The 57671-nt window shown below is 37.7% G+C and carries 58 protein-coding genes, 1 rRNA gene and 1 other RNA gene (1 of these 60 running past the window's edge); 32 read left to right on the top strand and 28 right to left on the bottom strand.

Translation table 11 applies throughout. The annotated features are described in order from the left end of the window. From rrf to ACSHZO_RS14745, 5 genes are all read left to right on the top strand, one after another. A 5S ribosomal RNA gene (gene rrf / locus ACSHZO_RS14725) occupies positions 1–86 on the top strand; the annotation flags it as partial. A 161-nt stretch (positions 87–247) separates the two neighbouring features. After that, positions 248–781 carry a DUF6252 family protein gene (locus ACSHZO_RS14730; protein WP_298248186.1) on the top strand — a complete coding sequence of 178 codons (534 nt, stop codon included), beginning with the start codon at positions 248–250 and terminating at the stop codon, positions 779–781. A gap of 4 nt (positions 782–785) precedes the next feature. Beyond that, the gene (locus ACSHZO_RS14735; RefSeq protein ID WP_298248187.1) at positions 786–2687 is read left to right on the top strand and encodes a PQQ-binding-like beta-propeller repeat protein; all 1902 of its coding nucleotides are present in this window, start codon (positions 786–788) and stop codon (positions 2685–2687) included. 354 nt (positions 2688–3041) lie between these two features. After that, positions 3042–4805 carry a tetratricopeptide repeat-containing sensor histidine kinase gene (locus ACSHZO_RS14740; RefSeq protein WP_298248188.1) on the top strand — a complete coding sequence of 588 codons (1764 nt, stop codon included), beginning with the start codon at positions 3042–3044 and terminating at the stop codon, positions 4803–4805. Between the two features lie 117 nt (positions 4806–4922). Then, the gene (locus ACSHZO_RS14745) at positions 4923–5573 is read left to right on the top strand and encodes a response regulator (RefSeq protein ID WP_298248189.1); all 651 of its coding nucleotides are present in this window, start codon (positions 4923–4925) and stop codon (positions 5571–5573) included. Positions 5574–5733: 160 nt separating this feature from the next. On the opposite strand, the gene ACSHZO_RS14750 is transcribed toward ACSHZO_RS14745, so the two are convergent. The 3 genes from ACSHZO_RS14750 to ACSHZO_RS14760 all read right to left on the bottom strand — a co-directional run bounded on the left by ACSHZO_RS14750 (position 5734) and on the right by ACSHZO_RS14760 (position 7235). Then, positions 5734–5919, bottom strand: a complete 186-nt coding sequence (locus ACSHZO_RS14750) for a hypothetical protein (protein WP_298248190.1) — start codon at positions 5917–5919, stop codon at positions 5734–5736. A gap of 203 nt (positions 5920–6122) precedes the next feature. After that, entirely contained in the window at positions 6123–6551 is a 429-nt protein-coding gene (locus tag ACSHZO_RS14755; RefSeq protein ID WP_298248191.1) for a DUF4268 domain-containing protein, read from the bottom strand. After that, complete coding sequence (locus ACSHZO_RS14760) at positions 6552–7235, bottom strand: ZIP family metal transporter (protein ID WP_298248192.1); 684 nt, start codon at positions 7233–7235, stop codon at positions 6552–6554. 107 nt (positions 7236–7342) lie between these two features. Here ACSHZO_RS14760 and ACSHZO_RS14765 point away from each other — a divergent pair, with 107 nt between their 5' ends. After that, a complete protein-coding gene (locus ACSHZO_RS14765; RefSeq protein WP_298248193.1) occupies positions 7343–8500 on the top strand; it encodes a THUMP domain-containing class I SAM-dependent RNA methyltransferase in 1158 nt (385 codons plus the stop codon). On the opposite strand, the gene ACSHZO_RS14770 is transcribed toward ACSHZO_RS14765, so the two are convergent. The 3 genes from ACSHZO_RS14770 to rlmD are packed head-to-tail and all read right to left on the bottom strand — an operon-like array spanning position 8497 to position 11160. Next, positions 8497–9201, bottom strand: a complete 705-nt coding sequence (locus ACSHZO_RS14770) for a DUF6048 family protein (protein ID WP_298248194.1) — start codon at positions 9199–9201, stop codon at positions 8497–8499. The two genes, ACSHZO_RS14765 and ACSHZO_RS14770, sit on opposite strands and share 4 nt — an antisense overlap. Beyond that, on the bottom strand, positions 9182–9745 hold the full coding sequence (locus ACSHZO_RS14775; protein ID WP_298248195.1) for a DUF6452 family protein: 564 nt from the start codon (positions 9743–9745) through the stop codon (positions 9182–9184). Before ACSHZO_RS14775 ends, ACSHZO_RS14770 begins: the two co-directional genes overlap by 20 nt. A gap of 5 nt (positions 9746–9750) precedes the next feature. Next, a complete protein-coding gene (rlmD, locus tag ACSHZO_RS14780; RefSeq protein WP_298248196.1) occupies positions 9751–11160 on the bottom strand; it encodes a 23S rRNA (uracil(1939)-C(5))-methyltransferase RlmD in 1410 nt (469 codons plus the stop codon). 174 nt (positions 11161–11334) lie between these two features. On the opposite strand from rlmD, the gene rocD reads away from it, so the two are divergent. Continuing rightward, positions 11335–12618, top strand: a complete 1284-nt coding sequence (rocD, locus tag ACSHZO_RS14785) for an ornithine--oxo-acid transaminase (RefSeq protein ID WP_298248197.1) — start codon at positions 11335–11337, stop codon at positions 12616–12618. A 65-nt stretch (positions 12619–12683) separates the two neighbouring features. On the opposite strand, the gene ACSHZO_RS14790 is transcribed toward rocD, so the two are convergent. From ACSHZO_RS14790 to ACSHZO_RS14800, 3 genes are read right to left on the bottom strand one after another with little or no spacing between them, the layout of a single operon-like run. Further along, complete coding sequence (locus tag ACSHZO_RS14790) at positions 12684–13010, bottom strand: CCC motif membrane protein (protein ID WP_298248198.1); 327 nt, start codon at positions 13008–13010, stop codon at positions 12684–12686. 17 nt (positions 13011–13027) lie between these two features. Continuing rightward, the gene (locus ACSHZO_RS14795; protein ID WP_366878443.1) at positions 13028–13321 is read right to left on the bottom strand and encodes a DUF2752 domain-containing protein; all 294 of its coding nucleotides are present in this window, start codon (positions 13319–13321) and stop codon (positions 13028–13030) included. After that, complete coding sequence (locus ACSHZO_RS14800; protein WP_298248199.1) at positions 13318–15150, bottom strand: T9SS type A sorting domain-containing protein; 1833 nt, start codon at positions 15148–15150, stop codon at positions 13318–13320. Before ACSHZO_RS14800 ends, ACSHZO_RS14795 begins: the two co-directional genes overlap by 4 nt. A gap of 78 nt (positions 15151–15228) precedes the next feature. Here ACSHZO_RS14800 and ACSHZO_RS14805 point away from each other — a divergent pair, with 78 nt between their 5' ends. Further along, entirely contained in the window at positions 15229–15429 is a 201-nt protein-coding gene (locus ACSHZO_RS14805; protein ID WP_298248200.1) for a hypothetical protein, read from the top strand. Then, entirely contained in the window at positions 15426–15974 is a 549-nt protein-coding gene (locus ACSHZO_RS14810) for a Smr/MutS family protein (protein ID WP_298248201.1), read from the top strand. Before ACSHZO_RS14805 ends, ACSHZO_RS14810 begins: the two co-directional genes overlap by 4 nt. On the opposite strand, the gene ACSHZO_RS14815 is transcribed toward ACSHZO_RS14810, so the two are convergent. Next, the gene (locus ACSHZO_RS14815) at positions 15971–16999 is read right to left on the bottom strand and encodes a hypothetical protein (RefSeq protein WP_298248202.1); all 1029 of its coding nucleotides are present in this window, start codon (positions 16997–16999) and stop codon (positions 15971–15973) included. The two genes, ACSHZO_RS14810 and ACSHZO_RS14815, sit on opposite strands and share 4 nt — an antisense overlap. A gap of 87 nt (positions 17000–17086) precedes the next feature. On the opposite strand from ACSHZO_RS14815, the gene ACSHZO_RS14820 reads away from it, so the two are divergent. Then, positions 17087–18235 carry a cysteine desulfurase family protein gene (locus ACSHZO_RS14820; protein WP_298248203.1) on the top strand — a complete coding sequence of 383 codons (1149 nt, stop codon included), beginning with the start codon at positions 17087–17089 and terminating at the stop codon, positions 18233–18235. A 66-nt stretch (positions 18236–18301) separates the two neighbouring features. Here ACSHZO_RS14820 and ACSHZO_RS14825 read toward each other — a convergent pair whose 3' ends face one another. Continuing rightward, a complete protein-coding gene (locus tag ACSHZO_RS14825) occupies positions 18302–19990 on the bottom strand; it encodes a M23 family metallopeptidase (RefSeq protein ID WP_298248204.1) in 1689 nt (562 codons plus the stop codon). A gap of 185 nt (positions 19991–20175) precedes the next feature. Between ACSHZO_RS14825 and ACSHZO_RS14830 the strand changes: the two genes are divergently transcribed. The 4 genes from ACSHZO_RS14830 (at position 20176) to rny (ending at position 22551) form a co-directional block, all read left to right on the top strand. Further along, positions 20176–20466 carry a hypothetical protein gene (locus ACSHZO_RS14830; RefSeq protein ID WP_141877544.1) on the top strand — a complete coding sequence of 97 codons (291 nt, stop codon included), beginning with the start codon at positions 20176–20178 and terminating at the stop codon, positions 20464–20466. A 6-nt stretch (positions 20467–20472) separates the two neighbouring features. Continuing rightward, positions 20473–20766 carry a cell division protein ZapA gene (locus ACSHZO_RS14835; RefSeq protein ID WP_141877545.1) on the top strand — a complete coding sequence of 98 codons (294 nt, stop codon included), beginning with the start codon at positions 20473–20475 and terminating at the stop codon, positions 20764–20766. 51 nt (positions 20767–20817) lie between these two features. Then, positions 20818–20936, top strand: a non-coding RNA gene (gene ssrS, locus ACSHZO_RS14840) — 6S RNA. Between the two features lie 52 nt (positions 20937–20988). Next, entirely contained in the window at positions 20989–22551 is a 1563-nt protein-coding gene (gene rny / locus ACSHZO_RS14845) for a ribonuclease Y (protein ID WP_141877546.1), read from the top strand. Between the two features lie 64 nt (positions 22552–22615). Here the strand turns inward: rny and ACSHZO_RS14850 are convergent, their stop codons facing one another. Together ACSHZO_RS14850 and xerD are read right to left on the bottom strand one after the other, a co-directional pair. Next, entirely contained in the window at positions 22616–23563 is a 948-nt protein-coding gene (locus ACSHZO_RS14850) for an aldo/keto reductase (RefSeq protein ID WP_298248205.1), read from the bottom strand. Positions 23564–23640: 77 nt separating this feature from the next. After that, a complete protein-coding gene (gene xerD / locus ACSHZO_RS14855) occupies positions 23641–24537 on the bottom strand; it encodes a site-specific tyrosine recombinase XerD (RefSeq protein ID WP_298248206.1) in 897 nt (298 codons plus the stop codon). A 110-nt stretch (positions 24538–24647) separates the two neighbouring features. On the opposite strand from xerD, the gene ACSHZO_RS14860 reads away from it, so the two are divergent. From ACSHZO_RS14860 to ACSHZO_RS14885, 6 genes are all read left to right on the top strand, one after another. Beyond that, on the top strand, positions 24648–25253 hold the full coding sequence (locus ACSHZO_RS14860; RefSeq protein ID WP_298248236.1) for a porin family protein: 606 nt from the start codon (positions 24648–24650) through the stop codon (positions 25251–25253). A gap of 129 nt (positions 25254–25382) precedes the next feature. Next, the gene (locus ACSHZO_RS14865; protein WP_298248207.1) at positions 25383–25916 is read left to right on the top strand and encodes a porin family protein; all 534 of its coding nucleotides are present in this window, start codon (positions 25383–25385) and stop codon (positions 25914–25916) included. A gap of 336 nt (positions 25917–26252) precedes the next feature. Continuing rightward, positions 26253–26513, top strand: a complete 261-nt coding sequence (locus tag ACSHZO_RS14870) for an outer membrane beta-barrel protein (protein ID WP_435067374.1) — start codon at positions 26253–26255, stop codon at positions 26511–26513. A 189-nt stretch (positions 26514–26702) separates the two neighbouring features. After that, a complete protein-coding gene (locus ACSHZO_RS14875) occupies positions 26703–27215 on the top strand; it encodes a hypothetical protein (RefSeq protein WP_298248209.1) in 513 nt (170 codons plus the stop codon). A 65-nt stretch (positions 27216–27280) separates the two neighbouring features. Continuing rightward, the gene (aroQ, locus tag ACSHZO_RS14880) at positions 27281–27706 is read left to right on the top strand and encodes a type II 3-dehydroquinate dehydratase (protein WP_141877553.1); all 426 of its coding nucleotides are present in this window, start codon (positions 27281–27283) and stop codon (positions 27704–27706) included. Then, complete coding sequence (locus ACSHZO_RS14885) at positions 27699–28421, top strand: diphthine--ammonia ligase (RefSeq protein ID WP_298248210.1); 723 nt, start codon at positions 27699–27701, stop codon at positions 28419–28421. The genes aroQ and ACSHZO_RS14885 overlap by 8 nt, the downstream gene beginning before the upstream one ends. Positions 28422–28578: 157 nt before the next feature. Here the strand turns inward: ACSHZO_RS14885 and lpdA are convergent, their stop codons facing one another. The 5 genes from lpdA to ACSHZO_RS14910 form a co-directional block, all read right to left on the bottom strand. Further along, positions 28579–29970, bottom strand: coding sequence for a dihydrolipoyl dehydrogenase (lpdA, locus tag ACSHZO_RS14890; RefSeq protein WP_298248211.1), 1392 nt, complete (start codon positions 29968–29970; stop codon positions 28579–28581). A 147-nt stretch (positions 29971–30117) separates the two neighbouring features. After that, a complete protein-coding gene (locus ACSHZO_RS14895) occupies positions 30118–30657 on the bottom strand; it encodes a hypothetical protein (RefSeq protein WP_298248212.1) in 540 nt (179 codons plus the stop codon). Positions 30658–30673: 16 nt separating this feature from the next. Further along, entirely contained in the window at positions 30674–31066 is a 393-nt protein-coding gene (msrB, locus tag ACSHZO_RS14900) for a peptide-methionine (R)-S-oxide reductase MsrB (RefSeq protein WP_298248213.1), read from the bottom strand. A gap of 4 nt (positions 31067–31070) precedes the next feature. After that, the gene (gene msrB / locus ACSHZO_RS14905; protein ID WP_298248237.1) at positions 31071–31559 is read right to left on the bottom strand and encodes a peptide-methionine (R)-S-oxide reductase MsrB; all 489 of its coding nucleotides are present in this window, start codon (positions 31557–31559) and stop codon (positions 31071–31073) included. A 26-nt stretch (positions 31560–31585) separates the two neighbouring features. Next, complete coding sequence (locus ACSHZO_RS14910) at positions 31586–32458, bottom strand: alpha/beta fold hydrolase (RefSeq protein WP_298248214.1); 873 nt, start codon at positions 32456–32458, stop codon at positions 31586–31588. Between the two features lie 186 nt (positions 32459–32644). Between ACSHZO_RS14910 and ACSHZO_RS14915 the strand changes: the two genes are divergently transcribed. Next, complete coding sequence (locus tag ACSHZO_RS14915) at positions 32645–33466, top strand: M48 family metallopeptidase (protein ID WP_295182675.1); 822 nt, start codon at positions 32645–32647, stop codon at positions 33464–33466. A gap of 61 nt (positions 33467–33527) precedes the next feature. Then, entirely contained in the window at positions 33528–34877 is a 1350-nt protein-coding gene (locus tag ACSHZO_RS14920) for an MFS transporter (protein ID WP_298248215.1), read from the top strand. A 23-nt stretch (positions 34878–34900) separates the two neighbouring features. Here ACSHZO_RS14920 and ACSHZO_RS14925 read toward each other — a convergent pair whose 3' ends face one another. Genes ACSHZO_RS14925 through ACSHZO_RS14940 form a run of 4 tightly spaced genes read right to left on the bottom strand, consistent with a single transcriptional unit; the run spans position 34901 to position 37844 of the window. Further along, complete coding sequence (locus ACSHZO_RS14925; RefSeq protein ID WP_298248216.1) at positions 34901–35623, bottom strand: head GIN domain-containing protein; 723 nt, start codon at positions 35621–35623, stop codon at positions 34901–34903. A 25-nt stretch (positions 35624–35648) separates the two neighbouring features. Beyond that, entirely contained in the window at positions 35649–36770 is a 1122-nt protein-coding gene (locus ACSHZO_RS14930) for a hypothetical protein (RefSeq protein ID WP_298248217.1), read from the bottom strand. Beyond that, positions 36751–37299: a DUF4179 domain-containing protein gene (locus ACSHZO_RS14935; RefSeq protein ID WP_298248218.1), complete on the bottom strand. Its 549-nt coding sequence runs from the start codon at positions 37297–37299 to the stop codon at positions 36751–36753. The genes ACSHZO_RS14930 and ACSHZO_RS14935 overlap by 20 nt, the downstream gene beginning before the upstream one ends. Continuing rightward, a complete protein-coding gene (locus ACSHZO_RS14940) occupies positions 37296–37844 on the bottom strand; it encodes an RNA polymerase sigma factor (protein ID WP_298248219.1) in 549 nt (182 codons plus the stop codon). The genes ACSHZO_RS14935 and ACSHZO_RS14940 overlap by 4 nt, the downstream gene beginning before the upstream one ends. 210 nt (positions 37845–38054) lie before the next feature. On the opposite strand from ACSHZO_RS14940, the gene lon reads away from it, so the two are divergent. The 4 genes from lon (at position 38055) to rpsA (ending at position 44490) form a co-directional block, all read left to right on the top strand. Then, positions 38055–40505: an endopeptidase La gene (gene lon / locus ACSHZO_RS14945; RefSeq protein WP_298248220.1), complete on the top strand. Its 2451-nt coding sequence runs from the start codon at positions 38055–38057 to the stop codon at positions 40503–40505. Positions 40506–40597: 92 nt separating this feature from the next. After that, positions 40598–41290 carry a (d)CMP kinase gene (gene cmk / locus ACSHZO_RS14950; protein ID WP_298248221.1) on the top strand — a complete coding sequence of 231 codons (693 nt, stop codon included), beginning with the start codon at positions 40598–40600 and terminating at the stop codon, positions 41288–41290. Then, the gene (locus tag ACSHZO_RS14955; RefSeq protein WP_298248222.1) at positions 41291–42463 is read left to right on the top strand and encodes an MFS transporter; all 1173 of its coding nucleotides are present in this window, start codon (positions 41291–41293) and stop codon (positions 42461–42463) included. It abuts the gene before it with no gap. A 176-nt stretch (positions 42464–42639) separates the two neighbouring features. Further along, on the top strand, positions 42640–44490 hold the full coding sequence (gene rpsA, locus ACSHZO_RS14960; protein ID WP_141877568.1) for a 30S ribosomal protein S1: 1851 nt from the start codon (positions 42640–42642) through the stop codon (positions 44488–44490). Between the two features lie 163 nt (positions 44491–44653). On the opposite strand, the gene ACSHZO_RS14965 is transcribed toward rpsA, so the two are convergent. Together ACSHZO_RS14965 and ACSHZO_RS14970 are read right to left on the bottom strand one after the other, a co-directional pair. Beyond that, positions 44654–45055 (bottom strand): response regulator, encoded by a 402-nt coding sequence (locus ACSHZO_RS14965; protein ID WP_298248223.1) that lies wholly within the window; start codon positions 45053–45055, stop codon positions 44654–44656. After that, entirely contained in the window at positions 45042–47762 is a 2721-nt protein-coding gene (locus ACSHZO_RS14970; RefSeq protein ID WP_298248224.1) for a PAS domain S-box protein, read from the bottom strand. The genes ACSHZO_RS14965 and ACSHZO_RS14970 overlap by 14 nt, the downstream gene beginning before the upstream one ends. Before the next feature lie 255 nt (positions 47763–48017). Here ACSHZO_RS14970 and ACSHZO_RS14975 point away from each other — a divergent pair, with 255 nt between their 5' ends. From ACSHZO_RS14975 to ACSHZO_RS15000, 6 genes are all read left to right on the top strand, one after another. Next, on the top strand, positions 48018–49013 hold the full coding sequence (locus ACSHZO_RS14975) for an alpha/beta hydrolase (protein WP_298248225.1): 996 nt from the start codon (positions 48018–48020) through the stop codon (positions 49011–49013). Positions 49014–49116: 103 nt separating this feature from the next. Then, positions 49117–49671, top strand: coding sequence for a bifunctional pyr operon transcriptional regulator/uracil phosphoribosyltransferase PyrR (gene pyrR, locus ACSHZO_RS14980; RefSeq protein WP_298248226.1), 555 nt, complete (start codon positions 49117–49119; stop codon positions 49669–49671). Next, a complete protein-coding gene (locus ACSHZO_RS14985) occupies positions 49664–50596 on the top strand; it encodes an aspartate carbamoyltransferase catalytic subunit (RefSeq protein WP_298248227.1) in 933 nt (310 codons plus the stop codon). Before pyrR ends, ACSHZO_RS14985 begins: the two co-directional genes overlap by 8 nt. 8 nt (positions 50597–50604) lie before the next feature. After that, complete coding sequence (locus tag ACSHZO_RS14990; protein WP_298248228.1) at positions 50605–50937, top strand: ribonuclease Z; 333 nt, start codon at positions 50605–50607, stop codon at positions 50935–50937. Between the two features lie 2 nt (positions 50938–50939). After that, a complete protein-coding gene (locus tag ACSHZO_RS14995; RefSeq protein ID WP_298248229.1) occupies positions 50940–51863 on the top strand; it encodes a ribonuclease Z in 924 nt (307 codons plus the stop codon). A 173-nt stretch (positions 51864–52036) separates the two neighbouring features. Continuing rightward, positions 52037–52543 carry a CAP domain-containing protein gene (locus tag ACSHZO_RS15000; RefSeq protein WP_298248230.1) on the top strand — a complete coding sequence of 169 codons (507 nt, stop codon included), beginning with the start codon at positions 52037–52039 and terminating at the stop codon, positions 52541–52543. Positions 52544–52644: 101 nt separating this feature from the next. On the opposite strand, the gene ACSHZO_RS15005 is transcribed toward ACSHZO_RS15000, so the two are convergent. The 4 genes from ACSHZO_RS15005 to ACSHZO_RS15020 form a co-directional block, all read right to left on the bottom strand. After that, positions 52645–54123 carry a S41 family peptidase gene (locus tag ACSHZO_RS15005; RefSeq protein ID WP_298248231.1) on the bottom strand — a complete coding sequence of 493 codons (1479 nt, stop codon included), beginning with the start codon at positions 54121–54123 and terminating at the stop codon, positions 52645–52647. A gap of 391 nt (positions 54124–54514) precedes the next feature. Beyond that, positions 54515–56389, bottom strand: a complete 1875-nt coding sequence (locus ACSHZO_RS15010) for an OmpA family protein (protein ID WP_298248232.1) — start codon at positions 56387–56389, stop codon at positions 54515–54517. 16 nt (positions 56390–56405) lie between these two features. Continuing rightward, on the bottom strand, positions 56406–57302 hold the full coding sequence (locus tag ACSHZO_RS15015; RefSeq protein WP_298248233.1) for a PorP/SprF family type IX secretion system membrane protein: 897 nt from the start codon (positions 57300–57302) through the stop codon (positions 56406–56408). 12 nt (positions 57303–57314) lie between these two features. Further along, on the bottom strand, positions 57315–57671 hold part of the coding region annotated (locus ACSHZO_RS15020; protein ID WP_298248234.1) for an HYR domain-containing protein (this coding region is incomplete at its 5' end). The annotated region continues 2352 nt past the right edge of the window; 357 of 2709 annotated nt are visible.

Below are 57671 nucleotides of genomic sequence, written 5' to 3' on the forward strand. Positions count from 1 at the left end.
CACCTCTTCCCATCCCGAACAGAGTAGTTAAGCCCGTTAGCGCAGATGGTACTGCTGTATTGTGGGAGAGTATGTCGCCGCCTTCTTCTTGAAAACCCTTCATCATAACGATGAAGGGTTTTTTTATACCATAATGTTAAGGAGCTAAATAGCTTTTATTTTCCCTTAATACGTCAAATGACGTATTGAAACCAAAACTTTCCCTTCTTAGTTTTACTCTTCAATTATTAACCTAAACCCAATAAAAATGAGAGGAGTAAAATTTTTTAAAACATGTTTGATATTTCTAACAGTTTTCAGTTTAGCATTAACCGGATGTTCAAAAGATGATGATGAAAACGGTTCTGGTGACGGAGGGGGAGAAATCACCGCCAGTATTAGTGGAGCTGGAGCATTCAAATCTTTTCCGGCTTCATCCAATGCAGTTAAACAAACTATAGGTTCTACCAGTACCATGCTGATGGTGCAGGGAACAAACGCTGATGGACAAGGTATAACCATTAATATTATGGGGTATACCGGGGAGGGTACTTATGATTTCACTTTTGGATCTTCAAATTCCAGCTCGGCTACTTACACAGAAACTGATGTAAACAATCCTATGGCAACTCAAATCTGGACTACACTTTATAGTTCAGGAGCTTCAAATGGTTCCATTACTATTTCAGAAGAGACCAGTTCAGGAGTGAAAGGGACTTTCAATTTTAAAGGAAAAAATGGAAATGACGATTCTGTAAGAACTATTTCTGAAGGAAAGTTTAATGTGAACTTTAGAAGCTAATATTATGAAAATTATTTCTAAACTCATGCTCTTTGTAAGCATGCTAACAGCTTACATTAGTTTTGGTCAAACAAACGCAGATCAAACTTATGATTTGGGTGCCAAAATTAATGAGATGACACTCACAGGGACAGGCACTTTAATCGTTGCTACAAATGATGGTATTTCTGGAATTTCAGCAAAAACCAACAAACCTTTATTTAATTTTACAGAATTCGGAGCCATAAAAACTGAAGAAATGGAATTTGTTCCGCTATCTCCATATGTTATTGTTGCGCAGGGTGGAGGAAAAGGACCTATGGCTGGTCTATCCGCTTTAACAGGTACAAAAAGAGCAATCATTGATCATGTTTCTGGAAGAGTAATTTTCAAAACAGATGATCTTGGTTGGAAACAAATCTTCACTTTTGATGTAATACTTCCACAGAATAAATTGGTAATTTCAGGAATGCAGAAAGATGGCAATGCTGCTGAAAAAAATACGCCAAAAGTGGCTGTTTATGATCTTTCTGCTGGAAAATTGGATTATTCATTTTTTCTAAATGAACCTGGAAAAGTTACGGCTAAGTATTTTGCAGTGACAGGAAAGCCACTTCTGCTGAAAAGTTCCCTAATTGTACCCACAAGCCAGGGTTTGATAAGTAAAAATCTTTCTGGAAAAACACTTTGGGAAAATAAGCTGAAGAATATTGGCTGGATGGTAGCCGATGATTCTGAAAAAGAAATTTACGCTTTTGAACCTGTAAATAATGGCAACAATACCAGAATTTATAAAGTCGGTTCAAATGGAGCTGACTTATGGCAGGATGACCGAAAGGTAAAAGGAACGATCTCAAATTTTGAAATTTTAGACAATGGGCTTGCAGTAGTAAGTGACCAAAGTGGTAATGGAGGAATTATGAGTAAAAAAAATGAATCTAATATAGCTTTTTTGGATGCTTCAAATGGTGAAGATTTATGGGATAAAGCTCCCAAAACTAAAGGCTATGTTCAGCATTTCTATACCATGGAAGATGGTATTCTTTTCGGAATTTATGAGGGCGGAATTAATAAAATTTCTTACGACGGAAAAACTTTATTTAAAAAACCATTAAAAACCGGAGAAAACATTCAGATTATGGCCCATACGCCTCAGGGGCTTATTTATATCACAGATGAAGATGCAAATATTGTAAATCTGGAAACAGGCGAGCAAGTTTGGAACAAACCTCTAAAGTATAAGAAAGCCGCTGCTGTTGCTTCAGCTTACGATGAAAAAAATTCACAGTACCTGATTAGTGCTGATGATAAAATTTATGCTGTAGAAGAAAGTACTGGGGATATTTCAGATTTTGGAAAATTTAATTTTGAAGAAAAAGAGCAACCCAATCATATGGAAATTCGAGAGGATGGAGTATTTCTTTCCTCAAGTCAAAATGTAGCAATGTTTGGTGCAAACGGAGACGAATTATTTCATGAATATTACAAATCTCCATCAAACAGTGGATTTTTAAAGGTCGCTGCCGGTGTTATGGCTGTTGCAAGTACAGCTTTGGCTATGGCAAGTTCTGCTCGTGCAGGTGCCAATAAGACTGGTTTTGGTAGCAGTAATGATCTTAGGAATTACAATGATTATGGAAAAGAAGCTAAACGTGCTGCAGATATGTTTGCTGGTATTGGCGATGCCTCTTTTAAAGTTATGTCTCAGCGTTTCAAAGCCAGTTCTGCAACTGAAAATGACCAGTTCATTCTTACGAAACTAGACGGTGAAACTGGGCTGGTGAAGGTCAACAAGGATTCTGGTAAAGTCGAAAAAGAAATTGTCTTACAAGATAAAAAACCGGAATACAAAGTTGATGAATTCGGAGGTGTACTTTATTATAAAGCTAATAATAGTAGTATCTACGCTTATGATTTATCAAAGTAGAAATTGTAAAAAAATTCAATGTTTATTGGATTTTTATATCTGAGGTCGGTTGGCGAAAGTTGCCGTCCTCTTTTTTCAAGAAATTATGAAGGTCATTATCCACATATTTATCATATTTTCCGGTGTTCTGGTCTTCATGATTTTTTCTGAAATTAGTAAATCCAAGCAATTGAAGTCTAAACATAACAACAGACTTTTTCATTTAAAAATGAAAGAAAAACGAAGGTTGTCTAAAATTTCCAGCAGAAAAAAATGTCTTTACACCTATAATTTACTCACTTACAACCTTTCTGAAGTTTTATTTTGTTTAAAAAATGTAAATTAGAATACGCTAACTAATACTATTATCAATCTATGAAGCAATTATTATTCCTGATAATTGTAATTTTTTTAATTAAGGAGGCAAATTCGCAGACCAAAACTGAAATTGATTCTTTAAATTCTCTGACCATTCAGGATTCCAATATTTCTTCAGACTCTTTGCTGGTCATTTTCAGTAATAATTTAAAGCGTTCCAAAAAACTGAATTATATCAATGGAATTGCCGATTCCTACTGGCAACTATCAACCATTTTTGGTTATAGAGGCAATCAAGACAAAGCCGTGGAATATATGCTTAAGGCTATTAAGAGTTATGAAAATTCTGGTAATGATGAAAAAGTAGCTGATTCTTATGGCGAGCTTGGATATAAGCTAAAGCGGGAAGATATGGAAAAGGCTCAATATTATATGGTGAAGGGCAAAAACCTTGCTGAAGAAGGGAATTTTAGATTTATACAAAGCCGAATTTATAATAATTATGGGGTTCTAAAAGAAATTCAGGGAGAACTTGATAGCGCTGAACACTTTTATAAAAAAGGACTTCGAATAGTTCTGGAAGATGATTACAAGGTGGGTATTCCCTACAGCTACAGTAATCTTGCTGGTGTTTACGGACAATTAGGAAGTTTTGATAGCGCTCGCTATTATTTTGAAAAAGCCAAAGAAATCAGAATCAAAAATGACGATCCAAAAGGAGTAGCTGAAAATTTCACACAAATAGGAGAAGTTTATCTTGAAGAGGGAAATGCATCTTCAGCTATAAAAAGCTTTCATCAGGCCATACCTTTAGCGCTGGAAGAAAACTATAATTTTTTGGCTCAGTATACTTATCAGAAAATGTCTGAAGCGTATAAATTGAGAAACAACACAGATTCCGCTTTATTTTACCTTGAAAAATATAACATTTTCAAAGACAGTATTAATTCAATTGAAGTGAAGGAGAAGATTGCGGAATTGAATGTGGAATTTGAAACAGAGCGGAAAGAAAACGAAATTTTAATTCAGAAGAATAAGATCGCAGAAAACGAGTTGGAAATAGAGAGAAGAAATTTCGCTATTTCAGGGATTCTAGCAATATTAATACTCGGTAGCTTGCTGGCCTATTTAATAATAAACAGGAAAAATTTAGAAAAAAAACAACTTTCAAAAGAAAAAGAACTGGACGTTGCACTCGCCAAAATTGAAACCCAGAATAGATTAGAGGAACAAAGATTAAGAATAAGTCGGGACCTACACGATAATATAGGATCACAGCTTACTTTTATTATTTCAAGCCTGGACAATCTTAAGTTCAAAATGAAGCAGGAGAATTCAGTAATTGCTAACAAAATAGATGAGATTCGGGTGTTCACAACTCTTACCATAAATGAATTGCGAGACACTATATGGGCAATGAATAAAGAAAATATAAATTTGGAAGAACTGGTGTTTCGTATAGAGGAATTATTTAAAAATGCCAGAAAACTCCATCCAGAAAAGAAATTTATTTCCGAGTTCAAAGTAAATTCAGATAAGAGATTTACTGCTTTAGAGGGTATTAATATTTTCAGGATTATTCAGGAGGCTTTAAATAATGCGATTAAGTATTCTGGCGCTGAAATTATTTCTTTTTATGGCGAACAAAGAAATTCTGAAATCGTCTTTAAGTTACAGGATAATGGAGTTGGCTTTGATCCGAATCTCATTGAATATGGTAATGGATTATATAATATGGAAAAAAGAGCTAAGGATATTCATGCCACTATTGAAGTTCATTCAGAACTAAATAAGGGTGTAGAAGTTATAGTTACTAAATAGTGCATATGCCTTATTTTATATTATGCAGCTTCTTGATATTTTTAATCATCCATTTATTGGGGGAATGGATTTTAATCTTCCGCAGGATCGTCATGGTCTCTGCGGAATTTTTTCAATATGAAAATTAGAATAGCGATATTAGATGATAATAGGTTTCTTCTCAAAGCGCTGGAGGAGAAAGTTTCTCTGTTCAATGATCTAGAGCATCGAATATCTCTGGTTTCAGGAGAGGTATTATTGCAAAAGCTACAGGAAAACCTGAATGTTGATCTAGTTTTGATGGATATCGAAATGCCTGGTCTTAATGGTATTGACACAACGATGCTGGTAAAACAAAAATTTCCGCATATAAAGGTCATCATGCTAACGGTTTTTGATAATGACGAATACATTTTTAATGCTATAAAAGCAGGTGCAGATGGTTATTTTCTAAAAGATACGAATCCGGAAGACCTACATAGGGGTATTATTAGTACTATGAACGGAGGCGCAGGAATGACACCTTCTATAGCCAAAAAAACTTTGAAATTATTACGAAATCCAGAAGCTGTAACTCAACTGGCATATCAGGAAGAAATTTCGCTGTCGTCCAGAGAAATTGAGGTACTTGAATATCTGTGTACTGGTTTGAGCCATACCCTTATTGCCGAACGGCTTTTCCTTTCACCCAATACAGTTAGAAAACATATTGAAAATATTTATAAAAAATTACAGGTGCACTCTAAAATTGAAGCTGTGGAGAAGGCGAGGAGGCACAACCTTATTTAACCGAATTAGAATTTTAATTTAGAAGTGCATAAAAAACTATTGGAATATATTCATTCTACCTTCTTCCGGACCATGAACGCCTTGTCCCTGAACCTGACCAAGAGCTGCCGAAGATATAATGTAATCACCTTCCATTCTCCAATTTCCGGTAGAAAAAACGTCATTCCTTCGGTTCTAAAACATCATCATAACTGCCTTCAAAATTGAAAGTATTACCCTCGTTAAAGCTTAAGGCAGTATCGATATTCCTGGCTTCACCGCTGTAGTCAGAGCTAAGATCGACTATTTCAAAGTTACCGCTTGTACTTCCGGAAAAATCGAAGGCTTTCAGATTCCAGGTGCCCAACCACCATCGCTCGATCTACTTCAGCATTTTCATTATCTGATGAACATGAACTTAGAAGAATCAATAAGAAGGTGAATAGTGAATTTTAATCGTTTTCATTTTTAAAAATTTTGTTTAGTTATAAAATGACAAGATCAGGTAGGGTAAAGACCAGCAGTAGCTATATTTGAGAATTTAAATTACTAAAAATTAGCAATAAGACTTTAGTCTTTGATAAAATCTTGGAAATCATCAAAAAACTCTTCCAGCTTCAGCATGTTTTCAGCAAGAAATTGCTTCACCTCAGGCCAGAATTTTTTGTTGTAAATATTCACTCCTTCCTTTTCAACATAAATACGAGAAACGGTCTTGCCTTCAGGTAGAACATAGTCTTTAACAAAGATTATTTCCGGAAGGTAACTATCTTTTAGTACCGTTTTTAAAGAAAGAAGTTTTTCAAAATAATAGTCACGTAAAAGTTCATCAGCATCTGTTATATCCAGAGAAACCTGCGCAACTTTATGTTCAAAGCTAAACTTTAGCTGAATTTCTTTCATCTTGGTATCATACAGCAACCATTTGTGCGGAAACTCTTTTCCGAAGCTAGTCCAGAATTCCTGGCGTATTTGTTTTGCTTCCTCTCTACTAAACATTTAAATGAAATAAGCGAGTAAAACCCCTAGTATTATAACTCCCAGTTTAGAAGCATTGAAGGAATGATTTTTAGAGGATTCAAATAGGATCGTAGTAGATACATGAAGAAAAATACCAATAACTACTCCGTTGATCTCATCTGCATACCGGGCAATTTCAGGAATATTGTTTTTAAGCCAGTTTCCAAGGGGCGTCATGGCAGCGAATAAAGCCAGGAATATAAAAACTTTTGGTTTGCTGAGTTTACTCTGTACCAGGAATACTGAAAGAATTGCTGCAACGGGTATTTTGTGGATCACAACACCATGTAGAAGATGATTATCATGATCCATAGGAAAACCTTCAAGCAGAGAATGTATGCTCAAACTGATAAGGAGTGTAATTGGAAATGCTGCAGAATCTTTATTATGATGCATGTGACCATGTTCGGCGCCTTTAGACAAAAATTCCAGCACGATCTGCAATAAAAGTCCCAGCATGATAAATACACCAATATTCTCATTAGAAGAATCATAAACTTCTGGAAGTAATTCCAGTACAGTTACTGCCAGAAGATACGCTCCACTAAATGCCAGTAATAATTTAAAACCTGACGAACTTCCTGGTTTTAAAAATACTGAAATGATATATCCAGCGATGACAGCCAGGATGGGTAACAGGTAAATATATAAGCTTTCCGGCAACTTGAAATTCAATTAGGACAGGAACTGCGGTTTAGACTGAAGTATCCTGTAAATATTATCGTATGGGACAAAATTACTTTATTTTTGTGGTTCTTTAAAGCAGTACTATGGATAACTACAGAATGATCGCCAAGACTTTGTTTGGCTTCGAATCGATATTGGCAAAAGAACTTTTGGACCTTGGTGCAATGGATATCAAGGAGGGTAATCGAATGGTAAGTTTTGTTGGCGATAAAGGCTTTATGTACAAAGCCAATTTATGTCTTCGTACCGCTATTAAAGTTTTGAAGCCATACGAGAGCTTCACCGCAAATTCTGAACAGGAACTTTACGATAATATCAAAAAACTGCCATGGGAGAAATTTTTAGATGTTGAAGGTAGTCTTGCTATAGACTCGGCTGTTCATTCTGAAATATTCACCCATTCGCAATATGTAGCATTAAAATCCAAGGATGCAATTGTAGACCGGTTTCGGGAGAAATTTGGTAAAAGACCGGATGTAGATCTCGATTTTCCAGATCTACGAATAAACATCCATATCGAAAATAATTTCTGTAATGTATCCTTTGACAGTTCTGGAGATAGTCTTCATAAACGAGGTTATAGAACTGCAACCAATATTGCGCCTATTAACGAAGTACTGGCCGCGGGAATGTTGTTAATGTCTGGATGGGATGGACAATGTGATTTTCTGGATCCAATGTGCGGTAGTGGAACAATCCCAATCGAGGCAGCTATGATCGCGTGTAATATTCCGCCAAACCTAAACCGAAAGGAATTTGCATTCGAAAAATGGAATGACTGGGATGAAGATCTTTATGAAAAGATTGAAGCTTCAGCAATGAAGAAGGTGCGTGATTTCCATTTCAAGATCAGAGGTTATGACAAGGCTCCTTCCGCAGTAATGAAGGCAAAGGACAATGTGACAAATGCCAATCTCGGGGATTTTATCCAAATTGAGCAGAAAAGCTTTTTTGAAAGTGTAAAGCAAAATGAGGGTTATCTTCATATGCTTTTCAATCCACCATACGGTGAGCGACTTGAGATCGATATTGAAGATTTCTACGGAAAAATAGGGGACACCTTAAAACAGGGATATCCTGGTACCCATGCCTGGTTTATTGCTACCAATTTTGATGCGATTAAAAGTGTTGGGCTAAGAGCTTCCAGAAAGATAAAATTATATAACGGACCTCTTGAAGGACGACTTCTGAAATATGTTCTTTATGAAGGTTCGAAGAAGAAGAGTAAGCAGGAGGACTAGTTCCTCGCTTTTTTGTAGAATGGGATCATGTAACTAATGGAGTAGCCAAAACCTGCTCCAAATTCGCTGGCATCATAAGTTCTTCCAAAACCGGGAATCGCAAGATTGTCCAGATTGTTGGGTTCACTCTGACTAATTCTTCTCTTGAGCTGTACGTTTGCAGATAAGTATAGATTATTAATGATCTCTACCTTTATACCTACCATAACTTCAGCCCAGCTTGCCGTAAGTCCGGTAGATTCAATTTCTTCAGTATTAGTATTTACACCATAATAATCTGTCGAAGTATAAATAGTATATTCTTCCAGTGTTTGTGAAAAGGTGGCGAAACCATAACGAACACCCACGAAAATGACATTTTGCATATCCAGCCAATTCTCATAGGCATTGTAGTCTCCACCCAGCTTTATATAGCTACCATTGGATAGGGTTTGAATATTATCCCCTTCAAAAGTTATCTTTTCGTTTCCAAGTTCTGCTGCAACATAAAAATTGTCATAGAAACGATAGTCTCCAACTAATTCAATTCCGCTATAATTATCATCAAAGACACTTCTTATGGGTTTACTAATATCGACTCCAACCCGAATCCCGTACTTCTCATTATAATTTACGGTATCCTTTGTGCTGGATTGTTCCTGAGCGCTTGAAAGGAGTGCCGTGCAAAATATTAGAATGAAGCTAGAAAAATATCGAAACATGGGCATTATTTTGATCGTCAATATTAGTTTCCAGAATCTGTATGTTTTGTATCCAGGATTCTTCACCACCTTCTAAATTCACCTTCAGCCCAACGTAATTAGCTTTGTAGGCGCAGGCGCGATTTAAATATTCTTCCTGGACGGTATAGGAAAAACGTAGAATATCTATGTTTTGTGCATTTTCTTCGTCTTCATCTTCATCAGGATCTTCTCCTTCTTCAGGAGTTTCCGCAGTATTTAAAATAAACTCAAGGTTCGTTTCACCAGAATCTGTTCGCAATGGGATCGCAATACTATCCTGTGAATATCTAAAATAGGTTAGGGTGCTGCTATTACTTCTAATACTTACAAAAGTGGTGTCATCTCCAACCTCTCGAATACTTAAATTCTGAGGTGCTTTGGCTAATTGCTGATCTTCAATATCATAAAATCGAAGGATTAGAAATGGAGTAATATCTGCCGATTCCGGACAAATATCATCTCTCTGGCATCCGGCTAGAAAAACCATAGAGAATAAGCCAAAAAGTAAATATCTGGTATTCATTTTTCTTATCTTTTTTCCAGAAGAACAACATTTTCTACGTGGTGAGTTTGCGGGAACATATCCACAGCTCTTGTTTTGGTAACCTTATAATGTTCATCCATTAAAGAAAGATCTCTGGCCTGTGTAGCAGAATTACAGCTAACATACACAATTTTTTCAGGCATTATTCCCAATATCTGGGCTACAACATCTTTGTGCATTCCATCGCGTGGTGGATCTGTAATGATCACGTCAGGTTTACCATGTTTTGCGATAAAACTTTCAGTGAAAACTTTACGCATATCTCCAACATAGAACTCCGTATTTTCAATATTGTTGCGTTCAGCATTTTCCCGTGCATCTTTGATCGCTTCAGGAACAGCTTCAACACCAATTACTTTTTTCGCATTTTTAGCTACAAATTGTGCGATGGTACCGGTCCCTGTATAGAGGTCATACACCAGTTCGTCACCTTTAAGATCTGCATATTCCCGTGTGATCTTGTAAAGATTGTAAGCCTGTTCAGAATTAGTCTGGTAAAAAGATTTAGCATTGATCTTGAATTTAAGACCTTCCATTTCCTCAAAAATATGGTCGCGACCTTTGAAACAGATAACTTCCTGATCGTAGATAGTGTCATTTCCTTTATTATTAATCACATATTGTAGTGAAGTGATCGCAGGAAATTCGGTACTTAAAGCATTAAGGAGTAGTTCTCTCTTTACTTTATCTTCTGCATAGAATTGAATAAGTACCATGATCTCACCGGTGGAAGTGGTTCTAATCATAAGGGTACGCAATAAACCTTCCTGGTTTCTTGTATTAAAGAAAGAGATATCATTATTAGTAGCGAAATCTCTGGTGAAATTTCGAATGGCATTACTAGGATCAGCCTGTAAATGACATTTTTTGATGTCAAGTATTTTATCCCACATTCCCGGAATATGGAATCCAAGGGCATTACGGTCTTCAATATTCTCACCACTTTGAATCTCATCTATGGTAAGCCATCTACTATCACTGAAAGAGAACTCCATTTTATTCCGGTAAAAATAGATCTCTTCGCTTCCAAGAATTGGAGTTACCTCAGGCAATTCAATTTTACCAAGGCGCTGGAGATTATTGATCACCTCGTTCTCTTTATATTCAAGCTGAAACTTATACTCCATATTCTGCCATTTACAACCTCCACAGGTTCCAAAATGCTGGCAAACAGGTTCTGTTCTTTTATCTGAAAGTTTATAGAACTCAACTGCAGTTCCCTGGTAATATGATTTTCTTTTTCTGGTGGTTTGAATATCTGCAACATCGCCAGGAACGGCATTGTCTATAAAGATCACTCTTCCATCTGGAGATTTACCAATTGCCTTACCTTTTGCTCCGGCATCTACCACTTCAATTTCAGTAAATAACTTGTTCTTGTTTCTTCTTGCCATAGCGCAAAAATAGGATAATTAACAAGATTTAAAGAGAGGCCAGTTGAAATTTTCAGCAAACATTTAGTAATTTGCAGCAATTCGAATTTACGGGATGATTTCTCTCCAAATAGCACTAATTCATGCGGAAAAGTAGGAATAACCAAACACTAATTCAAAAAATTAAGAACTAACATGCCATTACCTAAAGTCAATTCTTCAGATGAAGCGATACAACTGGAAGATCAACATGGAGCCCATAATTACCATCCATTACCTGCAGTATTAAGTAAGGGGGAGGGTGTTCATGTCTGGGATGTTGAAGGCAAAAAATATTATGATTTTCTATCGGCTTATTCCGCAGTAAATCAGGGGCATTGTCATCCAAAGATTGTTGGAGCAATGTACGAACAGGCGTCTAAACTGGCTCTTACTTCAAGAGCTTTTCATAATGATGTTCTTGGAGCTTACGAAAAGTATGCTACAGAATATTTTGGTTTTGACAAGATCTTACCAATGAACACCGGGGCTGAGGCAGTGGAAACCGCTATCAAGATTGCTCGTAAGTGGGCTTATGAGAAAAAAGGTGTGAAAGAAACAGAAGCGCAGATCATTGTTGCTGAAAATAATTTCCACGGAAGAACCACTACAATCATTTCTTTTTCGAATGATGAGGGAGCTCGAAAGAACTTTGGTCCTTATACACCAGGTTTTATCAAGATCAATTACGATGATGTAGATGCTTTGGAAGAGGCAATAGAAAATAATTCTAATATCGCTGGTTTCCTTATTGAACCAATCCAGGGTGAAGCAGGTGTTTATACGCCTACAGATGACTACATGAGAAGAGTGAATGAAATCTGTAACAAGAATAACGTATTGTTCATGGCAGATGAAATACAAACAGGGATTGCCAGAACTGGTGGTCTTTTGGCTGTTTGTGGGCACTGTACTTGTGAAAATCATTGTGAAAGACAGGAAGAAACTTATAGCAAACCTGATATTCTTATTTTAGGTAAAGCACTTTCTGGAGGGAATTACCCGGTATCTGCAGTACTTGCAGACGATGAAGTGATGGAAGTTATTAAGCCAGGACAGCATGGTTCTACATTTGGAGGTAACCCGGTTGCCGCTGCCGTGGCTGTCGCAGCGCTGGATGTGGTAAAAGATGAAAACCTTATTCAGAATGCTAGAAAGCTAGGTAATTTGTTCAGACAACTGCTGGATGATTATATCAAAGAAAGCAATATTGTGGAACTTGTACGAGGACGCGGATTACTAAACGCTATCGTAATCAACGATTCTCCAGATAGTACAACTGCCTGGGATATATGTATGGCGCTTAAAGAAAATGGTTTACTTGCTAAACCAACGCACGGTAATATTATTCGTTTTGCTCCGCCTTTAGTGATGAATGAAGAACAATTAAGAGACTGTGTCAATATTATTGTCAAAACTCTAAAGCAATTCGAAAAGTAAATTGCATTACAATACATAAAAAACCCGCTTAATAGCGGGTTTTTTCATTTTAGATCAACAGGCTATTACCCACCATATTCTCTTAAAATCTCTCTTTGCATTTCTTCTACACCTTCCATACCTCCGAAGACAATTAAACTTACGATGGTAATTAGAATAGAAATACCACTCAGCACGAGACCTATAATTGCCAGGATTTTCCCAGTCTTCACGTTATTATATCCCGAATATAAGTGAGGATCTGTATTATAAATTTCGATTGCACGCTTAGACATCACTAATGCAATAATTCCGAAGATGATTCCCGCAATTCCATAGCAGCAGCAACCTACGATTGATAAAATTCCGAAGACGAGGATTAGGGTTGAATTTGGTAATTCTCTTTGTTCCATTGGTAGTTAGTTATTGGTTAATTAAAAATATAAAACATTTTGTACAGGTAAGCACCGGCCATGATGACCCCATTAAAAATGATAAGACCAATTTTGATGGTATAGTCATAGCGGAATTTAAAAAACAGATTGAAAACCACAAATAGTAGTAATAGAATGATACTATAGATGGCAGGATACATGTAAAAAGCGGCTTCAAAATTACCTTGCAACAACAATGCTATAGAACGCTGCGCTCCGCATCCGGTACAATCAATACCAAAGACGCTTTTGTTCAGGCAGGGTAGCATGTATTCTTCTATCGAACTCAATTACTGACTTTTACTTTTTTGCTGATCTCTATTTGATCATTAGTTTTTACCTTCACAATATAAATAGCATTACTTAAATTACCGGTAGGATAAAAAAATTCTTTTTCTCTGTTTTGCAGAACCTGTTGGTATACCTGCTTTCCCTGCAGATCAAACATGCTTACATGGGTGATCCAACTGTCGTAATATAGTTTTATTTCAAGTTGCTCTTGTTTGTTATTTTGAAATATTTCTATAGAATTAAGGAGAACGCGTGGTGGTTTGGAGTCGAACACTTTTAAATCTTCTGTCCCAGGATCCTGAGTATTATTACTTTCATTAGATTGATCTGCCGCTGATTCCTGTTCTTCATTATTCTCATTTTCATCAGGCTTCTCAGTATTTTCTTGTTCCTGAGGAGGTAATTTTTCAATGAAACTTAGGTAGAATCTGTTTTTGTATTGTCCTTCTGAAAGACTTAAGCTTAAACTACCAGATCGTATTCCGAAATACAAGTCTTGCTCTGCATCATAGATAAAGACTCGATCTGGATTAAAATTTTGCAGATCTGAAATGCTAAACTCCACTTCTGTATGCTCCTTCAGTTGAAGTAGTAACGGAATTAGTTTCTCATCAATTTTTGGCTGAACATTAATAACGTAATTGATATCGTTAATGTCCCAGAAAATGTCGTTGGATTTCTGCTCCATACTTTTAGCGTCCATACCATGATCGACCTGATCTGTAGACCTTTCATCAAAGCCAAGTATTAGATTTTTTTCATGTAAAAAGTTGAAGGTAACTTTTAATGTCAGAGTAGTGCTCTCTTGCACCTGCGAAGTCTTGAAGATCGGGATCTCATCAGCACCTATATAGATCCTGTGACTATTTGTAAAACGTATAATTCCATCCTGCTTTCCTATAACCATAAATCCCTGGCCAATTGGCGACGGACTCCTATTGACTTCTGCTCCACGAAACAGCTCTACATCAGCGCTATTTCTGAAAATTGGTGGTGCGTATTGTCTTAAACCAGGTGAATATGTGCCATAGCCTCCTACATAATCTGAAAGATAATGAGAATTAACTTCTGCTTTGGAATCCCAGAAATAGGCAATTCCCGTAGTAGCTATATTTTCAAGTAAGAATCGATCCAGGTCAAACAACGAGGGATAAGGATTTCCAATAAGAAGAATCTGGTCTTTTTTTATAGGTATTTCAATTAGACCATTATTTGGAATGCCTCTAAAATCGTAAAGCTGGGCATTACCAGGATTAATTGCTTCAGAATTTATTACTCTTAGATCCAATCCATTTACCCCTTTCATACTGAAACCTTCTCCCGGGAAAAGATCAAACTGATTTCCCAGATATTGCCAGTTCGAATAACCGGTTCCGGAGAATGCATATAGCCATCTATTCGATATTTGCAATGGATCAGATTTACCGTTAAGATCTGATATGAGGGATGTTTTCTCAGAGTTTAATATATCTTTTGGTGCGAATATATAATCGACCAAACTTTGCTCTGTACTTCTAACGGCTACAGGTAAACTCCAGTAGTTGTAATCATAACCTGAAGAGGTGCCACGTTGATACACTGAAAGTTTTCCTGCACCCGTATTCTTATTTGAATCGCTTTCTCCCTGCAGCAGTCCGGCATCGTTTCGAAGGTATATTCCGGCTCGAGAGTTAGGATCTTTCTGATCTATATTTATTTCCTGCTCAACATAAAGTAGCCTGTTTTGTACAAATAGGTAGTGTTCTGCTTCCGCAGAAGATGTGACAGATAATTGTGCAAATACAGAGCCCGCACTAAAAATCAGCAGAAAAAGCAAGGTGTGCTTCACGAAAGCTATAAATTTGCAATAAATGTAATCATAAATCGAATTCGACGAATTCCGTACAATGATTTAATTTGTTTGAAAATGAATAATTCTCAGGTTCTCAATACGATACTTATCTTTCTTGGTGGTGCGCTGCTTCTTTATGCCATATCTGTTGATGATGTAAGTCCGTACTTTAAAATAATAGGTCTAATCATTATTATGCTTGGGCTTTATCGTGCGACTAACTTCTGGATTGCGACTAAAGATGATCATGAAGGCCAAAATGAAAGTGATAAATGATGCTGAAAAGAGGAGATAGAGTAGAGGTGATCGATGATTCCCTTGCCGGGGTGGTTCAGGATATTCAGAATGATAGTATTACTATAAAGACTGAAGATGGGTTTTTGATGAACTTCGATACGCAGGAACTGGTAAAGATCGAAGATTCACTCGCCATAGAAGATGTGTCAGATTTTGATGTGGAGCAGGTGATCAAACAAAAAACACCTGATAAGCCAAGAAGATCTGAAAGAATCAAACCAAAGGAGCGCAGTACTCCTCCTATGGAAGTAGATTTACACATTCATCAACTGGTAAGATTCAGCCGACATATGTCTAACCATGAAATGCTGAATTTACAGCTGGATCATGCCCGTCACAAACTCGAATTTGCCATTCAGAAGCGTATACCTAAGATCGTATTCATACACGGCAAGGGCGAAGGTGTTCTTAAAATGGAACTGGAGTATCTTTTAGGAAGATACTCGAACGTGAAATTTTATGATGCAGATTATCAGAAATATGGCCTCGGTGCTACGGAAGTATATGTATTCCAGAATGCTTAATTAGAAGTTTCTTCATCAGTTTCTTCTGTTACGTCTGTTTCCTCTTCTTCATCATCACAATTCTCAACCGTATTAGGACACAATTCGAATGGAATATTTGTCTCATTCAGGGAGCCTAATTGATAAGAACTATAGCTAATTGTTTCTCCAGATCCATCATCGGTTCTGGTCAGGCTGAAATTACGCAATGTTACAATATAGCCATAATTCCTTGTGATATTGTGTGGAATATATTCATTATGCTGGATGAATTCAGTTTGCTGATCATTCAGATAATTTGGAGCACCATCCCCGGTACTACTAAATAATTCTGGATTCGTTAGTCCATCGTCCTCGCTTACTTCCAATCTTGTTAGAACACCATCTCCATCATCATCATCATCCAGATAATTTGGTATACCATCTCCGTCTGAATCAACTTCTCCATTATCATCCAATATGGAATCTTCATTTACTAAACGTTCTACGCGCGTAACAACATTATCACCGTCATCATCGCGGTCCAAGTAATCTGGGATTCCATCACCATCAGTATCTCGTTCTGGTTCTTCATTCCAACCTTCCTCTAAATTCGAGAGACCATCGTCATCTGGATCTGCATCACCGGTTTCGTCTGTAAACCTGGTAGCGATGGTCACAGTTCCATCAGAGCCACTCACATATTCTGCCGTTGGAACTGGTTCACTTGGAGGAACAACCTGGCAAAAATAGGTGCTACCAGTAATTTGACCATTATAAATGCGATAAACAACCCTATTTGAACTATTGAGAGAGAAAGTGATATTTTCCGAAGTATTGGTAATAAAATTTCCAGAATCATCTGTAGTAATATTGCTATCATTGAATTCCAGGGAGATCGATTCGTTTACATCATCATTATTCGTAGCATAGATTACGAACTTATTCGGGCCTTCACAAAACTGAAGTGTACTGTCCTCAAAATCAAAGTCGGTTACAATAATATCTCCATCATCACAGGAAGTAAGCAGGCCTAGCAGCGCAATCGCGATCAAAAAACGTTTCATTCTATTGCTTTTTAAACAAAAATACAGGAATCAAAGATATGAGCCAGAGAAGTAGGAAGTTATTTTATTTCCATTAATTTTGCGGCCATGAAAAATGTCTATTTTGATTCTGCAGCTACCACCCAGATTCGGGATGAAGTGGTCGATAAAATGACCAGCGTTTTAAAAGAAAACTATGGAAATCCATCTTCCACACATAGCTTCGGAAGATCTTCCAAAACTCTGATCGAACAGGCCAGAAAATCTGTTGCTAAGATCCTTAATGTAAAAGCATCTGAGATCGTATTTACTTCCGGAGGGACTGAAGCAGACAATCTTGCATTAAATTCTGCCGTAAGGGATCTGGGTGTTCGAAGGATCATTACTTCCAAAATTGAACATCATGCGGTACTTTACACTGTTAATCAACTTCAGAATTGTTTTGATATCGAGATAGAATATGTTTCCCTGGATTCCAAAGGTCATGTGGAACTTAAAGATCTTGAGGAGCGATTAAAATCTTCAGATTCCAAGACATTGGTAAGCCTGATGCACGTGAATAATGAGATTGGTAATATGCTGGATCTCAAAAAAACCGCGCAACTCGTAAAATCATATAACGCACTTTTTCATTCAGATACCGTACAATCTGTGGGTCATTTTGAGCTTGATTTCGAAGAAATCCCTGTCGACTTTACCGCGGTAAGTGCTCATAAATTTCATGGACCAAAAGGTGTTGGCTTTGCTTATGTGCGTCGCAACTCTGGTTTGAAACCGTTAATTTTTGGTGGGGAGCAGGAGCGAGGTCACCGTGCAGGAACTGAAGGTGTGCACAATATTGTGGGTCTGGAAGAGGCTTTAAAACTTGCCTATCAGGATCTGGACAAAGAACAGGCTTATGTAAAAGGTCTAAAACAACATTTTATAGATAAACTGAAGCAGGAGATTCCTGGTGTAAGTTTTAATGGTGCCTGTGAAGATCATACTCAAAGTACATATACTTTGTTGAACGTTTGTCTGCCTGTAACTCAGGAGAAGGCTTTAATGCTTTTATTTCAGCTGGATTTAAAAGGGATTGCCTGTTCTAAAGGAAGTGCCTGCCAGAGCGGTAGTGACACGGGTAGTCACGTGCTAAATGCATTCTGTTCTGAAGATGATTTGAAAAAACCATCCTTGCGTTTTTCATTTTCCCGATACAATACTAAAGAAGAAATCGACTATGTAGTAGCTACCTTAAAAGATTTTATAGAAAGCTAAGCTACAGTCTAATAATATAAAAAGCCCGGATCATCGATTCGGGCTTTTTCATTTTATATAACTGATTTATTTTCTGAAGAACTTCGCAGTATAAGTCGTCGTATTGACTACATTATCATTTACGATGATCTTTAGATCATTCTCAGTTTCGGTCACTACATCATCTGAAAAGTAATGTGTGAGTGTATTGTTTTTGTATTCGTATTCCATTAAAATGAACTTTCCATTTACCGTTGCTCTGAAATCCTGAATTCCTGTAAGATCATCAGATATCTTCACCTTTAAGCTTTCATTGCCAGAGATCCATTGACCATCGTAGAAATTAACCGGTCTAATGCTCGGGGCATTAGTATCCTGCGCTAATCGATAATTACCAAATGTTCTGGTTCCTGTCGTAAAGCGATTTCCTTTTTTATAAGTTGTCGAGTAGTTCAACCTGCCGTTATCTGACACACGTGCAATAAATGTTTTCGCTTTATCTTCTTCGGAAAGTTCACTTACATCAAAACCTATGGTGAAGTTTTTATGTAAAGGTATCTCATCGCGATGTACCTTTACTACATCATCGCTGAAGTTGATATCAAGATAGGTGTCATTATATAAACTACCACTAGGAATATATACATCCATTTTTCCTCCTTTGGCAGATAGTCCATTTTCACTGGAAGCCAGGTATTCCGTTTCCAAGGTTTCTCTTTTAACGATCTTATCACTAATCTGACCTTTAATTGGAATGCGGATGAGCTTTTCATTGCCTTTAAGATCTGTCACTCTTATGGTGTACTGATAATCGAGGCTATCCTTAATATTCAGCAATCCTTCATTCTGCATATTTCCGTAGATACTTAAAGGATTATTTGGAGTTTTATAAAGGCGTTGTATTCTACTTCTATTGGTGGCATAATATTCATAATCGATCAATTGATTAAGATGCCTGGTTTCAGCGAAAGAAAACTTTTCAAAGTTTATTTCGAAAACATCTTCTCCGTTCAGATTTGATTCTATTTTAAAAACACCATTCTGATTGTAAGCACCATCTTGCTGATCTACAGTGGTGATACCAAAACCTATTTCACCACAAGCTTCAACTTCGGGAACTGCAAATGTTCCGTCATTTTGAGGGATCAATTTTAATTTTTGTCGGTTTTGAGAATTATTCACATGCGCATCTTCGCCAAGAGGATAGGCGAAAATTCCCTGAATCATAGGCGGTTTTGAGTCGGCAACATCCAAACCAAATAATTGAGCATTCATGGGGCGCTGGCTTCCATCCCTGATTTCGAAATGAAGATGCGGGCCTCCGCTACCACCTGTATTGCCACTATAGGCGATCAATTCGCCTTTTTCAACTTTAAGTTCACCAGGTTCTGGGAAAAGTTCTATTTCGTAAGATTCCTTAGCATATTGCTGCTTCCGCAGATAATCCTTCAGCTTTGGAGATAACTTCTGAAGATGTCCGTATACTGTAGTGTAACCATTTGGATGCTGGATGTAAAGTGCTTTTCCGTAGCCATAATGCTGAATATTAATTCGGCTAATATATCCTTCCGCAGAAGCATTCACCTCAAGACCTTCACGCTGCTGGGTTTTAATATCGAGTCCGCTATGGAAATGATTAGACCTTAATTCACCAAAGGTTCCAGCGAGAACGATGGGTACATTGAGCGGATTTTCAAAATAATCCTGAGGTAATTCTTGTTGGGAATGAACCTGAATACAGATAAAGGATAACAGGAATAGTAAGGCTTTCTTCATAGATCTGGGGACTTTTTCATTTTCAAAGCAGCTGTAAAGTTAATTAAAGTTCTATCAATATTAAATGGCTTGCCTACAGAGAATTACTAACATTGTTCATTATTATTTTAAATCACCTGAAAAAGTATTGGGATATTTCAAAGCGTATGTTAACTTTGTAAGGGTTCACATCGGTTTTAGCGATTATGAGTGATATGACAGAAATAGTTGATAACCTGGAGAATAAGATCAGTAAGCTCCTTCATAGATATGAATCTGTGAGGCAGTCCAATGAATCTTTACAAGAGGAATTAATTTCTGTAAGATCTGAGTATGAGAAGCTGGAGGGAGATTTACAGCTTTCCAGGGATCAGATTCAAACTCTAAAAGCTGCGAACGCGATGCTTGGCAGTACCGAACATAAGACAGAAACGAAGCTCAAAATAAATAGCCTGATTCGGGAAATCGATCAGTGCATCGTTCAGTTATCTGAATAATTTAGGATGGAAGATAAACTGAAAATTAAAATATCGATCGCAGACCGCGTGTATCCGTTAACCATTCAGCCCAGCCAGGAGGAAGGTTTGCGTAAGGCAGCGAAAAAGATCGAAGCGATGATCAAACAGTTTGAGCAGAATTATGCTGTGCGTGATAAGCAGGATGTATTAGCCATGTGTGCTTTACAATTTGCGGCTCAAACAGAGCAGAAGAATATAGATAAGTCGAGTGAAATGATTGAAGCAGAAGATAAGTTGAAGGAACTTAACGATCTGTTACAGGAACATTTAAGCTCATAAGTTCATAAAATATAATAAAGGTTACTGCCTGTATTAGTGCTTTTTTGATAAACTCAACACGAATTCTTTAAAGAGGGTAAGTCTATGTTGTAAAAGCGTGCCGTGTCCCTTTACCGGGAGAGCGGATTCTTGATCAGCTTGTTAGCCCTAAACTTGATTTTAAGGAGTTTAATCCAAAACACAGCTAATACAGGCTTTTTTTTTACATCTAATTCAATATAAATGGAAATACTGATAATAATTGTTGCAGCAGTTGTGGGCCTCGCGTTAGGCTTTGCAATTGCAAAAATGCTTGAAAAGAAACAGGCTTCTAATACGATCGCCAGTGCAAAGAAAGAGGCAAATTCCATCGTGAAGGAAGCCAAAGCAGAAGGGGAGAGCATTAAAAAAGATAAAATTCTACAGGCAAAAGAAAAGTTTATTGAATTAAAGTCTGAGCATGAAAAAGTGATCTTATCCAGGGATAAGAAGATTGGTGATGCTGAGAAAAGGATCAAGGATAAAGAGTCTCATGTTTCTAATGAGCTAAGCAAGAATAAAAAGCTAAACAAAGATCTTGAAGGTAAACTTGCAGATTATAATCATCGTGTAGATTATTTAGATAAGCGCCAGGAAGAGATCGATAAACTTCATAATAGTAAAGTGCAGCAACTGGAGGTTATCTCCGGACTTTCTGCGGAAGATGCTAAAGCACAACTTATAGAATCACTGAAGGATACTGCCAAGGCAGATGCGATGTCATTGATCCAGGATACGGTTGAAGAAGCTAAACTAACTGCGCAGCAGGAAGCGAAAAAGATCATCATCAACACTATCCAGCGAATTGGAACTGAAGAAGCTATAGATAATTGCGTTTCAGTATTCAACCTTGAAAGTGATGACGTGAAAGGCCGAATTATTGGTCGTGAAGGTCGGAATATTAGAGCTTTGGAAGCAGCAACAGGAGTTGAGATCATCGTTGATGATACTCCAGAGGCAATCATTTTAAGTTGTTTCGATTCTGTTCGTAGAGAAGTTGCTAGATTATCACTGCACAAGTTAGTGACCGATGGTAGAATTCACCCAGCACGTATTGAAGAAGTAGTTAAGAAAACACGCAAACAGATCGAAGAAGAGATCATTGATATTGGTAAAAGAACTGTCATCGATCTTGGTATTCATGGTTTACAGCCAGAATTGATCAAAATGGTAGGAAGAATGAAATATCGTTCTTCTTATGGACAGAACCTGCTGCAACACTCGAGAGAAGTTGCCAAACTTTGTGGAGTAATGGCTTCAGAACTTGGTTTAAATCCAAAATTAGCTAAGAGAGCGGGATTACTGCATGATATTGGTAAAGTTCCGGAAACGGAAACTGAAGTGCCTCACGCGATCCTTGGAATGCAATGGGCAGAGAAGCATGGCGAAAAGCCGGAAGTGTGTAATGCTATTGGAGCTCACCACGATGAGATCGAAATGAATTCACTATTATCACCAATCGTTCAGGTTTGTGATGCCATTAGTGGTGCCAGACCTGGAGCAAGAAGACAGGTGCTTGATTCTTATATTCAGCGTTTAAAAGACCTTGAGGAGATAGCCTTTGGTTTTGGCGGAGTGAAGAAAGCTTATGCGATCCAGGCTGGACGTGAACTTCGAGTGATCGTTGAAAGCGAAAAGGTTTCTGATGATAAAGCTGCGAACTTATCTTTCGAGATCTCCCAGAAGATCCAGACAGATATGACTTATCCAGGACAGGTGAAGATCACTGTGATTCGGGAAACAAGAGCAGTCAATGTTGCAAAATAAACGTTGAAGGCATAAATAAAAAAAGGCCGTTCTTTCGAACGGCCTTTTTTTTTGTTCTGTACTCTTAATCATTATAGATGTTCTCATACGAGTTTCCCTCCATCTCGAAGAATTTCCCCGTAACATATCTAAAGTGATCATCAAGATCTGCGATCTGTTTCAAATCATCTTCATCCAGTTGGAAACCTGCACTTTGTAGATTTTCCTTGATCCTACCTTCATTAGTGGACTTTGGAATCACAGCAGTGCCTCTTTGCTCGCTCCATTTGATCAGGATCTGTCCGGCGGAAGCTCCGTGTTTCTTAGCAATTTTATTGATCACAGGATTTTCAAGCAGAGAAGGTTCGTCATCAGCTTTCATTTCATCGCTACGATCACCACTACCTAGCGGAGAATAACCAGTGACATTAATCCCATTTCTACTACAGAATTCCAAAAGCTTATCCTGTTGCAAATAAGGATGAAGTTCAACCTGATTCATTTCAGGTGCATGATCGGTATCGTTCATAAGTTCTTCCAGTTTTTCGATACTAAAATTGGAAACTCCAATATGCTTTACCAGGCCTTGCTCTTTTGCTTTAATCATTTCTTTCCAGGTCTCTATGAGTGGTACTTCCTCCAGAGATAAGAAATCTTCTGCTTTTTCAGGAAATGATACATCAGGTTTAAAAGCTACCGGCCAGTGAATAAGATAAAGATCAAGATATTCCAGCTGTAAATCTTTTAGAGTCTGTTTTAGGGCAGGGATGACATCTTCCTTTTTGTGGTCATTGTTCCATAGTTTAGAAGTAATCCATAGATCTTCACGTTTGATATCACCTTTGCCAAAAACTTCATCAAATGCCTCACCAACTTCAGCTTCATTGCCATAAGTGGCGGCGCAATCAATGTGTTTATATCCATTGTTCAAAGCAATCTTTACTGCATTCGCTACTTCACCTTTTTCAGATTTCCATGTTCCAAGACCTATGGCATCCATATAATCTCCATTCTTAAATTTTAAAGTCTTCATAATTCAATTTTTTATGAAGTTAAGGATTTGTGGAGGGAGCGAAAAGTCTTGAAATTGGTTTAGCAGAACTTTAATATCTATCGGCGTGGATGGAAGCTTTCCATGACTTCCCTCAAATGCGATCTGTCTACATGTACATAGACTTCAGTAGTAGTAATGCTCTCATGTCCTAACATTTGCTGAATGGCTCTTAGATCGGCCCCATTTTCCAGTAGATGGGTTGCAAAGGAATGGCGAAAGGTATGCGGACTCACTTTTTTGCTAATACCGGCTTCCTCAGTGAGTTTTCTTACGATCGTGAAGATCATAGCCCGGGTTAATTGCCTTCCTCTACGATTCAGGAAAAGTGTATCGTTGTATTCGTCTTTTATTGGCTGATGTGGACGAACTTCATCTTTATAGAGAGTGATATATTTTATGGTATACTCTGAAATAGGAACAAACCGCTGTTTGTTCCCTTTACCGGTTATTTTAATGAATCCTTCGTCGAAGAAAAGATCAGACAATTTAAGTTCGGTAAGTTCAGAAACACGCAATCCACAGCCGTATAAGGTTTCAATAATGGCGCGATTTCTTTCGCCTTCAGTTTTACCGAGATCTATCGCCTGTATAATTCTATCAACTTCTTCCGTAGATATAATATCGGGAAGTTTTCGTCCGGTCTTTGGAGATTCAATAAGTTCCAGAGGATTTTGTTCCCGGTAATTTTCAAAGACCAGGTAATCGAAAAAGCTTCTCAAGCCGGAAATTAATCTTGATTGAGAGCGGGCATTTAGGCTTGAAGAAACATTATAAATGAACTTTTGAATGATCTCTTCGGAAATTTGACCGGGACTAACTTCAATTTCATTAACATTAAGAAACTTCTGAAGTTTTCGTACGTCCAATTGATAGTTCGAAATGGAATTATCTGATAATCCACGTTCAAGCTTAAGGTAATTGGTATAATCCTTTAAGGCATGCTCCCATTTCATGTGTTAAAGATAGTAATTGCGGGGCATGAGTCTTAATAATACTTTATGCTTGCGTAACTTTTTGTTAACAGGTTGTACCCTACTTTTGACGGAAATAAAAATTAATAATGATGAAAAAAACAGTTTTATTAGTAGCCGTTGCATTGATGGGATTTGTATCCAATTCGTTCGCACAGGAAAGTTGGAGTTTTGGTGTGAAGGGTGGTGTAAACTTTTCTACCGTAACTGGAGATTACTTTAAGGATCCAAGTCATAGAACAGCTTTTAACGTTGGTGTTCTTGCTGAAATTCCTGTTGCAAACAGACTATCTATTCAGCCAGAGGTATTATACTCCGCTCAGGGATACGATTTTGCTTCGATCGATGAAGACAACATTTTCGATATTGATGACAATATTGAATACCAATTAGATTATATCCAGGTACCGGTACTTGCCAAAGTATACGTTACTGATGGTTTGAGTGTTCAGGCTGGTCCTTCTTTCAACTTTAATGTGAATGAAGAAATTGATTATTCTCCAACAGAGAACGGTGGTGATATCGATCTTGAAGATCAGGTGAAGGATTTCGAAATAGGCGGTGCTGCAGGTTTGGAGTACAAGCTTAATAGTGGATTCTTTATACAGGGTAGATATACTTACGGATTTACCGAAGTATTTGATGGATCTGATGCTCACAATTCAGTTTGGCAGGCAGGTATTGGATACCAGTTCTAGTCTATAGAAAAATCAGTAAAAACAAAGCGGACGTTGTCCGCTTTTTTTTTGTCAAAATATTTGAAGGAAAATTTCTGCAGGTATATAATATTATTAGTTTTGGCGGCTAACTACAAATTCAATCAAGTAATGTTAAAAGCAATTTTGTGTGCGATGGCATTTACCATGCTATCATTATCATCCTTTGCGCAGGAATCAACTTTTGGTTTAACTGCTGGGTATTTAAATGCCGAATTCAAAGTAAGCGAAGAAACTGTAAGTTTTTCTGATGACGGATCTGGTTTTTACATTGGAGTTATTGCCGACTTCGAATTGAACGAATCATGGCATATCGTTCCTGGTGTAAACTATGGAAATGTAGAAGAGACCAGTCTTTTGTTTATTCCAGTGATGGCACAGTACCATATCGCGAACTCTGGAGTCTTTCTGCAGGCCGGTCCTCAGGCAACATTGAACCTCGAAGAGGATCCAGGTGAATTTACGAACACAGTGGGTGTTGATGCAGGTTTTGGCATAGGTTATGAGATCAATGAGAATTTCTTCGTTGAAGCTAAGTATGCACTTGAACTCACCAACCGATTCACAGATAGGATCAGGGAGACAGGCGATGATTTCAAGCTGAATTTAAATACGTTCACCTTTGGAGTAGGCTATAAGTTCTAAATTTTTCTTTTCTAAAGTCTTGAAACCGAAGAGATTCTCTTCGGTTTTTTTATTTATAAACGTTAGTCGGTGATATTTCAGAAAAAGCTGCGTTTTCCCTGTTATACATACTAACCTCATTAAATTATAAACCTATGTTTAAAAATCATGATGATGGCAGGATTTAAGAACCCTACTTTTTCATCTTTCGCCCAAGAAACTTGTTTTGGAGTTATAGCTGTTTATTGAAATTTAATCTATTACGTAAAAGATAAAATTTATAATTACAATCTCAGTGAATCCGGATACTATGTTGGTGCTTTTCTGAATATTAGCCTTAGTGAATCATTAAGTCTTGTGCCCGGTTTCAATTATTCAAACTCACATGAATCCAATATGTTAAATGTTCCGCTGATGTTGAAATACAAAATTGCTAATTCCGGTTCCTATCTTCAGGGTGGGCCACAGGCATCTATAATTTTTGATGAAGAACGCGTTAGACACAATCAGGATTTTGGTGTTGATCTGGGTTTTGGACTTGGATATGATACTAACGAACATTTTTTCCTCGAAGCTACATACTATCACGAAGCGACCAATAAATTCAAAGATCATTAACTTCAGATTTTTAATGACCTCAAAGAAGGAATCAATTCATTGATGATAGCAGTTGGTTAAATATTCTAATACATTGAAAACATTAAATTTTAAAGCGAAGATTAAATCTTCGCTTTTTTTTTAGAATAAACCTGAATCAATTTCGTTATTATTGGTATTACGCTTTCGACTACTAAAACCTATTGAATTATGCTGAAATCTTCTAATATCTTATTGATCCTTGCTATATGTTCTTACAGTCTAGTGGCTCAAGAAAGGGAAGAATCTCCGTTAACACCTGAAGAAAATCGTGCTAAAATCAATTTTGAAGGTCAGCAGGGACAGGTGAAATATTACAATGATAACAACCTGGAAGCTGATACTTTTGATCTTGGGAAAATATTGCCGGGTTTGAAATTACAGCCTCACCAAGTAAGGTATGAGAACCCGAGCAGTAAGACAGATATTATGGGATATAATTTAAAATATCAATTAGGGAATTCAGACTTTTCAATAATGTCGGGTGGTCAGGAGATCATCCATTCAAGTATTGACGGTAAAAGAGACTATGATTTTACCACAGGTCTTGGCGTAGATTATGAAGTAAATAAAAACACCTATTTAGAAGCCAATTACTTTTTTGGTTTTCAGAATTTAAATTCGGGGGAAAGCAGTTTCTCCAGTGCAGTATTTACCTCTGCAGCCTTTAAATTTCAAATTTAAAACATCATTTTAGAACAGCTTAGTCTATTCTGATCTTTTTCTTCAGAATTGATTATTTTCACCTTATGAAATTATTAATATTAAACGGGCCTAATCTCAATCTGCTGGGAAGCAGGGAGCCTGATACTTACGGAAGCAAAAGTTTTGAAGATTACTTTTCAGAACTTCAGTTCAAATTTAGAAACATTGAGCTTTCTTACGATCAAACCAATATTGAAGGAGAGCTTATAGATATGATCCAGAAAGGACAGGAAGATTTTGATGGTATCATCCTTAATGCAGCTGCTTATACTCATACTTCAGTAGGAATTGGTGATGCAGTCGCAGCAATCAATATTCCGGTGGTGGAAGTCCATATTTCCAATACTTTTTCCCGTGAGGATTTCAGGCATAAATCGTATATATCACCGAACTCGAAAGGCATTATTGTTGGTTTTGGTCTGCAAAGTTATGACCTGGCCATTCAAAGTTTTTTAAAGGACAATGAATAAAGCTTATATCAACTGGAGCAGTGGAAAAGATGCTGCAATGGCTTTGTACTACGCCCGGAAGAACAACGAGCTGGAAGTTGGAAAGCTGGTAACGAGTCTAAGTGCAGATGTTGATAGAGTCACCATGCACGGCGTGCGCAGAGAATTGCTAATAGAACAGGCTCATTGCATGGGAATGGACTTACAAATTATAGAACTTCCTGCTAATGCGGGAATGGAAACCTATAATCAGAAGATGGCTGAAGCTACAAAACTATTAAAGTCAGAAGATTATTCTCACGCCATTTTTGGTGATATATTTCTTGAGGATCTACGAACCTATCGTGAAGAGCAACTACAAAAAGCTAACATTCAGGCGGTATTTCCTTTATGGAAACTCAATACAAAAGAATTGCTTCAGCAGTTTATCGATCTCAATTTTAAAGCGATCGTAGTTTGTACCAACTCTAAAGTGCTCGATGATTTTTTCTGCGGAAGACTTATCGATAAAGAGTTTGTAACTGATCTACCGGAGAATGTTGATCCCTGCGGAGAAAATGGAGAGTTTCACACCTTTGTTTACGACGGACCAATTTTTAAAAAACCTGTTGAATTTGAAATAGGAGAGAAGGTAAAGCGATCCTATTCTTCTGCGGAAGATGAAGATGATTGTCATAGCGATACTGAAAAATCCTGGGATACGGAATTCTGCTTTTGTGATCTTCTTCCGAAGTAAAATTTCGAAATAGTATCTATTTCGCTGAGCTGAAATAAACTTATTAATTCATAGAAACGATGAAAATATCGATTCGCTGCAAATTTACTTTATTGCCATAAAGCAAAAAACCCACCTTCATTTGAAGGCGGGTTTTATTATATAATAAGTTTGCTTCTTACAAGTGGATCACTTCATCGTAAGCAGCAGCTACAGCTTCCATTACCGCTTCACTCATTGTTGGGTGCGGGTGAACTGCTTTTAGTACTTCATGACCTGTAGTTTCCAGCTTTCTACCTAAAACAGCTTCTGCGATCATATCGGTTACACCGGCACCAATCATATGGCAACCTAACCATTCACCATACTTAGCATCAAAGATCACCTTCACAAAACCATCTTTTTTACCAGACGCGCTCGCTTTTCCTGAAGCTGAAAATGGAAATTTTCCAATTTTCAGTTCATAACCAGCTTCTTTTGCCTGCTTTTCAGTCATTCCAACTGAAGCAATTTCCGGAGTAGCATAAGTACATCCAGGAATATTTCCGTAGTCAAGTGGTTCTACATCCATTCCTTTGATCTTTTCAACACAAAGAATTCCTTCCGCAGAAGCAACATGCGCCAAAGCTGGTCCGGCTACAACATCTCCAATTGCGTAAATTCCTGAAACATTTGTTTGATAAAAATCATTCACAAGAATCTTGTCCTTGTCTGTCTTGATCCCAAGATCTTCAAGGCCAATATTTTCAATATTTGTTTTAATTCCAACTGCAGAAAGTACTATGTCTGCTTCCAGAGTTTCTTCTCCTTTTTTGGTCTTTACTTTAGCTTTTACTTTATCTCCAGACTTCTCAACACTTTCTACTGAAGAATTCGTCATTACTTTGATGCCAGCTTTCTTGATGCTTCTTTCAAATTGCTTAGAGACTTCTTCATCCTCTAAAGGCACAACGTTAGGAAGATATTCCACCACCGTTACTTCTGTTCCCATAGAGTTATAGAAGTGCGCGAATTCCACCCCAATCGCTCCAGAACCAACCACGATCATCTTCTTTGGCTGCTTTTTAAGAGTCATTGCTTCACGGTAACCGATCACTGTTTTACCATCTTGCTTAAGATTTGGCAATTCTCTTGATCTAGCTCCAGTTGCAATGATGATATTATCTGCCTGGTATTCAGTTTTCTTGTCTTTACTGTCGGTAACCTCTACTTTTTTACCAGATTTAAGTTTACCAAAACCTTCAAGAACATCAATTTTGTTCTTCTTCATTAGGAACTGAACACCTTTGCTCATTCCATTGGCAACGTCTCTGCTTCGTTTTACTACCGAATCAAAATCCTTATCTGGATTTTCAAGTTTTAAACCATAGTCTTCAGCATGCTTCAGGTATTCAAAAACTTCAGCACTTTTTAATAATGCTTTGGTTGGAATACATCCCCAGTTAAGACAAACTCCACCAAGACTTTCCTTCTCAACAATAGCGGTTTTGAAACCTAGTTGAGAAGCACGAATGGCAGTTACATATCCACCTGGGCCACTACCTAGAACTATAATATCATATTTAGTCATATTCAGAATATTTTGATTCGGTTAACGAAGTTGCGAATTTAAGGAATTTCAGTTTAAACTAAAAGCTGAGAAGACCCATTATAAAATGAAAAAAGCCCATCAAATACTGATGGGCTGTTGTTGTAAATTTGTAACTAGAACTTTAAACTATTTAAGATCTAAACCGAAACGTTTCTGTACCTGCTCAAAATTTGAAAAATCAACATCTGCGTTGGCTTCAAACGTAGCAGATGGAAGAACTACAATTCTGAAGGTTTGATTTTCTGTAAATTGACTGCTAAGACCGCTCAAATCAAAATTCCCATCTATTATTATTTCTATATCCGAAACAGTGTAATTAAAAACATACTGTATTGTTCCTTGATTCAGAAAGAAATTTTGAGGAATTTGGCTCCATGAATCTATAGTGCCACCGTCCTCTGCATCTAAAATTTCCAAGCGATAAATTAAAACTGCATCTGATTCCGGTTCGAATGTAGCCACTTCGTCTGGAATGTCAAATACTTGTGAGTAATAATTGACATCGGCTAAATACTCAAAATCAATTGTTCTTTCATAAGTATATCCAAGACCATCCAGCCCATCTACACCATCCTGTCCCGGAGGTCCTGGAGGTCCAACTTCACCGTCTGAAGAACATGCGACGATCGTACTTGCTATTAAAATAAGTGATAGTAATTTTTTCATGATAAATTGGATTTAGTTATTGATTAAAGTTGATGCTGGCCGAATTCACGCAAAAGCGCTGGCCGGTCTCTGTAGGACCATCATCAAAAACGTGGCCAAGATGGCTTCCGCAGTTAGAACAAAGGATTTCAGTACGTATCATTCCGAATGTTCTATCCTGAATATACTCTACTTTTCCATCAATCGCATTATCGAAACTTGGCCATCCACATCCACTTTCAAACTTTGCATCACTTTCAAATAACTGCTCTCCGCAGGCCGCACACTGGTACTCGCCATCTTCGAAATGAAGATTGTATTCACCTGTATGAGGCGCTTCAGTTCCTTTTCCTCTTAAAACTCTATACTGTTCTGGAGAAAGTTTTTCTTTCCACTCCTCTTCGGTCCTCTCAATATTATACTTTTTCATATGATTATTTTCTTGGTTCAAAGTCCATAGCGACTCCGTTGATACAATGTCTTTTTCCCGTAGTTTCCTTTGGACCGTCATTAAAAACATGACCTAGATGTCCACCACACTTAGCACAATGCACTTCATCACGCTGGTATCCTAATTTAGAATCACTTCCATAAGCCACACCACCATCGATCGCACGATCAAAACTTGGCCATCCGGTACCGCTTTCGAATTTATGCTCATTCTCGTATAACTCATTTCCACAAGCAGCGCACACAAAGATTCCAGGTTTCTTGATATCCAGCAGATCACTACTATAAGGTCTCTCTGTAGCGGCTTCTCTCAAAACTGCATATTCCTGTGAAGTTAATCCAGCTTTCCATTCTTCCTGGGACTTAGTTACCTCGTACGATTTGGAACTTTCCTTTGAAGAATCTTTTTGAGCGTTTCCATTGCAACTAAACAGAAACGTCGCCATAAGGCTTAGTATTAAAAACTTTTTCATCATTTACTTTTTCTTTAAAATTACAATTATTGTGCCGCTATAAAACTTGTAATTTTGTTAATTACCTCAGGATTACCTAGTATCCGGCGGTGTCCCAGGTTTTTCGTGATCATTAATTCACTATTCTCCAGAACCTCATCAATCTCGTAAGCCGAATTCACTTCAACATCCACATCATGTTCGTCGTGAATAATAAGAGTAGGAGTAAATACTTCTTTTGCAGATTCTGCACCAGAAAGTGCGTCCATATCCTGTTTAAATTTATTATCCAGATATGCCTTCATCTTCCTGGCGACCTTATCGTTCATTTTCATGTTCGCAGCAAAGTTTCTGGTGATCTCGGTAACGTTATTTGCCGTTCCAATCAATATTAACTTGTTGGTTTTTAATCCATCCTTAATTGCTCTAAGAGAAGACATACCCCCAAGAGAATGACCAATAACAGCTTCAAAAGGACCATATTTATTATCCAGAAATTTTACCGCTTCAATAAAGAAAGGCATCATGCTCATTTTCCCATCGGCTTTTCCATGTCCTGGAGCATCAAAACTTATAGTTTGATAGCCCATGACTTTTAATGCTGAAGCGATTTTAGCCAGCTGAGTTCCTCTGCCACTCCAACCGTGAACCAGCAGAACTTTCTTATCTGACTTTCCATACTTGTAGGTCACGATCTCGCGGTTCATTGAAGGAACTATCATTTTTTCCTGCTCTGTGTTCTCATCCATCTCCCTTTCTCTCTCCGGAAGTTTGTAACGGAAAGGAGTAAGAAACAGTTTCGCTGCAAACCTGCTGGCAAGAAACGGACTTACTTTCGTTAGAATTTGGGATGTAGTTAGAATATACTGCGGAACCAATAGTCTTTGAACCGGTATGCTGTCTTTAGTATTTTGAGTCATTTTGGATGTCTTCAGGTCGTGAGTCGGCTTTCACATACTGTTTAAAAAATGCTTTGAAAGTCTTGTAAATGCTGCAAATATCAACAATGGTATTGTTTTTGAAACTGCTTTTATTGTTAAATCATACTTAATTCAACTCGAGCAGGTTTGCTGCTTTTGTACTTTTAGGTATCAAAAACCAACGATATGAAAATTAAGAATGCCTTATTAGGTTTAAGTGTACTGCTTATGGTGGTCTCATGTAAGACCAATCCTTTTACAGGAGAGAAAAATTTAAATTTTGTCTCCAATGATCAATTGTTCCCAACTTCTTTTGAACAATACAATCAATTTCTGAATGAAGCGGAAGTCGTAAATAATACGGAAGAAGCCAGAAAGGTTAAAAGACTTGGAGAAGATATTGTAACTGCTGCGGAAAGATATTTGAACGCGAACGGTTACCAAGGCTTTATGAATGACTTTAAATGGGAGTTCAACCTGGTTAAAGATGATCAGGCCAACGCTTTTGCCATGCCTGGTGGAAAAGTTGTCGTATATACAGGTATTTTGGACGAAGCTCAAAATACAAATGGTCTGGCGACAATTATGGCTCACGAGATCGCCCATGCCCTTGCAGATCACGGTGCTCAAAGAATGAGTGCAGCACAATTACAACAATTAGGAGCAGTAGCTGGAACAGTAGCTGTAAGTGGTCGTAGTGAAAGTACGCAACAAATCTTTGCTCAGGCATATGGATTAGGTACGACAGTAGGAGTAATGCTTCCTTTTAGTAGAGGTCATGAATCTGAAGCTGATAGAATTGGCTTAACTCTTATGGCAATTGCCGGTTATGATCCAAGAGAAGCTCCAGAATTATGGAAAAGAATGCAAGCTAATAGTGGCGGGCAGGCTCCACCAGAATTTTTAAGCACTCACCCTTCAAATGCAACAAGAATCAGTAATTTGACTCAGTGGGCTCCTGAAGCTATTGCTGAAGCGAAAAAATACGGATCAACAACTTTCAAATAAGTTATCTCAAAATTAAAATTGAAAAGCCACCGGTTTCGGTGGCTTTTTCTATTTTTAGTGCATGAAGCAATTACCTAAAGGCAGCAAAAAATTAATTCATGCATGGGCATTTTACGACTGGGCCAATTCAGTTTACAGCCTGGTAATTTCCTCGGCGATATTTCCAATATTTTATGGTGCTCTAACAATTGTAAAAGATTCCGAAGGGAATATGATCAGCGATACGGTGAGCTTTTTGGGTTTCAATTGGAATAATGATACCCTAATTAGTTACATAACAGCCGCTGCATTTCTTGTGGTTAGTTTTCTTAGTCCCTTCCTTTCTGGTATTGCTGATTATATTGGAAACAAAAAGAACTTCCTGAAATTCTTCTGTTATCTCGGAGCCGTATCATGCATAGGTTTGTTCTGGTTCAATCTTGAGAATCTCTGGTTCGGTTTACTTTGCTACTTTCTCGCTCTTATTGGTTTTTGGTCCAGCCTGGTTTTCTATAATTCATATTTGCCAGATATCGCCTATAACGATCAACAGGATAAAGCAAGTGCGAAGGGATTTTCTTTGGGCTATTTAGGAAGCGTGATACTACTTGTCCTTTGCCTAGTTATGATCCTAAAATACAAATGGTTTGGTTTTGAAGATGAAGGTTTGCCTACCCGACTTTCTTTTGTACTAACCGGAGTGTGGTGGATCGCTTTTAGTCAGTATACCTATTACTATCTTCCAAAAGGAAATAAAAAAGCCCGACTTACCAAAAATGTACTATTCAATGGATTCAGGGAATTGAAAGGTATCTGGTACAAGATCAATCAGAATAAACAATTGAAGCGTTATTTAGTGGCATTCTTTGTTTACAGTATGGCTGTTCAAACCATTATGTTGATCGCGACTTATTTTGGGATCGAAGAACTGGAATGGGGAGAACAGGATGCAACCACAGGGTTAATTATAAGTATTCTATTGATTCAGCTTGTAGCGGTGCTTGGAGCTTTTCTAACCTCGCGATTGGCCATTAAATATGGAGATGTCAAGATCCTGATTTTTATCAACCTGATTTGGATAGCAATTTGTGGGTATGCTTATTTCATCACAACTCCGCAACAGTTTTATGTAGCAGCAGCTTCGGTTGGTTTGGTGATGGGCGGAATTCAATCACTATCCAGGTCCACATATTCCAAAATGTTACCAGAGAATGCTATAGATACAGCCAGTTATTTTAGTTTTTACGATGTAGCTGAAAAGATCGGGATAGTGATTGGGATGTTTATGTATGGTCTGGTAGCTCAAATTACCGGTAGTATTAGAAGTTCAATTCTTTTCCTGGTCGTTTTCTTTATTGCCGGAGTATTTTTATTAATGCGTGTCCCTAAAAAGCATCCAAAAATAAAAAACCTGCCAGAAGACAGGTTTTAAAATTTCAGCAATTTTGATACTTATTAGTAGTTGGAAACACTTCCAGAACCGTTTGTTTTAAAACTTTGTTTTTCAGGATCACCTTTGTATACGATATCTCCTGAACCACTAACATTTGCTTTTAAACTTGAAGAAGCGTAAACCATAACGTCCCCGGAGCCTGAAACTCTTGCTTCCACATTTTTTGCTCTTAGATCAAATGCATCGAAATCACCACTTCCAGTTACGTTGCATTCAAAATTGTCAGTACTGCCTTTAATCTTTATATCACCAGACCCGGTTACATGACCTTTCAAATAATTTGTCTGTATATCCAGAACCATATCTCCGGAACCTGTAACACTCACGCTCAATCTTTCTTCTGAAAGTTGATCCTGTGTCCAGATATCCCCGCTGCCAGTAAGTGAAATATCATTCACACTCTTTACAGGAACAGTAATGAGCAGATCCTTTCTAGTTTGAAGATTCACCCCTTTTTCTGTAGAAATTTTAAGCGTACCATTTTTTACTTCCGTAAGTATATATTCCTGAAGATTGCTTTCTGCAGCAACTTTGATATTTCCTTCTGTTCCCGAAACTAATTTAACATTCATGGATCCTACCACATGAATTTTTTCATAATCTGAAGTATTCCTGGTTTCAGTCACCATATTTCCGTTTCCGCGAATTTTTTTACTGCCCCATTGTGCGTGGGCAGAGGTGAAGGCAAGAAGGAATAAGGCTGATAGTAATAGTACTTTTTTCATAATAGGTATTTTAATTGATGATTCATTATTCTTTGCTAAATTTTACGCTACCATAACTGGTGGAGATATCGATCCTTGCTCCAGCACCAGAACCATAATTTCCAGAGATGGATTTACTAGTGTTTTTTTCATTGGTACGGCGAACATCCAGATCCTCTGTTCCGTTAATACCCCCATAACTGGTCTTTACATCAAAACTAAATGTCATTTCCCTATCATACCCTAAATGTACTCCTGCGTAATCGGTATCGATATTTACAGATTCGGTACCGTTGACTATTTTTTCGATATGCAAGGATCCATAATCCAGGTTGATGTCTGCAGAGGTGAATATTCTATCCACTTTGGTTGTTAAGTAATCGCCATTTCCAATAAGCACCTTTACTTTATTTACTTCGATACTTCCATAATCACAGTTGAAATCCAGCTTGGTAACTTTGCGAATTCGGGATTTGGTATAATCTGCATTCACCAATAATTCTTCAGCTTCCCCAATTTCATAATCTGAATAGTCGGCATCAATTTCAGCATTGGTAACAAATCCAATCCGGCTGCTTCTGCTATAATCAAAATTCAGAATATTAGAGCGACCATTTAACTCACCCACATCTATTTTTCCGTAGTCGCAATTGATATCAGTATTACCAAAAGTTTTGTCAATGTAGATTCCGCCGTAATTATTATCAAGAGTAAGATTGTTGTTCTCTGGTGCGCGAATCACATAATTCACCTCCATATTAACATTATCGAATCCATCAAAAATATTCTTCCACCAGGACCTATTTTCCTTAGAGAATTTGGTAGTTGCCGTCACTCCAGAAGAATTCTGGTCAAATTCCACTCGTATATCATCGAGTTTGTCTTCCACATCATCCTCGTCATTCCCATTGGTTTTGATGGTAACCTCAATAAGAACCCGATCTTCTTTCCAGGTAACAATATCGATGTTCCCGTAACTATTGTTGATATTAAGATCACCGTTGGCCTTTACGTTAAATTCCTTCTTGATCGTCTTTTTTCTGGTGTGTTTGGCTCCTTCAATAACAGAAGCTTCGGTCGTAACTTCAGGCTCTGTACATTTGCTTTCAGGGTACATGTTGGTAACGAGCACCATGAGAAAAAGGATGCTAGATAGTATTGCTTTCATAATTTTGATTGTTTAATGATTTGATGTTTTCAATTTGTTCTAATACTTCACTCAATAGATCTATTCGCTGCTGGAAATTTTGAATCATGGCGTGTATGACTCTTTTATCCTTTCCACTTTCTAGAAGATCATTCTCCATTCTTTTATATCTATTTTCCAGTTTTTTTAATTGCTGAAGGGCATCCTTGATGATCATCTGCGTTTCAGGAGTAGCTTCGGCATTTAAAGCTATGAGTTCTTTATCAATTAATCCTGAATAAAACTGCTGCGTCTGCTTCATTTCAGGAGAAATGCTAGCCAGGTCTGACTGATTTGCCTGGTTGAAATTATTGGATAATAACAGCACTAAAGCCAATACTGCAGCGATGCTTAATAATCCTGACCAGATCTTTCCGGAGTTGCTTCCAGCTTTTTCTGACTTTCTACTTCTTTCCAGCTTGCGGGCAAACCTATCGCGATGGTCTGTTTGCGGTTCCTCGATGTCAAAATTTGCAGACTCGAAGAATTCTTTAAATTCATTAACTTTCATGTTGCTGCAATTTTTTTTCTTAAACTTTCTTTAGCTCTGGAAATCATCGTTCTACAATTTCCGTAGGAGATTTTCATAATCTCACTAATTTCTTCATGATCATATCCTTCAATAAGATGTAGCATTAGACAAATCCTGTAGTTTTCCTTCAAATTCTTCAATGCATTCAGTACTAATTTCACTTTATCATTGGTGTTAGCATCGATAACCAACCCACCAGAGTCCTCTTCATTTTTGAGTTCATCATTATAAGATACCTCCGCCAGCTTTTTAGATCTGTTCAAAGCAGTGATACTTTGATTGATCACGATACGTTTTAGCCAGGCTCCAAAGGTGGCCTCCTCGTTAAAACTATCTATTCGTGTAAAGGCTTTTAAGAATGATTCCTGCATAATATCTTCAGCTTCAGCAGAATGTCCTGTAATCCTATACGCGGTGTTGTACATTGCTTTGTAATACCGGTCATAGATTTCCATCTGCGCTCGTTGTTCTCCTTTACGGCAACGAGCAACAAGATCATTAATATGTGTGATGGTTGGTGTCAATTAATGTCTGGTTTCTATACTAAAGATGGAACTATTTGAAGATTGTTACACTTTCTGAAAATAAATTTATATATGAGGCGTGGCATAGGAATTGAATATTTGATACTGCAAATCTATAGAAAGCCCCAATGCATTGCATTTCAAGGCTTTTAACGAACGTCACCAAATTAATGAAATTTAATCTGGTGACAGTTTGACTTAAATATAATTATGGCTAAAACAAAGTTTACGAATATTGACAGTTTGTCATTTCAGGGAATAGATGAAGATGCAGAATTGATTCCTTTAATGACACCTGAAGATGAAGAAGAAATAAATAAAGAAGATCTCCCTGAAACCTTACCAATTCTACCTCTTAGAAACACGGTTCTATTTCCAGGAGTTGTGATTCCTATTACGGCGGGTAGAGACGCTTCTATTAAGCTTATTAATGAAGCAAATAATGGAAGCAAGACTATTGGTGTCGTTTCGCAGAAGGATGAGGAAGTAGAGAATCCAACTTCTAAGGATATTAATAAGGTTGGAGTAGTTGCACGTATTCTAAGGGTGTTAAAAATGCCTGATGGAAATACAACAGTAATTATTCAGGGTAAAAAACGCTTCCAGATCACCCAGGTGGTGACCGAAGAACCTTATATGAATGCCACCGTTGCTGAGGTTCCTGATAATCGTCCTGAGCAGGATAATGCTGAATTTGGAGCGATCATAGAGTCAATCAAGGATCTTGCACTTCAAATTATTAAAGGGAGTCCAAATATTCCTTCGGAAGCTTCTTTTGCGATCAAGAACATAGAAAGTAATTCTTTCCTGATCAATTTTGTTTCTTCCAATATGTCTCTATCTGTTTCTGAAAAGCAGAAGTTACTGGAGATGAACGATCTTAAGGAGCGAGCACTTTCCACGCTGAAGCATATGAATACGGAGAACCAGAAACTGGAACTCAAAAATGACATTCAGAGTAAGGTTCAAAGTGATATGAGCCAACAGCAGAGAGAGTATTTCCTTCACCAGCAAATGAAGACGATCCAGGAAGAACTCGGGGGTGTTTCTCACGAAGGTGAAATTGTGGAAATGCGTGATCGCGCTAAAGACAAACAATGGGATGAGGATGTTAAAAATCATTTTGAGAAAGAACTCTCCAAAATGCAACGTATGAATCCGCAGGTTGCAGAATATTCCATACAAAGAAATTACCTGGACCTGTTCCTGGATCTTCCATGGAACGAGTTTAGTAAAGATAAATTTGATCTAAAAAGAGCCAAGAAAATTCTTGACAGGGATCATTATGGTCTTGATGATGTAAAAAGAAGGATCATTGAATACCTTGCAGTTTTAAAGCTGCGTAATGATATGAAATCTCCAATTTTATGTCTTTACGGACCTCCAGGAGTTGGTAAAACTTCTCTTGGAAAGTCTGTAGCGGAAGCACTGGGCAGAGAATATGTCAGGATTTCTCTGGGTGGCCTACGAGATGAAGCAGAGATACGCGGACATAGAAAAACCTACATTGGTGCTATGCCAGGTAGAATTATTCAAAGTTTGAAGAAAGCTGGAACCAGTAATCCTGTTTTTGTTCTGGATGAGATCGACAAATTAAGTATGGGAAATGCGGGAGACCCTTCTTCAGCATTACTCGAAGTACTGGATCCTGAACAGAATTCAGAATTTCATGACAACTTCCTTGAAATGGGATTTGACCTATCCAAGGTAATGTTTATTGCTACCTGTAATTCATTGAATACAATTCAGCCGGCACTAAGAGACCGAATGGAAATTATCAACGTAACAGGTTATACCATTGAGGAGAAAGTAGAGATCGCAAAAAGACATTTACTTCCGAAGCAATTAGAAGAACACGGTCTAACTGCAGAACACCTCAAAGTGGGTAAAAAACAACTTGAGAAAATTGTTGAAGGTTATACTAGGGAATCTGGAGTGCGATCTCTGGAGAAACAAATAGCCAAAGTGGTTAGATACGCAGCTAAGAACATTGCGATGGAAGATGAATATAATATCAAATTGAACGATGAAGATATTATTGAAATTCTTGGAAGTCCTAAAATGGAGCGGGATAAATATGAAAACAATGATGTTGCAGGTGTAGTTACCGGACTTGCCTGGACCCAGGTAGGTGGTGATATTTTGTTTATTGAATCTATTCTCTCTAAAGGCAAAGGAAATCTTAGTATTACCGGAAACCTTGGGAAAGTGATGAAGGAATCGGCCACCATTGCTATGGAATATATCAAAGCGAATGCAGACGATCTTGGAATAGATGCTTCAATTTTTGAAAAGTACAATGTACACATACACGTTCCGGAAGGGGCAACCCCGAAGGATGGTCCAAGTGCAGGTATCACCATGCTTACTTCTCTTGTATCGCTATTTACTCAGAAGAAGGTGAAGAAGAGTATTGCCATGACCGGCGAGATCACCTTAAGAGGGAAGGTTCTTCCTGTTGGCGGAATCAAAGAGAAGATCCTAGCAGCCAAGAGAGCCAGAATCAAAGAACTTATTCTTTGTGAAGAAAATAAGCGTGATATTGAGGAGATCAAGGACGAATATTTAAAAGGTCTAACCTTTCATTATGTAAGGGATATAAGCGATGTCATAGAAATTGCCATTACCAAGCAGGCGGTAAAGAACGCTAAGAAGTTATAGATCCAGATAAAGCCCCTTTCGGGGCTTTTCTTTTATATAATGATGAGGTAAAGGCTTTAAAATTTACCTTTGTAATTAGAAGTTTCAAGAATATGAGTAAGAAAATAACAATCGCTATAGATGGCTTTTCTTCCACAGGTAAAAGCACTGTTGCAAAAGGACTGGCAAAAAAATTAAATTATGTATATGTGGATACCGGCGCCATGTACCGCGCGGTAACATTGTATATGATGCGAAAACTGTTCGTCTCTGATACTAATTTTGATCAAGAAGCAATTATCAGGCATCTTCCTTTTGTGAGTTTGAAATTTGTTTTCAACGAACAGAAAGGTTTTGCTGAAATGTATCTTAATGGTGAAAATGTCGAGAAGGAAATTCGATATATGGAAGTTTCGGAACAGGTGAGTAAAGTTGCAGCTGTATCTGATGTAAGAAAATTACTCGTAGACCAGCAGCAGGAAATGGGAAAAGAAAAGGGTGTTGTGATGGATGGTCGCGATATAGGGACCGTAGTTTTTCCAGATGCTGAACTGAAGATCTTTATGACAGCTTCTACTGAAAAAAGAGCACAACGAAGATATGATGAGCTTATTGAAAGAGGGGATGAAGTGGAATTTGACGCGGTCTTAAAAAATGTAAAGGATCGTGATTTTATGGATTCTACTCGTGAAGATTCACCGCTTATAAAGGCTGATGATGCTGTGGAATTTGATAATTCAGACTTGGATCTTCAAGAGCAATTCGACCAGATATTAAAAATTGTAGAAGACAGATTGTCTGAATAAATGTCTGAGAACAGAGGCATAAGTAAATCGGTACTGTATTTAATGTCTGCCAGTGCCGGTTTGGTAGTAGCCAATAACTACTACAATCAACCCTTATTAAATTTAATTGCGATTGACTTCGGTGTTTCTGAAGCAGCAGTGAGTAATGTTCCATTATTTACTCAGCTTGGATATGCCTTTGGATTATTATTTATAATTCCGTTAGGAGATAAATTTCCCAGGAAGAAAATGGTGATGGTAGACTTTATTGTGATCATTATTAGTCTTCTCGCTATGGCAATAGCTCCGAGTTTACCAATTTTAATATTCTCAGGATTTGTTGTTGGCTTTTCTTGCGTGGTACCGCAGGTATTTGTGCCTATGGCGGCGCAGTTGGCAAACCCGGAAAACAGGGGTAGTGCCATTGGTATCGTAATGAGTGGATTACTTATTGGAATTCTGGGAAGTAGATTCATTAGCGGTTACGTAGGGGAATATTTTGGCTGGCGTGCCATGTATTATGGCGCAACCGGCATGATGCTAATACTTTGGTTACTTCTAAAATTGAAGTTACCAGAACTTCAACCCGATTTTAAAGGTTCCTACAAACAACTCATGCAATCTACCTGGCATTATTTCAAAACCGAAAGTCCGGTGCGACTTGCTGCGGTGAGAGGAGGACTTGGATTTGCAGGTTTCAGCGCCTTCTGGACTACTTTGGTTTTTGTAATGGAAGATAATTTCAATTATGGAAGCGGTATCGCCGGAGCATTCGGGTTGCTGGGAATAGGAGGGGCATTGGCGGCCACTGTAATTGGTAAACTCAGCGACCGTATGAATAAGAACAATTTGATCACTCTGGCCACCCTTATCATGCTCTTAGCCTGGGTGATTTTCGAGTTTTCAGGCAATTCGATAATAGGTATGGTAATAGGAGTCCTTTTGGTAGATATGGGCTTGCAAACGCTGCACATTACGAATCAGAATATTATTTTTTCCAGGAATCAGGATGCACGCAATCGAATAAATACGATCTATATGGTAGGATACTTTGCTGGCGGTGCACTGGGAACCATAACGGGAGCATATGCCTGGGAGCTTTTCCATTGGGAAGGAGTGGCAACTCTAGGTCTTTTTTACACGATACTCATTTTAATTACACACATCTTTTTCAAGAAAACTACATCTGCTTAAAAATAGAGGAGTAGGGGTTTGAATTATATAAATTAAGTTGTATTTTTGCACTCCTTTTTGGCAGAATACCGGGAATCCAAAAAGGGTTGAAAATCAAAACTATAAACAACTTCTGTAGTTTCTGTTTTGCTGAAAGATTTCCGAAGAAACACAGAATACAAATTTAGGAGTCAGTAATGGCTGAAGAAAACACAAACAAAGAATCTCAGGAAATTGAAGTACAAGATGTTGCCGGTATGGCAAATGAGTCTCAACCTGACGCAGAAACGCAACAGGCAAACCCTGAGAAATTTCTAGAAGAATTTAACTGGCACAACTACGAAGAAGGTATTGATCCTATCGACGATAAGAAGCTGGAAGAATTTGAAAAATTAGTAGCTGAAAATTTCGTTGACACTTTAGATGACGAGGTTGTAACAGGAAAAGTAATTAATATTACAGATCGTGATGCAATCATAGATATCAATGCAAAGAGTGAAGGTGTTATTTCTCTAAACGAATTTCGTTACAACCCAGATCTTAAAGAAGGTGATGAAGTAGAAGTGCTTATCGACGTTCGTGAAGATTCTACTGGTCAGTTAATCCTTTCTCACCGTAAGGCGAGAGTGATCAAAGCATGGGAAAGAGTGAATACTGCACATGATGAAAGTCTTGTTGTAAATGGATTTATTAAATGTCGTACTAAGGGTGGTATGATCGTAGACGTATTTGGTATCGAAGCTTTCCTTCCAGGATCGCAGATCGATGTGAAACCAATTCGTGATTACGATGCTTACGTAGGTAAGAACATGGAATTCAAAGTTGTGAAGATCAACCACGAGTTTAAGAACGTTGTTGTTTCTCACAAAGCGCTTATCGAAGCAGATATCGAAGAGCAGAAGAAAGAGATCATTGGACAGCTTGAAAAAGGTCAGGTACTTGAAGGTACTGTTAAGAACATTACTTCTTACGGTGTATTCGTTGACCTTGGAGGTGTTGATGGACTTGTTCATATTACAGACCTTAGCTGGTCTAGAATCAACCATCCAAATGAGATCGTTGAACTAGATCAAAAACTTAACGTTGTAATTCTTGATTTTGATGAGTCTAAGTCTAGAATCCAATTAGGTCTTAAGCAACTTAGCCAGCACCCATGGGATGCTCTTAGCGAAGAACTTAAGGTTGGTGACAACGTGAAAGGTAAAGTAGTCGTAATCGCAGATTACGGTGCATTTATTGAAGTTGCTGAAGGTGTTGAAGGTCTTATCCACGTTTCTGAAATGTCCTGGAGCACGCACTTGCGTTCAGCTCAGGATTTCGTAAATGTTGGTGATGAGGTTGATGCTCAAATCCTTACTTTAGATAGAGAAGACAGAAAAATGTCTCTTGGTATCAAGCAATTGAGCCAGGATCCATGGACTGATATCACTACTAAATATCCTGTTGGTTCAAGACATGAAGGTATCGTTCGTAACTTCACTAACTTCGGAGTATTCGTTGAGTTAGAAGAAGGAATCGACGGACTTATCTATATCTCTGATCTTTCATGGACTAAGAAGATCAAGCACCCATCTGAGTTTACAAACGTAGGTGATAAGCTTGAAGTTGTAGTTCTGGAACTTGATGTAGATGGTAGAAAACTAAGTCTTGGTCATAAGCAGATCGAAGATAATCCTTGGGATAAGTATGAAGCTGACTTTGGAGTTGGAACAAAACATACTGCTGCGATCACTGAGATTGTAGACAAAGGAGCAACTATCGACTTTAATGAGGATATTACTGCATTCGTTCCACAGAGACATCTGGAGAAAGAAGATGGTTCTAAACTTAAACAAGGTGAAGAAGCAGAATTCCAGATCATTGAGTTCAACAAAGAATTCAAGAGAGTGGTAGCTTCTCATATGGTAATTCACAAAGAAGAAGAGCAAAAAATCGTTAAGCAGGCTGCTAAGAAATCAGCTTCGCAAAACAAAGACAACGCCACTACTATTGGTGATGTTAATGCTGATCTTCAAGCGTTGAAAGATAAGATGGAAGGGAAGAGCTAATAACTCTCTTAGACATTAAATTTAAAACCTCCTTAGTTCGCTAAGGAGGTTTTTCTTTTCTGAAACATTTCTACCGAAATTAATCTAATCTGAAACATTTTATCTGATCCATTCTTTTCTTAAAGATTCTAGATTCTATTCCACAAAATTTTCTATCAAAGGTTCAGTTCTTCTGAAAGTTATCCATTAGTTCCATGAGTTGATCTGCTTTAATTGGTTTGATCAAATAATTATCCACTTCACCATAACTCTTTGCCCTTTCTACATCATCCGGGTCTACTGAAGAAGTCACTATATAAATAATAACCTTTTTTGAACTTGGAACTTTTATGAATTCATCCAGAAATTGCCATCCATCCATAATAGGCATATTCAGGTCCAGTAAAATAATATCCGGAACTGACTCATTGGATTCTATGATAGGACGTAATTTGGTGATTGCTTCTTCACCATTTTTAAATACCATAATACTTTCGGCAAAATTTGCCATTTCCATGATCCTTTTTGTTCCGTAGATGAAAATTGGATCGTCATCTATGATACAGGCTATATCAACTTTTATCATAATTTTTTAAATAGATTGAGAAGGTGGTTCCTTGTCCAGGTGCACTTTGGACCTGAACTTTACCTTGCAGGGCTTCAATTTGATTTTTCGTAATAAATAACCCAATTCCTCTGGAATCTTTATGTTTATGAAAGGTTTTGTACATTCCAAACAGCTTTCTTCCGTGCTTTTTGAGATCTATACCAAGGCCGTTATCTTCAATGTCAATTCGTACAAATCCATCTCCCAATACATTGGCGCTTAATTTTATAAATGCATCTCTTTCCGAAGAACTGTACTTAACAGCATTGGTCATAAAGTTGAGAAGAATACTATCTATATATGCCGGTACACCTAAAACATGGATATCTTCTGCAATGTTATTATATATATCAACATTTTGTCTGGCAGCAATGGCCGTAATAGAATGAGTAATATTTTCTACGCTTTTACATAGATTCACAGCACCCAAATTCTCTTCAACGGCAGTATTGATCAGGGTGACTTCGTTAAGATGTTCAATAGTTTCCGATAGATTTCCCGATGCATTGTTTAGATGTGAGAAGATTTCATTCTTTTTTAATTCTGGATAGTCACGCATCGCCAGATCCAGTAGCATCCCAATGTTACTGGAATGAGATCTTAAATTGTGAGAAACTATATGAGCAAAGTTTTTGAGTCTGGCATTCTGCTCCTGGGTGATGGTCATTACGCTGGAAAGTTCTTCTTCAACTATCTTCAGGTTTGTAATATCGATAGCCATAAAAAGGTATCCTGTATTCTCACCGTTATCTGAAATTGAAGTAATTGCCAGTTGCACAGGAAATTCTGTACCGTCTTTTCGAACATAAGTCCAGTCCTTATTTTTCAAATTTTTGCTGTTTGAAATCTTATTCAGGAACTGTGGAAGATCATAGTTTTCGTAATCACTGAAGAGGTTTTTGGAGAAGGATTCAAGTTCTTTAGAAACGTGAATAGCAGTAACGTTCAATTGCTGAGAGACTTCAGTTTGGGTGTACCCAAGCATCCTCTCAGCTCCTTTGTTGAATGATTCTATGCGCCCTTCAGAATCTGTTGAAATGATACTAACGTGGGTACTTGCATTGAAGATGCCTTCCAGTTTGTTTAAAGTTGATCGCAGTTTTTCTGAAGCGATCTTTTCTTTAGTGATATCAGTTATTTGAGAAACAAAATGTAAAGGTCTGCCTTTATGATCCCGAACCAGTGATACGGCAAGTTTGATGAATACGATCGATCCGTTCTTATGGAAATACCTTTTTTCCATATGATAAAATTCGCGTTGCCCGGCAACCAGCTCATTTAGTAGATTTAAGTCGCTATTTAAATCGTCTGGATGGGTAATATCCTGAAATGTTAGTTTCCTGAGCTCTTCTTCGGTATAGCCTATAATATTACAAAGACTTTTGTTTACACTTAGCCAGTTACCGTTTATATCCAGAATTGCCATCCCAATGGCGGCATGTTCAAAACTGCCACGAAATGTTTGCTCACTAATACGCAACTTCTTTTCTGCCTGAAGCCGGTGATTAATATTATGCATGGCTACTACCGCTCCATCCAGGTTGCCATCATGATCGAAAAGCTGAACACCATTTACCGAAACTGTAATTTCTTCTCCGCGAACTGGTCGTATTCTAATGACTTCATTAGCGATTGACCCGTTATTGAATGCTTTGATAAGTGGTATTTCGTGCTGTTCCAGAGCTCGCGTGCCATCGGCATTGTACAAGCCGTAATGCATGGAAAGTTCTTCTTTAGGAACAGGTTTAGCTGGTAGGCCATGCCAATCTTTAGTTGCCTTGTTGAATAATGTAAGATTACCCTTAGCATCACAGGCTACGATCCCTACTTCAACGCTTTCCAGAACTTTTTCCATTAGTTCCTGCTTTCGGTGGTTTTCAGCCTCACTATTCTTAATATCAGTAATATCTGCGGTATGCATGATGATACCTCCAATTCGATTTTCAGAATTATACCAGGGTCTTACCTCCCAGGTGATCCAGTTTTTTGAGCCATCTGCACGAACAAAACATTCTTCATCCATGCTGTGTATCGCACCGCTAAGACATTCCTGATGTATTTTCTTCCAATCCTCTCCAATTTCAGGAAAGATCTCGTAATGTGATTTTCCAACCACATCGATATTTTCAATATGATAGTCCTTTAACCAGCGTTTTGAAACAGCAATATATTTTAGATCATTATCGAACATGGCTATTGCAGAAGGAGCCTGTTCTATAAACAACCTTTTGAGTTCAAACCTTTTTTTCATCTGGCTGATCTCCTCGCTGCTCGTTCCACCAGCTATATTATCAGACAATTGCTGAATAACATTCTGCTTCTGTTCTTCCAGAGCAAAGATGAGTGCACCGTCAGGTAACTGAATAACCTTATAAGAAAACTTTCTGAAGTGACCTCTGGATGTTTTGAGTCTTATTTGACCGGACTTCTCGGGATCCTGTTTAATTTTTAAAATTAACTCTTTCCAGTTCGAAAACTTAAGATATTCCTCGGCTTTGCTTTTTTTCAGTATATGTGATGGAGGAGCGAATCCCAGGTATCGCAAGATTTGAATATTGAGCCAGATGTAATCTGGTTCTTCCGGTTTATATATCAAAAATCCATGCAAGCCATACTTTTGAACAAATTCAAAAACATGAGGTTCTTGCATAATTAATGAGATTTCATGTTCTCTCACGTTCTGCATAGGTCATAGATTGTAATAGATTGGGGGAATCCATTACTGCAATTAAGATATTTTCTTCGGTTTAAGCAACAGTAAACTTTTAAAAAGCACGAATTTTGGTATTAATTGGTTGATTCAGGTTAAACTTATATTTGGTTCATATTGCAGTATACCGTCTGGAATTCGAAAGAATAACAGTTCTTACTGATCATATTTAGGATAGATTTAGCTCAGGTCTAAGCGAAGAGGTTAGTCAAATTTCAGTAATATTGAAGCATGAAAAACAGATATTGGATTGTGCTTGTTCTCGTGGCGGTTCTCGTAGTCACTTACTTTACCGGACCAGTTCCCGAGGAACCTGAATACGATCTACAGCTTCCTAAAATAGCTTCCAGTCTAACCGAACTGGAAGATCCTATTAACGATAGCGAATCTATAAAGCCAACACGTAAGAATAACCAGGCTCGCATAGAATGGTATGGAGAAACACCTGGCAAAACAGAATATAGCATCATTTATCTCCATGGTTTTGCAGGTAGTTATAGAGATGGTTATCCAGTAAATAAAAATATTGCTAAGAAATTAAATGCAAATATTTACTATGCTCGCTGGGCAGGTCACGGTCTTGAGCCTCAGGCAAGTCTGGATGATTTTAACGGAGAGAATGCCTGGAAATCTGCAAAGGAAGCTTTAGCCATAGGTAAACAGATTGGAGAAAAGGTGATTATAATGAGTACATCTACTGGCGGAACTTTGGCGTTTAAGCTTGCTGCTGAATATCCTGAGGACGTTTATGCACTCATTAATATGGGGCCAAATCTCGAGGATGATCAACCTGGTACTTTTGTGCTGAGTACTCCGTGGGGTTACGAGATTGCGAGCTTAATAAATTTTGGGGACAACAGGAAAATTGAGCATGAACAACGAATCGCTACCCAGTACTGGGATACGATTTATCCATCCCGGGCTCTCGTAGATCTTCAGGTTCTCGTCGAAACCACAATGATACCGGAGACTTTTAAGAAGGTGCATTGTCCTGTATTGACCCTATATTATCATAAGAACTTTATCCAGGAAGATGAACATGTAGAGGTAGATATCTATGAAAATATTCATAAATTACTGAGTACTCCAGACTCAATGGTAGTTTTGAAACCACTGGCCACCCCGGAAACCCATTTCGTAGGAAGTGATATCAAATCGAAGGATACCGAGATCGTTGAGAAAGCCATTGAAGAATTTCTAAGAAATAAACTGGATATAAATATTTAATGAATAGTTTTCAGCAGTGAAATGATAAAACGATCAGACTAAAGTTTAGTAAAAGATCAATCCAAAAAAAGCCTTACTTTTGTTTTAATCTACAACCAGTTTTATGAGCCGCAAAGTTCTTTTAGACTCAAATCAACTTGATATCATTCTTCACAGGTTGGCCTGTCAATTAGTAGAAAAGCATACAAATTTCGAAGATACCGTACTTATAGGAATTCAGCCTCGTGGAATATATGTTGCTGAAAGGATTATCAGCATTTTGAAAGATGAGTATGGATTGGATCATTTGAAAACTGGTCAGCTTGATATTACTTTTTACCGCGATGACTTCAGAAGAGGAGAGAAACCTCTGGAAGCGAATAAGACTAGAATAGATTTTGTAGTAGAGGATAAGAATGTAATTTTTATTGACGATGTTCTTTATACCGGCCGAAGCATAAGAGCGGCGTTGACCGCTATCCAATCCTTCGGAAGACCGCTCGAAATTGAATTATTAAGCTTGATAGACAGGCGGTTCAGCAGACATTTACCAATTCAGCCAGATTACACCGGAAGACAGGTAGATGCTATCAATGATGAGAAAGTGAAAGTAAGCTGGAAAGAACAGGATGGAGAAGATGCGGTTTATTTAATTGCAAAAGACTTGGATCATGAGTAGTGAATTAAGTGTAGATCACTTATTGGGAATCAAATATCTTCAGCAGGAGGATATAGAATTAATATTTAAGACGGCAGATCATTTTAAGGAAGTGATCAACAGACCAATCAAAAAAGTTCCTTCTTTAAGAGATATTACCATCGCGAACCTCTTTTTTGAAAATAGTACACGAACCAGACTTTCTTTTGAACTAGCGGAAAAAAGGCTTAGTGCAGATGTTATAAATTTTTCTGCAGCTTCCTCTTCAGTAAATAAAGGTGAAACTCTAATTGATACCGTAAATAATATCCTTTCAATGAAAGTTGATATGGTGGTTATGAGACATCCCAACCCCGGCGCTGGAATATTTCTTTCAAGACACGTAAACGCCAGTATTATTAATGCCGGAGACGGGGCGCATGAGCATCCTACCCAGGCCTTGCTTGATTCGTACTCTATTCGAGAGAAGCTTGGTGATGTAAGCGGCAAAAAAGTTGTGATCGTGGGAGATATTCTTCACAGTCGGGTAGCCCTTTCCAATATTTTCGCATTGAAACTTCAGGGCGCGGAAGTCAAAGTGTGTGGGCCCAAAACCTTGCTGCCAAAGCATATTGAATCTCTGGGTGTAAAGGTTGAACCGAATCTGAAAAAAGCTCTGGAATGGTGCGATGTAGCCAACATGTTGCGCGTGCAAAATGAACGCATGGATATTAGTTACTTTCCAAGTACCCGGGAATATGTAAAACAATTCGGGTTGAATAAAAAATTGCTGGATAGTCTCAATAAAGAAATTGTAATCATGCACCCCGGACCAATAAACAGGGGAGTGGAGATCACCAGCGACGTGGCAGATTCTGAACATGCGATCATACTTGATCAAGTGCAAAATGGGGTTGCGGTGAGAATGGCTGTAATTTATTTGCTCGCATCCAAAATCAAACAATAAAAGAAATTATGAAAAGAACCGAAAAGGAGAATTATATACTTATCTCTGCTGAAAATGCAGAACTCACAGACTTTACGAGTCAGTTAACCAAGCATCATCAGGATTTTGAGTCTTCAAACATCATTGTGGATTTAAGTAAGCATAAGGATTTAGAAAACCAGCAACTGCTGGCTTTTTTAGAGGTTTCCAATTTACATACAGAATCAAAGAAAAGTTTTGTGATCGTTAATGATGCATTGGGAATAGATGAATTACCGGAAGAATTAATCGTAGTCCCAACATTGCAGGAAGCAGAGGACATGATACAGATGGACGAGATTCAGCGTGATCTTGGATTTTAAAAATGGGTAACAGCCAGTTAAAAATTACGATCCTTGGCTGTTATGCCGCTACTCCCAGAAGTTTCACTAATCCAACTTCACAAGTTCTGGAGATTAAAAATCATCTTTTTCTTATTGATTGTGGTGAAGGCACTCAGGTTGCCCTGCGTAAAAATAAAATTAAGTTCTCCAGGATCAAACATATATTTATCTCGCATCTTCACGGTGATCATGTCTTTGGACTGGTAGGACTTGTTTCTACATTTTCTTTACTAAACCGGGAATCTGAACTTCATATTCATGGACCCAAAGGCATCAAAAAGTTTATTACAGTACAACTTCAATTAAGCGGAGCCTGGACTAAATACCCATTAATTTTCCATGAACTGAGTTCCAGGGAATCTGAGGTTGTTTTGGAAGATGAAGATGTTACAGTGAGCACTATTCCTTTGAAACATAGAGTCTATACCAATGGATTCTTATTTAAAGAAAAAATAGGTGATCGAAAGCTACTTATAGATGAAGCCCAGCAAAGAAACATTCATTATACGCTATTTAAAAGTTTAAAAAAGGGCAAGGATGTCACTTCGGAAGATGGCATCCTGGTAAAAAACAATTTGGTCACAGAAGATCCTGCAGCACCTCTATCCTATGCTTTTTGTAGTGATACGATGTATAATTCTGAAATGGTTCCATTGATCCAGGAAGTGACTGCTCTTTATCATGAATCAACCTTTCTCGAAAGCGAAGCCGCACTCGCTGCTCCTACTAAGCATAGCACCGCTAAACAAGCTGCTGAAATTGCTAAATCTGCCCGAGTAGGTAAGCTCATTCTTGGTCACTATTCTACTCGCTATGGCGATATTAATAAATTTAAAGAGGAAGCATTTACTATTTTTACAAATGTAATTTTAGGCGACGACGGACAGGAAATAGTCGTTGAATAACACATTAATATTTCTTCCAATAGTTCTTTAATTGACATATCTCCAGATAATTAGCTGTAAATTCCTACAGTTTATGTTAAAATATTGATATAATTAGTCGTATTTAAAGTGACTGATGTTTTTCATCGATATAATATGTACATTTATCATCCCAATCTAAATGAACCTCTATTATGACGAAATTTTATTCACCCGGACTAATCTTGATTTTATGTACTCTGTTTCTTACATCTTGTTCTAAGGACAATTCTGGAGATGATGTAACCGGGTATGATCAAACTGTAACCAGTCGTGCTTCTTATGAATACAGCGCCCTGGAAGTTGAGATTTTAGAAGATCTTAATATTTACAGAAAAGCTAATGGGTTGAGTGAATTACTGCCGCTAGCTGAAGGTTCAGTTGAATCTGAAGATCATAATTACTATATGATAGATGCAGGTGCAGTTAGTCATGATAACTTTTCTGATAGAGCTTCCTATTTGATGAATGCAGTAGGTGCGAGCAAGGTAGGAGAAAATGTAGGTTATGGATATAGAACTTCTGAAGCAGTAATTAATGCATGGCTAAAGAGTAGAGGGCACAAAGACAACATTGAAGGGAATTATACTCATTTTGGAATTTCTGTTAGACAGGATGCTGAAGGGAAAAATTATTTCACGAACATATTTGTAAAAAAATAGAATAATACATACACCCCCCAAATCTAAAAGGGAACAGGCTAGAGGCTGTTCCCTTTTTTATTATCTCAATAAAATTTTAGCTACAATAAATCAAAATTCAACTATTGAATCACAGCTGGAATACGATCGATATACATTTCCTGAAAGTCGGCTTTATTCATCCCGCTTTCACCAAGAAGCTCAATTTCCATCCTGTTTACTCTTGACTTGGAAATACTGGATCGTCCCAGAATGCTATTGATGGCAACTTCCAGAAGAGGTTCTGAAGGTTCGCCAAGAACTCCAAGATTATTTAGATCCTCTATATACTCTACATCCGGTTGTAATCCATTAATGTAATCTGAATTACCATCTACATTAATCGATTTGAATACTAATGGCTGCATAGCATACGTATGGTTTTCACTAGCACCTTCTCTTGTGTAGTCATCGCTATCGTAGAGAGTTACTGAAGCCTGGAATTTTCCTACCGTACGATCTCCTATCTGGTTCACGGTAATATATGGATCAAGGCCGTTGATGATAAGTTCGCTGGCAGATGCACTGGATCTTGATGTTAGTATATAAACTTCAGATAAATTTAAGCTGTTTATCGATGAACCACTTCTAACATTTCTATCAAATCTATTTAATAAAGCTTCAGGATTCTGAGCTTCATAGTAGGTTTGATATTTATCGTTCCACTGTTCCTTCATAAAAATCTCGCCTTCAAATTGTCCGGTGATCATACTGGCCAGATCAACAGCCGATTCTACAGAACCACCACCATTGTACCTTAGATCTACCACCAAGTCTGTAACACCATTTGCCTGAAATTCTGCGAATGCTGCATTGAGATCATCATCGAAGCTTGCCGTAAAGCTATTGTACATCAGGTAGCCGATTTTTCTACCATCTATATTCAGCGTTTTAGCAATATATACCGGGTTTTCGGTATATGTATCATCAGTTAGATTTACAACCTGATCTGTTACAATGATCTGGTTGTCCTGCACGTAAGCTGCATTAATACTAAAACTATCCTGACCTATAAGTTCCATGAAATTTGAAGAGGTCAATTGCTGACCATCAATTTCAGTGAAAACAGTACCACGGGTCAAACCTGCTTCGTCTGCAGATGTTCCAGGCAATACATATCGTATAAAACCGAATACAAAATCTGAATTAGAGATCTGCCCAATACCATACTGGATACCAGTAGCTCCACTCATTCCTTCAAATCTTTCCTCAAGTTCATTATAATCATCAGTTATAAAGCTAAATCTGTCAAAATCTGCAGTTAGATCATCAAAGAGAGATTCTGGTGAAGAAGCATCTACCAGAAATTCTGTTTTTTCCGTAGATGATGAGAAGTAATTATCTGCAAGTTCCGGCACATCCTCCTTATATAAATAGATCTCGTTTAAACCATTATATACAAAACTTTCTACCTCTATCGCTTCGTGTACAGGTTCTTCGTTCTCATCGATAACATTCTCGGGAAGATTGGGGTTTCTTTCAGTAGGTGTTACCTCTTTCTCGCAGGAAGCAAGGATTCCAAAGCTAAAAAGAAATATCACTAATTTACTTTTTATATTCATGTGTTTCATTCTTATGTTGGTACAAGTTGTAAAACTCACTAATTGTGCCAATATCGTCCATTAATCTTTACGAATATTAATGAAATACGGTTCAATTTTAGACTCCAGATAATAAAATGACTAATGAGTAGGATGAGATTCTACCTAGGAGAATAAAAATAGTGATTTAATGGGGCTTGATACTTTAGGAAATAAGTTCAACAAGCGTTAAATACCTTCCATGATAGAACTTTTTATCTAAATGTTTTAATTGAAACCTATAAAATCGAAAAAGGTTCAGGCTAGAGGCTGAACCTTTTTCTTTTCAAATCGATTTGTTGGGGTCGATTTATTTATCATATCAACCTTTGTCGATACCCCAGCTTCGATTCTGGTAGGGTCTTAAAATATCTTATTCTTGTTCTTTCATTTCAACAACACTAAACATAGATCGTCTGTTTAGTTGATGATCTTTTTCTGAACATCTGTCACAGTCTATAGCCGGTTTATTCTCACCATATCCTTTGTATTCCTGAATTCTATTTTCGGCTATACCATTAGCAACCAGGTAGTCGAAGGTTGACTTAGCTCTACGTTCGGCCAGTTTTACGTTATAAGCATCTGTCCCTCTACGATCTGTATGAGAACCAATTGCTATTACAAGTTCTGGATACTCATCCTGCATTAGTGCTACAAGTTTATCCAGTTCTTGTGCGGCATCTGGTCTAATATTCGATTTGTCGAAATCAAAATATATATTGTCAATTTCAGCCAGGTATTCAACATCTTTAATAGGGTTTAGCTGAATATCATATTTTAAGGTATCAGTTTCATCAGTCTCTCTCGTATCTATCGTTCCATTGAAAGTTTCGTATTTGATCTCTTTGGCTTCCACTGGAAATTCTAAATCCCGGTCAATTTGAGTTTCGTAATAACCATCCTCATTTGTTTCGAGAAATGCAAGTTCCTCACCATTTTCATCCATGATCCTCACAGTTGCAGAACTTATTGGATTTCCATTTACAGCGTCAGATACTATACCTGCAACCACTAAAGGGTTCATCTTATTAAAAACGAAAATATTGTCATCATCTCCTTCGCGGTTACTTGAGATATAACCTTCCTTGGAATCTTCAACCTGGAAATAAGCGAAGTCATCAAGACTACTATTAATGGTCTCTCCTAAATTCTCTACAGTATCACTATCTTCTTCTAATCTGAAGATATCGAACAAACCTAATCCGGCATGTCCATTAGAAGAGAAATAAAGAGTACCATCGGTATCCATAAACGGGAAGGTCTCATCAAATTCTGTATTTACCGGAGCTCCAAGGTTTTCTGCAGGCCCATATGTGTTATCTTCATTGATCGTTACTTTATAGATATCTGTTCCGCCATTGCCATTAGGCATATCTGAAGTAAAATATAGTGTTTTGCCGTCTCGAGATAGTGAAGGGTGACCAATGGAATATTCATTGCTGTTGAAAGGTAATTCCTTTACATCTATCCATGAACCATTGGAACTGGTAGCTGAATATAATTTCAAGTGATTCGTTTTATCCTTATCTCTTTTTCCTTCTTTATTTCCGAGGTAATTATTTCTGGTAAAATATATAGTACTGCCATCTGGAGAAACTACTGCTGGACCGTCGTGAAGTGTCGTATTTATATCACCTTGAACACCCATAATGTTCCCTGTTTCTGAATCCATCACATAAATATTCAGAAATGGTTCACCGTTCCAGCTATACGTTTTCTCTTTTACATCTACATCCTGAGCTCTGGCGGAAACAAAATAGATCGTTCCATCCATCTCGAATACTCCAAAATCACTGACTTCAGAATTAAAATCTGCTTGCTGAAGTTTGTAAGTTGCCATACTCTTATATTCATCCTTATTCAGCATGGTTTGTATTCCATCAGAATTTCTTCCTGTTTCGAGGTAACGTTTTAAGAAAGTTCTGGACTCATCGTATCGCTTCACTCCACGAAGAGCCTGTGCATATTTGTAGTAATATTCTGGAGAGATGGTAGTGTCTTCAATAACGTCTCCATAATAGAAAACGGCATTTTCCGGACTACGTAGCATCATATAGGCATCACCCAGGCGAGTAGAGTTATAAGTAACATTGTAGTCATCTTCTATAAGTTCTTTATAAACTTCAGTAGCTTCAAGATAAGCGAAGTTTTTGTAAAGCCTGTCTGCTTTTTTTTGTTTTCCACTTTGAGCCTGCATCCCAAGGGAACAGATAAAGATAGAAAGGAAAAATATGTAGTAGTTTTTCATAATCTATAGACTTTAGTTAGAAGAAACGTGGAGATTTATATCTGGTATTTTTAAATCTGAATTCGTAAATAAGAATGAATTCATGAGAGCCTGAAGTATATGGCTGAATATCAGACACAGAGTATTCATAGGCATAACCCGCTCTGAAGCCTGGAAACAACTGTACATCCAGAAAAGCTCCAATGGCATCATCTATTCTATAATTTGCTCCCAGATAAAACTTTTCATCAAAAATTGCCGTAGCAGTCAAATCTACTGAAAGCGGTGCTCCCTGAGTGGCCTTTACCAGGGTAGAAGGACGTAGTTTCAGGTTGTCACTAAGATCAAACACATATCCGGCAGTTAGGTAATAGTGTACCTGCTCCAATGCTCTAAACTCTTCCAGCTCATTATTGTCTTTATTGATCAATTTAGGTGCAGACAATCCAACATACCAGTTCTGAGCTGATAGATATGCTCCAGCGCCAAAGTTTGGTGTCCACCTGTTAAAATCATCCGCAAAGAATGGATCTGTTCCAATCGTTGGATCATCAAGTCCATAGTAATAAGCACCAGCTTTAAGGCCCAGTCGAAGAGAAACATCTGCACTAAGATCTACTCTATAGGAAAAGTCACCATACACAAAGGTTGTGTTTTCGTCCCCAATCTTATCATTGATGACTGAAAGCCCTAAACCGATCTTATCATTTCGCAATGGAGAATTGATGGACAAGGTCTGGGTTACCGGTGCTCCATCTACGCCAACCCATTGATTACGGTTAAGGGCAGTAATGGAGAATCCGTCTCTGCTACCAGCATATGCCGGGTTGATGGAAACCGTGTTATACATGTATTGAGTAAACTGAGGGAGCTGCTGCGAAAATCCTGGGGCCGCAGCAAATAGCATTAATATAATTAGATAAACTTTTTTCATGGTTTCCCTTTTTTATTTAGTTCCTAAGTAAATATAACCTTGAATTGGTTCGAAGTTACCTTCTCTTATTTCCAGAACATAAAAGTATGTTCCTGATGGCAATTGATTTGAGCTTGTGAATGACGAGTCGGAGTATCCATCCCAGTTATTCTGGTAGTTTTTAGCATCGAAAACCTTGGCACCCCATCTATTAAATATCTTAAGATCGTATGTGAATCCACATGCAATATCCGTGTCGATAGTAAAGAAATCGTTGATGTTATCACCATTCGGAGTTACTGCTTTAGAGATGCTATCTCTTACATCTTGAACACTACAGTCCAAAACAACACAGTCATCGTTGATCATTACGGTTACGAATGTACTTTG

The organism is Christiangramia sp. 3-2217-3z, from assembly GCF_051195275.1.
Taxonomy (GTDB): domain Bacteria; phylum Bacteroidota; class Bacteroidia; order Flavobacteriales; family Flavobacteriaceae; genus Christiangramia; species Christiangramia marina.

Excerpts from the sequence above, each read along its gene's own strand:
- ACSHZO_RS14730 (WP_298248186.1), top strand. The coding sequence starts at position 248 with ATGAGAGGAGTAAAATTTTTTAAAACATGTTTGATATTTCTAACAGTT.
- ACSHZO_RS14735 (WP_298248187.1), top strand. The coding sequence starts at position 786 with ATGAAAATTATTTCTAAACTCATGCTCTTTGTAAGCATGCTAACAGCT.
- ACSHZO_RS14740 (WP_298248188.1), top strand. The coding sequence starts at position 3,042 with ATGAAGCAATTATTATTCCTGATAATTGTAATTTTTTTAATTAAGGAG.
- ACSHZO_RS14745 (WP_298248189.1), top strand. The coding sequence starts at position 4,923 with ATGAAAATTAGAATAGCGATATTAGATGATAATAGGTTTCTTCTCAAA.
- ACSHZO_RS14755 (WP_298248191.1), bottom strand. The coding sequence starts at position 6,551 with ATGTTTAGTAGAGAGGAAGCAAAACAAATACGCCAGGAATTCTGGACT.
- ACSHZO_RS14765 (WP_298248193.1), top strand. The coding sequence starts at position 7,343 with ATGGATAACTACAGAATGATCGCCAAGACTTTGTTTGGCTTCGAATCG.
- ACSHZO_RS14770 (WP_298248194.1), bottom strand. The coding sequence starts at position 9,201 with ATGTTTCGATATTTTTCTAGCTTCATTCTAATATTTTGCACGGCACTC.
- ACSHZO_RS14775 (WP_298248195.1), bottom strand. The coding sequence starts at position 9,745 with ATGAATACCAGATATTTACTTTTTGGCTTATTCTCTATGGTTTTTCTA.
- rlmD (WP_298248196.1), bottom strand. The coding sequence starts at position 11,160 with ATGGCAAGAAGAAACAAGAACAAGTTATTTACTGAAATTGAAGTGGTA.
- rocD (WP_298248197.1), top strand. The coding sequence starts at position 11,335 with ATGCCATTACCTAAAGTCAATTCTTCAGATGAAGCGATACAACTGGAA.
- ACSHZO_RS14790 (WP_298248198.1), bottom strand. The coding sequence starts at position 13,010 with ATGGAACAAAGAGAATTACCAAATTCAACCCTAATCCTCGTCTTCGGA.
- ACSHZO_RS14805 (WP_298248200.1), top strand. The coding sequence starts at position 15,229 with ATGAATAATTCTCAGGTTCTCAATACGATACTTATCTTTCTTGGTGGT.
- ACSHZO_RS14810 (WP_298248201.1), top strand. The coding sequence starts at position 15,426 with ATGATGCTGAAAAGAGGAGATAGAGTAGAGGTGATCGATGATTCCCTT.
- ACSHZO_RS14815 (WP_298248202.1), bottom strand. The coding sequence starts at position 16,999 with ATGAAACGTTTTTTGATCGCGATTGCGCTGCTAGGCCTGCTTACTTCC.
- ACSHZO_RS14820 (WP_298248203.1), top strand. The coding sequence starts at position 17,087 with ATGAAAAATGTCTATTTTGATTCTGCAGCTACCACCCAGATTCGGGAT.
- ACSHZO_RS14825 (WP_298248204.1), bottom strand. The coding sequence starts at position 19,990 with ATGAAGAAAGCCTTACTATTCCTGTTATCCTTTATCTGTATTCAGGTT.
- ACSHZO_RS14830 (WP_141877544.1), top strand. The coding sequence starts at position 20,176 with ATGAGTGATATGACAGAAATAGTTGATAACCTGGAGAATAAGATCAGT.
- ACSHZO_RS14835 (WP_141877545.1), top strand. The coding sequence starts at position 20,473 with ATGGAAGATAAACTGAAAATTAAAATATCGATCGCAGACCGCGTGTAT.
- rny (WP_141877546.1), top strand. The coding sequence starts at position 20,989 with ATGGAAATACTGATAATAATTGTTGCAGCAGTTGTGGGCCTCGCGTTA.
- ACSHZO_RS14850 (WP_298248205.1), bottom strand. The coding sequence starts at position 23,563 with ATGAAGACTTTAAAATTTAAGAATGGAGATTATATGGATGCCATAGGT.
- xerD (WP_298248206.1), bottom strand. The coding sequence starts at position 24,537 with ATGAAATGGGAGCATGCCTTAAAGGATTATACCAATTACCTTAAGCTT.
- ACSHZO_RS14860 (WP_298248236.1), top strand. The coding sequence starts at position 24,648 with ATGAAAAAAACAGTTTTATTAGTAGCCGTTGCATTGATGGGATTTGTA.
- ACSHZO_RS14865 (WP_298248207.1), top strand. The coding sequence starts at position 25,383 with ATGTTAAAAGCAATTTTGTGTGCGATGGCATTTACCATGCTATCATTA.
- ACSHZO_RS14875 (WP_298248209.1), top strand. The coding sequence starts at position 26,703 with ATGCTGAAATCTTCTAATATCTTATTGATCCTTGCTATATGTTCTTAC.
- aroQ (WP_141877553.1), top strand. The coding sequence starts at position 27,281 with ATGAAATTATTAATATTAAACGGGCCTAATCTCAATCTGCTGGGAAGC.
- ACSHZO_RS14885 (WP_298248210.1), top strand. The coding sequence starts at position 27,699 with ATGAATAAAGCTTATATCAACTGGAGCAGTGGAAAAGATGCTGCAATG.
- lpdA (WP_298248211.1), bottom strand. The coding sequence starts at position 29,970 with ATGACTAAATATGATATTATAGTTCTAGGTAGTGGCCCAGGTGGATAT.
- ACSHZO_RS14895 (WP_298248212.1), bottom strand. The coding sequence starts at position 30,657 with ATGAAAAAATTACTATCACTTATTTTAATAGCAAGTACGATCGTCGCA.
- msrB (WP_298248213.1), bottom strand. The coding sequence starts at position 31,066 with ATGAAAAAGTATAATATTGAGAGGACCGAAGAGGAGTGGAAAGAAAAA.
- msrB (WP_298248237.1), bottom strand. The coding sequence starts at position 31,559 with ATGAAAAAGTTTTTAATACTAAGCCTTATGGCGACGTTTCTGTTTAGT.
- ACSHZO_RS14910 (WP_298248214.1), bottom strand. The coding sequence starts at position 32,458 with ATGACTCAAAATACTAAAGACAGCATACCGGTTCAAAGACTATTGGTT.
- ACSHZO_RS14915 (WP_295182675.1), top strand. The coding sequence starts at position 32,645 with ATGAAAATTAAGAATGCCTTATTAGGTTTAAGTGTACTGCTTATGGTG.
- ACSHZO_RS14920 (WP_298248215.1), top strand. The coding sequence starts at position 33,528 with ATGAAGCAATTACCTAAAGGCAGCAAAAAATTAATTCATGCATGGGCA.
- ACSHZO_RS14925 (WP_298248216.1), bottom strand. The coding sequence starts at position 35,623 with ATGAAAAAAGTACTATTACTATCAGCCTTATTCCTTCTTGCCTTCACC.
- ACSHZO_RS14930 (WP_298248217.1), bottom strand. The coding sequence starts at position 36,770 with ATGAAAGCAATACTATCTAGCATCCTTTTTCTCATGGTGCTCGTTACC.
- ACSHZO_RS14935 (WP_298248218.1), bottom strand. The coding sequence starts at position 37,299 with ATGAAAGTTAATGAATTTAAAGAATTCTTCGAGTCTGCAAATTTTGAC.
- lon (WP_298248220.1), top strand. The coding sequence starts at position 38,055 with ATGGCTAAAACAAAGTTTACGAATATTGACAGTTTGTCATTTCAGGGA.
- cmk (WP_298248221.1), top strand. The coding sequence starts at position 40,598 with ATGAGTAAGAAAATAACAATCGCTATAGATGGCTTTTCTTCCACAGGT.
- ACSHZO_RS14955 (WP_298248222.1), top strand. The coding sequence starts at position 41,291 with ATGTCTGAGAACAGAGGCATAAGTAAATCGGTACTGTATTTAATGTCT.
- rpsA (WP_141877568.1), top strand. The coding sequence starts at position 42,640 with ATGGCTGAAGAAAACACAAACAAAGAATCTCAGGAAATTGAAGTACAA.
- ACSHZO_RS14965 (WP_298248223.1), bottom strand. The coding sequence starts at position 45,055 with ATGATAAAAGTTGATATAGCCTGTATCATAGATGACGATCCAATTTTC.
- ACSHZO_RS14970 (WP_298248224.1), bottom strand. The coding sequence starts at position 47,762 with ATGCAGAACGTGAGAGAACATGAAATCTCATTAATTATGCAAGAACCT.
- ACSHZO_RS14975 (WP_298248225.1), top strand. The coding sequence starts at position 48,018 with ATGAAAAACAGATATTGGATTGTGCTTGTTCTCGTGGCGGTTCTCGTA.
- pyrR (WP_298248226.1), top strand. The coding sequence starts at position 49,117 with ATGAGCCGCAAAGTTCTTTTAGACTCAAATCAACTTGATATCATTCTT.
- ACSHZO_RS14985 (WP_298248227.1), top strand. The coding sequence starts at position 49,664 with ATGAGTAGTGAATTAAGTGTAGATCACTTATTGGGAATCAAATATCTT.
- ACSHZO_RS14990 (WP_298248228.1), top strand. The coding sequence starts at position 50,605 with ATGAAAAGAACCGAAAAGGAGAATTATATACTTATCTCTGCTGAAAAT.
- ACSHZO_RS14995 (WP_298248229.1), top strand. The coding sequence starts at position 50,940 with ATGGGTAACAGCCAGTTAAAAATTACGATCCTTGGCTGTTATGCCGCT.
- ACSHZO_RS15000 (WP_298248230.1), top strand. The coding sequence starts at position 52,037 with ATGACGAAATTTTATTCACCCGGACTAATCTTGATTTTATGTACTCTG.
- ACSHZO_RS15005 (WP_298248231.1), bottom strand. The coding sequence starts at position 54,123 with ATGAATATAAAAAGTAAATTAGTGATATTTCTTTTTAGCTTTGGAATC.
- ACSHZO_RS15010 (WP_298248232.1), bottom strand. The coding sequence starts at position 56,389 with ATGAAAAACTACTACATATTTTTCCTTTCTATCTTTATCTGTTCCCTT.
- ACSHZO_RS15015 (WP_298248233.1), bottom strand. The coding sequence starts at position 57,302 with ATGAAAAAAGTTTATCTAATTATATTAATGCTATTTGCTGCGGCCCCA.